Origin of the sequence: Flavobacterium microcysteis, from assembly GCF_006385255.1 — a bacterium.
GTDB lineage: Bacteria > Bacteroidota > Bacteroidia > Flavobacteriales > Flavobacteriaceae > Flavobacterium > Flavobacterium microcysteis.
Genome location: NZ_VFJE01000051.1, coordinates 173,015 through 230,685, shown reverse-complemented (window position 1 = coordinate 230,685; position 57,671 = coordinate 173,015). Strand labels below are relative to the sequence as shown.

General features: G+C 35.0%; 50 protein-coding genes and 1 tRNA gene (2 of these 51 running past the window's edge). 42 read left to right on the top strand and 9 right to left on the bottom strand.

What is annotated here, in order from left to right; genetic code table 11:
• The 6 genes from FJA49_RS05150 to FJA49_RS05125 form a co-directional block, all read left to right on the top strand.
• A protein-coding gene (locus FJA49_RS05150) for a diacylglycerol kinase family protein (protein ID WP_139999547.1) crosses the window boundary here: on the top strand, positions 1-233 show its 3' portion. The gene continues 142 nt to the left of window position 1, outside the view; the window shows 233 of its 375 coding nt (coding positions 143-375); its start codon lies beyond the left edge, outside the window; the stop codon is at positions 231-233.
• A gap of 40 nt (positions 234-273) precedes the next feature.
• Positions 274-2,739: a DNA translocase FtsK gene (locus FJA49_RS05145; protein ID WP_139999545.1), complete on the top strand. Its 2,466-nt coding sequence runs from the start codon at positions 274-276 to the stop codon at positions 2,737-2,739.
• Between the two features lies 1 nt (position 2,740).
• Entirely contained in the window at positions 2,741-3,385 is a 645-nt protein-coding gene (locus FJA49_RS05140; RefSeq protein WP_233590071.1) for a LolA family protein, read from the top strand.
• Between the two features lie 7 nt (positions 3,386-3,392).
• Complete coding sequence (locus tag FJA49_RS05135) at positions 3,393-4,862, top strand: LptF/LptG family permease (protein WP_139999541.1); 1,470 nt, start codon at positions 3,393-3,395, stop codon at positions 4,860-4,862.
• A complete protein-coding gene (gene ribB / locus FJA49_RS05130; RefSeq protein WP_139999539.1) occupies positions 4,862-5,998 on the top strand; it encodes a 3,4-dihydroxy-2-butanone-4-phosphate synthase in 1,137 nt (378 codons plus the stop codon). The genes FJA49_RS05135 and ribB overlap by 1 nt, the downstream gene beginning before the upstream one ends.
• 157 nt (positions 5,999-6,155) lie before the next feature.
• Positions 6,156-6,240, top strand: a tRNA-Ser gene (locus FJA49_RS05125).
• 244 nt (positions 6,241-6,484) lie between these two features.
• Here the strand turns inward: FJA49_RS05125 and FJA49_RS05120 are convergent.
• Complete coding sequence (locus tag FJA49_RS05120; RefSeq protein WP_139999537.1) at positions 6,485-8,137, bottom strand: recombinase family protein; 1,653 nt, start codon at positions 8,135-8,137, stop codon at positions 6,485-6,487.
• 275 nt (positions 8,138-8,412) lie between these two features.
• Here FJA49_RS05120 and FJA49_RS05115 point away from each other — a divergent pair, with 275 nt between their 5' ends.
• From FJA49_RS05115 to FJA49_RS05075, 10 genes are all read left to right on the top strand, one after another.
• Entirely contained in the window at positions 8,413-8,532 is a 120-nt protein-coding gene (locus FJA49_RS05115) for an AAA family ATPase (RefSeq protein ID WP_139999535.1), read from the top strand.
• Entirely contained in the window at positions 8,507-8,740 is a 234-nt protein-coding gene (locus FJA49_RS18385; RefSeq protein WP_158629445.1) for a hypothetical protein, read from the top strand. Before FJA49_RS05115 ends, FJA49_RS18385 begins: the two co-directional genes overlap by 26 nt.
• Positions 8,741-8,767: 27 nt before the next feature.
• Positions 8,768-8,965 carry a helix-turn-helix transcriptional regulator gene (locus tag FJA49_RS05110; protein ID WP_139999533.1) on the top strand — a complete coding sequence of 66 codons (198 nt, stop codon included), beginning with the start codon at positions 8,768-8,770 and terminating at the stop codon, positions 8,963-8,965.
• 4 nt (positions 8,966-8,969) lie between these two features.
• Complete coding sequence (locus tag FJA49_RS05105) at positions 8,970-10,991, top strand: N-6 DNA methylase (protein WP_139999531.1); 2,022 nt, start codon at positions 8,970-8,972, stop codon at positions 10,989-10,991.
• Positions 10,992-11,041: 50 nt separating this feature from the next.
• Positions 11,042-12,418 (top strand): restriction endonuclease subunit S, encoded by a 1,377-nt coding sequence (locus tag FJA49_RS05100; RefSeq protein WP_139999529.1) that lies wholly within the window; start codon positions 11,042-11,044, stop codon positions 12,416-12,418.
• Positions 12,419-12,437: 19 nt separating this feature from the next.
• Positions 12,438-13,277 carry a hypothetical protein gene (locus tag FJA49_RS05095; protein ID WP_139999527.1) on the top strand — a complete coding sequence of 280 codons (840 nt, stop codon included), beginning with the start codon at positions 12,438-12,440 and terminating at the stop codon, positions 13,275-13,277.
• A 2-nt stretch (positions 13,278-13,279) separates the two neighbouring features.
• Complete coding sequence (locus FJA49_RS05090; protein WP_139999525.1) at positions 13,280-15,061, top strand: DUF262 domain-containing protein; 1,782 nt, start codon at positions 13,280-13,282, stop codon at positions 15,059-15,061.
• A gap of 360 nt (positions 15,062-15,421) precedes the next feature.
• Positions 15,422-17,254 carry a P-loop NTPase fold protein gene (locus FJA49_RS05085; protein WP_394344079.1) on the top strand — a complete coding sequence of 611 codons (1,833 nt, stop codon included), beginning with the start codon at positions 15,422-15,424 and terminating at the stop codon, positions 17,252-17,254.
• Positions 17,255-17,323: 69 nt separating this feature from the next.
• The gene (locus FJA49_RS05080; RefSeq protein ID WP_139999521.1) at positions 17,324-18,061 is read left to right on the top strand and encodes a DUF6602 domain-containing protein; all 738 of its coding nucleotides are present in this window, start codon (positions 17,324-17,326) and stop codon (positions 18,059-18,061) included.
• Between the two features lie 114 nt (positions 18,062-18,175).
• The gene (locus FJA49_RS05075) at positions 18,176-18,625 is read left to right on the top strand and encodes a hypothetical protein (RefSeq protein WP_139999519.1); all 450 of its coding nucleotides are present in this window, start codon (positions 18,176-18,178) and stop codon (positions 18,623-18,625) included.
• Between the two features lie 45 nt (positions 18,626-18,670).
• Here FJA49_RS05075 and FJA49_RS05070 read toward each other — a convergent pair whose 3' ends face one another.
• Entirely contained in the window at positions 18,671-18,931 is a 261-nt protein-coding gene (locus tag FJA49_RS05070; RefSeq protein WP_139999517.1) for a S24/S26 family peptidase, read from the bottom strand.
• Between the two features lie 204 nt (positions 18,932-19,135).
• On the opposite strand from FJA49_RS05070, the gene FJA49_RS18480 reads away from it, so the two are divergent.
• The 8 genes from FJA49_RS18480 to FJA49_RS05030 all read left to right on the top strand — a co-directional run bounded on the left by FJA49_RS18480 (position 19,136) and on the right by FJA49_RS05030 (position 26,142).
• Positions 19,136-19,822: an HNH endonuclease gene (locus FJA49_RS18480; protein ID WP_199758353.1), complete on the top strand. Its 687-nt coding sequence runs from the start codon at positions 19,136-19,138 to the stop codon at positions 19,820-19,822.
• Positions 19,823-19,865: 43 nt separating this feature from the next.
• The gene (locus FJA49_RS05060; protein ID WP_139999515.1) at positions 19,866-20,699 is read left to right on the top strand and encodes a hypothetical protein; all 834 of its coding nucleotides are present in this window, start codon (positions 19,866-19,868) and stop codon (positions 20,697-20,699) included.
• 172 nt (positions 20,700-20,871) lie between these two features.
• Complete coding sequence (locus tag FJA49_RS05055) at positions 20,872-21,756, top strand: type I restriction enzyme HsdR N-terminal domain-containing protein (RefSeq protein ID WP_139999513.1); 885 nt, start codon at positions 20,872-20,874, stop codon at positions 21,754-21,756.
• A 179-nt stretch (positions 21,757-21,935) separates the two neighbouring features.
• Positions 21,936-22,685, top strand: coding sequence for a hypothetical protein (locus FJA49_RS05050; protein WP_139999511.1), 750 nt, complete (start codon positions 21,936-21,938; stop codon positions 22,683-22,685).
• Between the two features lie 123 nt (positions 22,686-22,808).
• Positions 22,809-23,432: a hypothetical protein gene (locus tag FJA49_RS05045; protein ID WP_139999509.1), complete on the top strand. Its 624-nt coding sequence runs from the start codon at positions 22,809-22,811 to the stop codon at positions 23,430-23,432.
• A gap of 166 nt (positions 23,433-23,598) precedes the next feature.
• Entirely contained in the window at positions 23,599-24,189 is a 591-nt protein-coding gene (locus tag FJA49_RS05040) for a hypothetical protein (protein ID WP_139999507.1), read from the top strand.
• Between the two features lie 116 nt (positions 24,190-24,305).
• The gene (locus FJA49_RS05035; RefSeq protein WP_139999505.1) at positions 24,306-25,145 is read left to right on the top strand and encodes a helix-turn-helix transcriptional regulator; all 840 of its coding nucleotides are present in this window, start codon (positions 24,306-24,308) and stop codon (positions 25,143-25,145) included.
• Positions 25,146-25,185: 40 nt separating this feature from the next.
• Complete coding sequence (locus FJA49_RS05030; protein ID WP_139999503.1) at positions 25,186-26,142, top strand: nitrilase family protein; 957 nt, start codon at positions 25,186-25,188, stop codon at positions 26,140-26,142.
• 113 nt (positions 26,143-26,255) lie between these two features.
• Here FJA49_RS05030 and FJA49_RS05025 read toward each other — a convergent pair whose 3' ends face one another.
• The gene (locus FJA49_RS05025; protein WP_139999501.1) at positions 26,256-27,632 is read right to left on the bottom strand and encodes an RCC1 domain-containing protein; all 1,377 of its coding nucleotides are present in this window, start codon (positions 27,630-27,632) and stop codon (positions 26,256-26,258) included.
• Between the two features lie 481 nt (positions 27,633-28,113).
• Here FJA49_RS05025 and FJA49_RS05020 point away from each other — a divergent pair, with 481 nt between their 5' ends.
• From FJA49_RS05020 to FJA49_RS05005, 4 genes are all read left to right on the top strand, one after another.
• Positions 28,114-28,878, top strand: coding sequence for an SDR family oxidoreductase (locus FJA49_RS05020; protein WP_139999499.1), 765 nt, complete (start codon positions 28,114-28,116; stop codon positions 28,876-28,878).
• A gap of 20 nt (positions 28,879-28,898) precedes the next feature.
• Positions 28,899-29,813, top strand: a complete 915-nt coding sequence (locus FJA49_RS05015) for a helix-turn-helix domain-containing protein (protein WP_139999497.1) — start codon at positions 28,899-28,901, stop codon at positions 29,811-29,813.
• 223 nt (positions 29,814-30,036) lie between these two features.
• On the top strand, positions 30,037-30,417 hold the full coding sequence (locus FJA49_RS05010; RefSeq protein WP_139999495.1) for a hypothetical protein: 381 nt from the start codon (positions 30,037-30,039) through the stop codon (positions 30,415-30,417).
• Between the two features lie 76 nt (positions 30,418-30,493).
• Positions 30,494-30,946 (top strand): GNAT family N-acetyltransferase, encoded by a 453-nt coding sequence (locus FJA49_RS05005; RefSeq protein ID WP_139999493.1) that lies wholly within the window; start codon positions 30,494-30,496, stop codon positions 30,944-30,946.
• A gap of 121 nt (positions 30,947-31,067) precedes the next feature.
• On the opposite strand, the gene FJA49_RS05000 is transcribed toward FJA49_RS05005, so the two are convergent.
• Entirely contained in the window at positions 31,068-31,613 is a 546-nt protein-coding gene (locus tag FJA49_RS05000) for a hypothetical protein (RefSeq protein ID WP_139999492.1), read from the bottom strand.
• Between the two features lie 621 nt (positions 31,614-32,234).
• Here FJA49_RS05000 and FJA49_RS04995 point away from each other — a divergent pair.
• Positions 32,235-36,413 carry a fibronectin type III domain-containing protein gene (locus FJA49_RS04995; protein ID WP_139999490.1) on the top strand — a complete coding sequence of 1,393 codons (4,179 nt, stop codon included), beginning with the start codon at positions 32,235-32,237 and terminating at the stop codon, positions 36,411-36,413.
• A 76-nt stretch (positions 36,414-36,489) separates the two neighbouring features.
• Here the strand turns inward: FJA49_RS04995 and FJA49_RS04990 are convergent, their stop codons facing one another.
• On the bottom strand, positions 36,490-37,578 hold the full coding sequence (locus FJA49_RS04990; RefSeq protein WP_139999488.1) for an NADH:flavin oxidoreductase: 1,089 nt from the start codon (positions 37,576-37,578) through the stop codon (positions 36,490-36,492).
• A gap of 269 nt (positions 37,579-37,847) precedes the next feature.
• Here FJA49_RS04990 and FJA49_RS04985 point away from each other — a divergent pair, with 269 nt between their 5' ends.
• From FJA49_RS04985 to FJA49_RS04965, 5 genes are all read left to right on the top strand, one after another.
• Entirely contained in the window at positions 37,848-38,213 is a 366-nt protein-coding gene (locus tag FJA49_RS04985; RefSeq protein ID WP_139999486.1) for a DsrE family protein, read from the top strand.
• Between the two features lie 180 nt (positions 38,214-38,393).
• The gene (locus tag FJA49_RS04980) at positions 38,394-38,861 is read left to right on the top strand and encodes a nucleoside deaminase (protein ID WP_139999484.1); all 468 of its coding nucleotides are present in this window, start codon (positions 38,394-38,396) and stop codon (positions 38,859-38,861) included.
• 6 nt (positions 38,862-38,867) lie between these two features.
• Positions 38,868-39,743, top strand: coding sequence for a helix-turn-helix domain-containing protein (locus tag FJA49_RS04975; RefSeq protein WP_139999482.1), 876 nt, complete (start codon positions 38,868-38,870; stop codon positions 39,741-39,743).
• 77 nt (positions 39,744-39,820) lie between these two features.
• A complete protein-coding gene (locus tag FJA49_RS04970) occupies positions 39,821-40,369 on the top strand; it encodes a GNAT family N-acetyltransferase (RefSeq protein WP_139999480.1) in 549 nt (182 codons plus the stop codon).
• A gap of 37 nt (positions 40,370-40,406) precedes the next feature.
• Positions 40,407-41,921, top strand: coding sequence for a S41 family peptidase (locus tag FJA49_RS04965; RefSeq protein ID WP_139999478.1), 1,515 nt, complete (start codon positions 40,407-40,409; stop codon positions 41,919-41,921).
• Positions 41,922-42,092: 171 nt separating this feature from the next.
• Here the strand turns inward: FJA49_RS04965 and FJA49_RS04960 are convergent, their stop codons facing one another.
• Entirely contained in the window at positions 42,093-42,461 is a 369-nt protein-coding gene (locus tag FJA49_RS04960; protein WP_139999476.1) for a winged helix-turn-helix transcriptional regulator, read from the bottom strand.
• A gap of 237 nt (positions 42,462-42,698) precedes the next feature.
• Here FJA49_RS04960 and FJA49_RS04955 point away from each other — a divergent pair, with 237 nt between their 5' ends.
• Positions 42,699-43,610, top strand: coding sequence for a ClpXP adapter SpxH family protein (locus tag FJA49_RS04955; protein ID WP_139999474.1), 912 nt, complete (start codon positions 42,699-42,701; stop codon positions 43,608-43,610).
• A gap of 97 nt (positions 43,611-43,707) precedes the next feature.
• On the opposite strand, the gene FJA49_RS04950 is transcribed toward FJA49_RS04955, so the two are convergent.
• Entirely contained in the window at positions 43,708-44,994 is a 1,287-nt protein-coding gene (locus tag FJA49_RS04950; RefSeq protein ID WP_158629444.1) for an erythromycin esterase family protein, read from the bottom strand.
• 260 nt (positions 44,995-45,254) lie between these two features.
• Here FJA49_RS04950 and FJA49_RS04945 point away from each other — a divergent pair, with 260 nt between their 5' ends.
• A complete protein-coding gene (locus FJA49_RS04945) occupies positions 45,255-45,818 on the top strand; it encodes a dihydrofolate reductase family protein (RefSeq protein ID WP_139999470.1) in 564 nt (187 codons plus the stop codon).
• A gap of 88 nt (positions 45,819-45,906) precedes the next feature.
• Here the strand turns inward: FJA49_RS04945 and FJA49_RS04940 are convergent, their stop codons facing one another.
• Positions 45,907-46,353 carry a GNAT family N-acetyltransferase gene (locus FJA49_RS04940; protein ID WP_139999468.1) on the bottom strand — a complete coding sequence of 149 codons (447 nt, stop codon included), beginning with the start codon at positions 46,351-46,353 and terminating at the stop codon, positions 45,907-45,909.
• An 87-nt stretch (positions 46,354-46,440) separates the two neighbouring features.
• Between FJA49_RS04940 and pdxR the strand changes: the two genes are divergently transcribed.
• On the top strand, positions 46,441-47,886 hold the full coding sequence (gene pdxR, locus FJA49_RS04935) for a MocR-like pyridoxine biosynthesis transcription factor PdxR (RefSeq protein ID WP_139999466.1): 1,446 nt from the start codon (positions 46,441-46,443) through the stop codon (positions 47,884-47,886).
• A gap of 146 nt (positions 47,887-48,032) precedes the next feature.
• On the opposite strand, the gene FJA49_RS04930 is transcribed toward pdxR, so the two are convergent.
• Positions 48,033-48,833, bottom strand: a complete 801-nt coding sequence (locus FJA49_RS04930) for a polysaccharide deacetylase family protein (RefSeq protein ID WP_139999464.1) — start codon at positions 48,831-48,833, stop codon at positions 48,033-48,035.
• A 219-nt stretch (positions 48,834-49,052) separates the two neighbouring features.
• On the opposite strand from FJA49_RS04930, the gene FJA49_RS04925 reads away from it, so the two are divergent.
• From FJA49_RS04925 to FJA49_RS04905, 5 genes are all read left to right on the top strand, one after another.
• Complete coding sequence (locus FJA49_RS04925; protein WP_139999462.1) at positions 49,053-51,677, top strand: phosphatidylglycerol lysyltransferase domain-containing protein; 2,625 nt, start codon at positions 49,053-49,055, stop codon at positions 51,675-51,677.
• A gap of 38 nt (positions 51,678-51,715) precedes the next feature.
• Entirely contained in the window at positions 51,716-53,137 is a 1,422-nt protein-coding gene (locus tag FJA49_RS04920; protein ID WP_139999461.1) for an AcvB/VirJ family lysyl-phosphatidylglycerol hydrolase, read from the top strand.
• A gap of 313 nt (positions 53,138-53,450) precedes the next feature.
• On the top strand, positions 53,451-54,665 hold the full coding sequence (locus tag FJA49_RS04915) for a hypothetical protein (RefSeq protein ID WP_139999459.1): 1,215 nt from the start codon (positions 53,451-53,453) through the stop codon (positions 54,663-54,665).
• 185 nt (positions 54,666-54,850) lie between these two features.
• The gene (locus FJA49_RS04910) at positions 54,851-55,627 is read left to right on the top strand and encodes a LuxR C-terminal-related transcriptional regulator (RefSeq protein ID WP_139999457.1); all 777 of its coding nucleotides are present in this window, start codon (positions 54,851-54,853) and stop codon (positions 55,625-55,627) included.
• A gap of 75 nt (positions 55,628-55,702) precedes the next feature.
• Positions 55,703-57,671, top strand: partial view of a tetratricopeptide repeat protein gene (locus FJA49_RS04905; RefSeq protein WP_139999455.1) — the 5' portion only. The gene runs 110 nt beyond the window's last position; 1,969 of the gene's 2,079 nt are visible here — the first part of the coding sequence; it begins with the start codon at positions 55,703-55,705; its stop codon lies off the right edge, out of view.

The window sequence follows — 57,671 nt, the reverse complement described above, 5'->3', positions numbered from 1 at the left end:
ATTTTAATATTTCTAAAACAGAATGGCTGTTCCAGACAATGGCAATTGGGCTGGTCTTAAGTATCGAGGGACTGAATACGGCTGTAGAAAAAATAGCCGATTTTATTCATCCTAATTTTCATGATAAAATTGGTTTTATAAAGGATGTCGCTGCCGGAGCCGTATTTTTTGCTGCGGTTGCCGCCATCGCTGTCGGCCTAATCATATATATACCGAAATTTCAAAATTTGTAGAAAATTTATTTATTTTTACATCTAATCATCTCCTCTTTTAATGGCTAAAACGACAAAAAAAGAAACAGCTGGCAAGACGGATTCTCAAGCTTCTGAGAAAAAAACATGGAAACTGACAAGACAGCACAAAGTAATCTTTGGAGCCTTATTAGTCTTGTTTTCTGTTGCCCTATTGCTTGCTTTTATATCTTTCTTCCTATACGGTCAATATGACCAGAGCGCTGTAGATGCTTTGACAGACCGATCTATTGAAGTCCAAAACTGGTTAGGAAAATTTGGTGCTTACCTTGCCAATTTATTCTTATACCAAGGATTTGGTGTTGCCTCGTTTCTTTTGGTACGATTGTTTTTTATAACCGGGATGTATCTCATATTGGACTTGCCGGTAAAAAAACTTAAAAACACCTGGTTCTGGGATTTATTTGCCATTATCATTATCTCCATATTATTTGGATTTTTTGCCGATTTCCTACCTGAATTAGGTGGTGTGATTGGTTTTGAAATGAATCTTTTCATTCAGGATTATCTTGGAAAAGCAGGTACTTTACTCGTATTGGTTTTTGGGCTTCTTGTCTATTTAATCTTTAAGATGAAAGTTTCGCCAGACGGTATCAAGAATTATTTCGAAGCTAAAAAGAGAAAGGCTGAAGAAGAAGCTATAGCGGAATCTGTTGTCGCTCCAGTCGCTGTAAAAGAATTGACAGACGAAATTCTGGAAGAAGATATTATTGAAGAAGAGGATGAAGAGGAAATTGAGGAACCTACTCTAAAACCGGTTTCCCAATTTGAAATCAATAAGGAAGCTTTAAAACCTACCATCAATAATCCATCGCATATAACAATCGAACCTATTGTTAAGCCTCCGGTAGCTCCCGTACATTCGCATGAACCGGAAATTATCGAAACAAATGACGATGCTTTTGTAATCGAGAAATTTGCTGAAGAAGACACGGTTATTGAAAATTTGGCGTCAAAATTAGTAGCTGACTTTGGAGAATTTGATCCAACTTTAGACCTATCTAATTATAAATTCCCTACACTGGATCTTTTAAAAGAGTATTCTAGCGGAGGAATTACAATCAATCAGGAAGAACTTGAAGAAAATAAAAACAGGATTGTTGAGACATTACGAAACTATAAAATAGAAATTGCCCAAATCAAGGCTACAGTTGGTCCTTCCGTAACATTGTATGAAATTGTTCCGGAAGCTGGTATCCGAATTTCAAAAATCAAGAGTCTGGAAGATGATATTGCCTTGTCATTATCTGCTTTGGGAATCCGTATTATTGCACCAATTCCAGGAAAAGGAACGATTGGTATCGAGGTTCCAAACAAGAATCCTACTATGGTTTCTATGAAAAGCGTCATTGGAGCTGCTAAATTTCAGGAAGCAGAAATGGAACTTCCGATTGCACTGGGTAAAACCATTTCAAACGAAACATTTGTAGTCGATTTAGCCAAGATGCCTCACCTTTTGATGGCAGGTGCTACCGGGCAAGGAAAATCTGTCGGGTTAAATGCTGTATTGACTTCATTGCTTTACAAAAAACACCCGGCCGAGGTAAAATTTGTTTTGGTCGACCCTAAAAAAGTAGAACTTACATTATTCAATAAAATAGAGCGCCATTATCTTGCCAAGCTTCCAGATACGGAAGAAGCTATTATTACAGATAATGCTAAAGTAATCAATACCTTGAACTCGCTTTGCGTTGAAATGGATAACCGTTATTCTTTATTAAAAGACGCTATGGTGCGTAACATTAAAGAATACAACGAAAAGTTTAAGCTAAGAAAACTAAATCCGGAAAACGGACACCGATTCTTACCTTATATCGTTTTGGTAGTGGATGAATTTGCAGATCTTATCATGACTGCCGGTAAAGAAGTCGAAACTCCTATTGCTCGACTAGCGCAGTTGGCCAGAGCCATTGGTATACATTTGATTATTGCAACACAAAGACCATCGGTTAATGTTATTACAGGTATAATCAAAGCGAACTTCCCTGCAAGGATTGCTTTCCGTGTTACTTCAAAAATAGATTCCAGAACTATTTTGGATACACAGGGTGCCGATCAGCTTATCGGTCGTGGAGATTTATTATACACTAATGGAAACGATGTAATCCGCGTACAGTGTGCCTTTGTAGACACACCGGAAGTAGAAAAAATTACCGAATTTATAGGTTCACAAAAAGCCTATCCTAACGCATATCTCCTTCCTGAGTATGTTGGAGAAGAAAATGGCATTAAACTTGATGTGGATATATCCGAAAGAGATTCCATGTTCAGGGAAGCTGCCGAAATCATTGTTACAGCACAACAAGGTTCAGCCTCCTTGCTACAGCGCAAGCTAAAGCTAGGCTACAACCGTGCCGGAAGATTAATTGATCAGTTGGAAGCCGCTGGAATTGTTGGCCCTTTTGAGGGAAGCAAAGCCAGAAGCGTTAACATCCCGGACTTGAGCTCTCTTGACCAATTCTTTAACAATGAGCAAAACGATTTTTAAAATGAAAAGGTTATTACCCATTATTGCATTATTTTTTATCTCCATTACTATCCAGGCACAGAACAGCCAAAAAGCTAGAAATCTGCTGGACGAAGTATCTGCCAAAGTGAAAAGCTATGATAATATTTCTATCGATTTCAAATATTCTTTGACCAATCCAAAGGAAAATCTAAATCAGGAAAGCAAAGGAAATGTCATCATGCAAGGCAATAAATATGTATTGAACTTCATGGGAGTAACCAAAATTTATGACGGAAAAAAAATATACAATATTGTTCCCGAAGACGAAGAAATAAGCATTTCAAAATTTGACGAAAATGAAGAAGACGCTGTAACGCCTTCAAAAATGCTGACCTTTTTTAACCACGGATTCAAGTATTCTTGGGATATACTACAAAACGTACGTGGTAGAAAAATCCAATACGTAAAATTAGTCCCTACCAGTTCAAAAGACGATAGAAAAGAAATCTATCTGGGCATAGATGTACAGACAAAACACATCTATAACCTTATGGAAGTAGGAAAGAATGGATCAAAAACTACAATCACTGTTAATTCTTTTAAAACCAATCAGCCATTATCAAAAAATCAATTTACCTTTGCGGAAAGTAAATACCCTAATTACTATATCAACAAACTAGATTGACACATAGGTGAAAATTCTTGACAGATACATTCTAACGACCTTCCTGAAGACATTAGCTACGGTTTTTGTAATTCTTTTTTTCATTTTCATCCTGCAGGCAGTTTGGCTTTTTATTGCTGAATTAGCCGGAAAAGACTTGGATGTCCTTCTGATTGTAAAATTCCTTCTGTTCTACTCGCCAAAGATGATCCCTTTGGTTCTGCCACTTTCTATATTACTGGCTTCTATCATGACTTTTGGAAACCTGGCAGAGAACTACGAATTTGCGGCCATGAAATCTTCAGGGATTTCACTTCAGAGAGCCATGAAAAGTCTAATGGTATTTATCATCTTTTTAAGTATCATCGCTTTCTTTTTTGCCAACAATATTATTCCAGCAGCAGAATATAAATTCTTAAACCTCAGACGAGATATTGTCCAGACCAAACCCGCTATGGCTATTGCAGAAGGACAATTTAGTGATGTGGGTGAATACAACATCAAAGTCAACAAAAAAACAGGAGACAAAGGCGAAAAACTAAGCGGGGTCACTATCCATAAAAAAGCAGCCAACGGTATGGGCAATAATATTGTCATCAAGGCTAAAAAGGGTTTATTGGTAAATCAGGAAGAATCTTCCATGCTGCAAATGATACTGTTTGATGGCAATTATTACGAAAATATTATTCCAAAAAAATACGAAGAACGTAACAGAGTTCCTTTTGTCAAGGCTTCATTTAAAAAAGACATTATCAATATCGACCTATCCAAATTGAATACAGTTGAAGACGAATCAAGTATTACAAATACCAATGCAATGCTTAACGTAAGCGAGCTTACTTACACTCTGGATTCGCTTCACAAAAACTTCAATAAAGATTTGGTCTCTTTTGCAGAAAACATCTACCTCAGAAGCGGAATTGTTAATTATAAAGATCATGGCCCTACTGCAGCTGCTGTTACCATTGCCAAACCTAAAAAGGATTCTGTCGTAACTGACCTATTAAGTGTCGTATCAACAGCTGAAAAATCAAGGGTACTAGAAATTGCTGTAGGTAACCTGGAGAGTGCAAAATTCTCGATTGAAGGAACAAAGCAAGAAGTAGAAGTCAAGCAAAAAAACATCAACAACCACTGGTTGGCATTGTATGAAAAATTTGTCATTGCTTTTTCCTGCATACTAATGTTCTTTATTGGAGCTCCATTGGGTGCTATTATACGTAAAGGAGGATTGGGATTACCTATTGTATTTGCTGTCCTAATTTTTATTACCTTCCATTTTATCAATACTTTTGGGCGAAAACTAGCCCAGGAAAACGGAATCCCGCCTTTTCTAGGCTCGTGGATGTCCTCATTTGTTTTGTCTCCTTTAGCCGTCTTACTGACTTATAGGGCTACCAATGATATTGGATTAATCAATATGGATGTCATCCTCTCTCCTATCCAGAAAGGATTCCAGAAACTATTCAGAATTAAAAACAACAACACACCTAAATAATGTCCGAGAATAAAATTACAAAGCTTAATACTATAGAAGAAGCGATTGAAGATATCCGTCAAGGAAAAATTATCATTGTCGTTGATGATGAAGATCGCGAAAACGAAGGCGACTTTATTGCTGCTGCAGAAAAAGTAACTCCAGAAATGATTAATTTCATGGCAACTCATGGTCGTGGGCTTATCTGTGCTCCACTAACCGAGGCTCGCTGTAAGGAATTAGACCTTAACCTGATGGTTACTAATAATACGGTATTGCATGAAACTCAATTTACAGTTTCTGTTGACCTGATTGGTCATGGTTGTACAACGGGAATCTCCGTTCATGACCGTGCCAAAACCATACAGTTTTTAGTTGACGATAATACCAAACCGGAAGATTTGGGACGACCAGGGCATATTTTTCCGCTTAGAGCAAAACAAGGCGGCGTTTTAAGAAGAACTGGCCATACCGAAGCCGCTATTGACCTTGCACGTCTTGCTGGACTAAAACCAGCTGGAATCCTTGTAGAAATCCTAAATGAAGATGGTTCTATGGCTCGTTTGCCACAACTGTTTGAAGTAGCTAAAAAATTCGACTTGAAAATCATTTCTATCGAAGATTTAGTGGCTTACAGAATGCAGCACGATAGCCTTATCCAAAAGAAAGAAGATTTCGAGATCGAAACCCGTTTTGGTACGTTTAGACTAAGAGCTTATCTACAAACTACAAACAAGCAGGTTCACCTTGCTCTTACTAAAGGAAGCTGGAATATCGGAGAGTCGATATTGACCCGTATCAATTCAACCCAGGTCAATAATGATATATTAGGCACGCTTACAAATGATCCGGACCAGAAACTGGAAAAGATGTTCCAAAAGATCAATGAAGAAGGAAAAGGTGCTATTTTATTCATCAATCAGGAAATCCAGCCTATCGAGCTCTTAAATCGGATCACAGAACTAAAAGGATTACAGGAAAAAGGAGTTTTTAAGGCGCCACAGTTAAAAATGGATAACAAAGATTTTGGTATCGGAGCACAAATCCTGCATGATATTGATATCACCAACATCCGATTATTATCGAATTCTGAGCAAACAAAACGTGTCGGAATGATTGGATACGGCTTGGAAATTATGGAATACGTCGAATTCTAAAAAAATAAATGAATTTTATTTTTGGTGTAAACACTAGAAAATGAAATGATTAAAAATGTTGCTAAAAAATGTTTTGAATTTTACCTTCAAAATGTTTTGAAACTCAAAAAAGGTTTCTATATTTGCACTCGCAATCAGGAAATGATAGCAACATATTGGAGAAATGGCAGAGTGGTCGATTGCGGCAGTCTTGAAAACTGTTGACTGTAACAGGTCCGGGGGTTCGAATCCCTCTTTCTCCGCTGAAAGGTGTAAATCAAAAGATTTGCACCTTTTTTTATTATAAAAACATGATAATAAGGTACTTACTCCTAAAAATTATTGTTCGATAGTAAAATTCATCAATTTTACCCACTAGAGTCTTTATCTGAATAAGCGCTTGATTTTTAGATAAATACGCTTTAATTAGATTAATTAAGAGTTTGTCAGTATTTAAAAAAAATAGACAAACGTGAAAGGGATTCGAACACCATAAATATTTGATTATTAATCATATACTAATTGTCGATTATTGTTATGTATTATTTTTATAAGTCCAATAAGAAAACAAGCTATTTCTTGGGCAGATTCTTTTGAGACAGTATTATCATTTTTACTTTCAATAGCCATTATTTCGTCTACAAGTTGAGAAAATTCAGTTGGTAATTTTAATTTGAGATTAAGAAGCTCTACAAATTTAAAAGAAGAACTTTTCGTTCTAAAAACTTTTAGCATAATAGGGTTCAGAACCTCTTTAAAAGCCAAATTCTTATTTAGTATTATATGCTGATTTAATAAAAGGCATAGCATTTTTTTTTGTGTATTGGTTTCCGCCTGTTCGAATGAAATGCCAATTTCATGAATTGATTTGATGATATTATTAATTCTCTGATATAAAAATTTATTCTTGTCTGGAATACTTTTGAAATCTTTACCAAAACCATGAATCTTATTTTCGCAGTCTTTTTTGATTAAAATGTAATCGTCATAATCTATTTCATCATGTAGAAGCAGAAGTTTAGCTTTTAGAATCCTTTCGACAAGTTTTTCGATGCTTTGTGATAACACTTTGTCATTGGAAATCTTTTCCTCACGAATATCTTTACAGGTATATATTATAAATTTAAAACATAGGTCAATATAATCTTCTTTTAATTCCAGGGTCTTTAATTCATCCTTAAAAAAGGAATTTATTTTATCGGCTCTCAATCGGAATCCGCATTTTGAATTACAATGATAGTAAGCATAATGATGTATTTTTCCCTTTGATAAACTACCTGTTAATTTTTTATCACATTGTGGGCAAAAAAGGAAACCTCGTAATATCATATACTCATCAAGATTGCTTCTTTTAACCGGGCTGGTTTTTTTATTAAGAATCCCTTGAACCTTCAAAAATTTGCTTTCATCGACTATGCCTTTGTGGAGTCCATCTGTTAAATGAGCATTTTGTTCTTTAAATTCAGGGACAAATATTTTACCGCAATAAAGTGGATTACATAGAATCCTTCTAAATGTGTTGATACTACATTTTAAATTTCCCCCTAATTGATCATAAATAGCTTTTACGGATTTTGTCCTTTCTAAGACCATATCAAATGCCTGCCTTATAAAGGTCGCTTCAGGTTCCTTAGGGTGAATACCCCTTTTGTTATCAGGAAGAAGAATGGCAGTATATCCCAATGGAATATGAGCAGTCCATCTACCCTCTTCTTTAGCTTTATGAATGCCTTCTTTTACATTCATTGATCTTCTGTCATTTTCTGCTTCGGAGGTTGCCAGATAGACACTAAGAATTATCTTGTTTTCAGGAATCGAAAGATCAAGTTTTTGATCAATTGCCTGAGGAGATATTCCCATTTTGTATAACTGGGAAATAACGTAGTAGGCGTCCCCAACATTACGACTGAATCTATCCCATTTTGTAAATAATATGAAATTGGGTCTTTGATATTTTTTGATTCTGAGTTCGGTCATTAATATTTTCCATCCTGGTCTTTCAAAATTTCTTGCAGAATAATCTTCAAAAATTACATCAATTACGTCAATATTATTTGAGATACAGTATTGTTCTAAATGTTCTCTCTGATAACGCTGAGAATAGCCCCTAATGGCTTGCTCATCAGTGCTTACACGAATGTATAAAATTGCTGTGGTCATGGTTTTCTAATGATAACGCAGCTTATCAGAAAAAAATTGACTTTCGAAGGCTTATATCTAATTATGGTTTCCCGTAAAATACAGATCTGCTGTTTTTATTATATTTGTTAGAATGATAGTTATTAGTTTAGTAGAGATTTAATAACATGTACTTGACTGCTGTTGCTTGACAATAGAAGATGACGGAGAATAAAATGTATCTTACCGCAAGGGAAAAAGATAAAAAGAGATAGTTCAAATGCAACTATCAATTCGCAATTAATTAAAATGTATCCATGTACCTATCATCCATTGAAATTGAAAACTACAAAGGAATAAAAAATCTTACCGTTGAATTTAGTAAAAATGTCAATGTTATTATTGGTGAGAATGGAAGCCATAAGCTTATTGTATAATTTGGGTAAACAACAACGTGAATTATATTTAACGCCTGAAGATTTTCACTTAGATACAGAAGTCATTAAGCTAAGCTATGAATTTCGGGGATTAAGTAACCAGCAGAAAGGTGCATTTTATGAATATTTAGTTCTGACCGACGACGAAAATAAAGATTTTGCCATTAGCACAATTATTTCTCCACTCAAAATAATTGCTTACATTTAACACCAAATGTTAATTTAATAACATCAAATGAAAATCAATAGATTGAAAATTGTATTGGCAGAAAAAGACAAAACCAGTAAATGGTTGGCAGAGCAGTTGGGTAAAAGCGAAGTAACCGTATCAAGGTGGTGTACCAACGAAGTGCAACCCACGCTGGACACCATGACCCAAATAGCCCAATTATTAAAAATCGACATCAAAGAATTGTTGCACTCAACCCGATAATATTATGAGCTTTTTACAACAGATACTAAAAGATACCAATTATAAAATTTCTCAATTTTCTGAAGAACAGATAAAAACTTTGGAAAGAGAAATAATCTTCAAACAAGACAAAAAAGGAAACAATGTACCATACACTACTTGTCTTGTACGCAGAAAAGAAATTGTACTGAAACCTGAAGAAGCCGTTCGTCAGTTATACTTATTGAAACTGCATCAGGATTATGATTATGCCTACGAGCGTATGGAACTGGAGTATGCCGTAACTTTTGGTAGAGAGAAAAAACGTGCAGACATAGTGGTTTTCGACAAGGTAGATAGCCGTGCTGTTTACATCATGGTGGAGATAAAAAAACCGAAATTAAAAGACGGTAAAGAACAATTGCACTCTTATTGCAACGCTACAGGTGCACCGATAGGTATTTGGAGCAATGGTGAGAGTATTTCCTACTATCATCGCAAAGACCCAAATTATTTTGAAGATATTCCTGCAATTCCAAAATCAGGACAAAAGCTCTCTGAAATCTTAAACGAACCTTGGACTTTAGAAGACCTCATCAAAAAAGATAAACTCGTAAACGAAAAAAAATCGTTGAAAGATTTGATTTTAGAAATGGAGGATGAAGTGTTAGCCAATGCGGGAGTAGATGTTTTTGAAGAGTTGTTTAAATTAATTTTCACCAAATTATTTGACGAAATGGAAAGCGGACGCAACAAGAACCGCTACCTTGAGTTTAGAAACAATGGCGATACCGAAACAGAGCTAAAAGAAAAAATCCAAAAATTATTTAATAGAGCCAATGATAAGTGGCAAGGCGTATTTTCTAAAGAAACTAGAATACAACTCTCTCCCTCGCATTTAAGCATTTGCATAGCATCTTTAGAGAAAGTAAAATTATTCAATAGCAATCTTGATGTGGTAGATGAAGCCTTTGAATACCTCATAAACAAAAGCAGTAAAGGCGAAAAAGGTCAATATTTCACGCCTCGCTATGGCATAGATATGTGTGTACGAATGCTCAACCCAAAAGAGAGCGAAAGTATGATAGACACTGCCTCAGGAAGTTGCGGTTTTCCGGTGCATACTTTTTTCTATGTCAAAAATCAAATACACAAAGAAGAGGGCATTGTAGATGATGAGATGATGACCACCAAACCACCCATACCAAGGGTTTTGGACTATGTGCAAAACAATGTATTTGCCATAGATTTTGACGAAAAAGCGGTACGTGTGGCTCGTTGCCTAAACCTGATAGCGGGTGACGGACAAACCAATGTGCTACACCTCAATACGCTAGACTACGAACGCTGGAACGAAAAAACCAAAGACGAAGACTGGATAGACACCTACGGAACGGGTTGGAAAAACATACGCAGGTATCGCAAAATAAAAAGCGAAACCAAAGAAAACCAAAGCTACGTAAATCGTGATTTTGAGTTTGATATACTCATGGCTAATCCACCTTTTGCAGGTGATATAAAAGAAAGTAGAATATTGACCAAATACGAGCTGGGCAAAAAGCCAAGCGGTAAATACCAAACCGCAGTAGGCAGAGATATATTGTTTATAGAACGCAACCTCGATTTTTTAAAACCCGGAGGCAGATTAGCTATTGTGTTGCCACAAGGACGCTTTAACAATAGTAGTGACAAAGCCATACGTGAGTACATAGCTGAGCGATGCCGTATATTGGGTGTGGTAGGTTTTCATGGCAATTTTTTTAAACCGCATACCGGCACCAAAACCTCGGTTATACTGGCTCAAAAATGGAACGACGACCCACAAGCCGGAGCATTGTGCCCGAAGAAAGAAGATTACCCCATCTTTTTTGCTACCATGCAATCGCCAAGTAAAGACAACAGTGGTGATAAGATATATGTAAAAGATGCCTACGGACAAGATGCCTTAGACAAACACGGACACAAATATGTACATCACGACCTTTTTAACCACGATGGACTTACCCAAGACGGCATAGCCGAAGCTTTTATAGAATTTGCCAAAAAGGAACAACTAAGTTTTTTTTAGGTAGCCCTTTTAACGAAGCCAGATACAAGGTTTTATTAGAAGGGCTGGAAGTGAGTGAAGTGAATTTGTCTGAATTAGAATTTTCAAAAAGAGTAGATGCTGAATATTATCAGAAACATTTTTTGAAATATGAAAAGCTTATTCAATCTAAAGGAAATTTTAAACTTAATGATGTTGCAAATTTTCTAATTGGTCCGTTTGGATCATCATTTATAGTTGACAATTATACAAATGATGAAACATATAGATACATAAGGGGTAAAGATGTAAAACCATTAAAACTAATGGAAGATGATAATGTTTACATGCCTAAAGACGATTACGATAGATTATCAAGATATGCGTTAAAAAAAGACGATGTTTTAGTTTCTGTTGTAGGAACATTAGGAAATGCTGCAATTGTATCTGAAAGGAATTTACCTGCTATTTTTAGTTGTAAAAGTACTGTTGTAAGATCATCGATTAATCCAAAATATTTGCTCGCTTATTTGAATAGTAAATATGGGAGGATGCTTTTATTGAGAAAGGAAAGAGGAGCAATTCAAAAAGGCTTAAACTTAGATGATTTAAAACTTTTAGACCTTTTTATTCCGAGCGATAATTTTCAAAATTTAATTTCTAATTTATTTAATTTATCCGATACCAAACTTTTACAATCCCAACATACCTACGCACAAGCTGAGCAAATGTTATTAGAAGCCGTAGGATTGCAAAATTTTGTACCCAGCCAAGAAGCCGTAAACGTAAAAACATTTAAAGAAAGCTTTTTGCAAAGCGGTCGCCTCGATGCAGAATACTATCAACCAAAGTATGAGGAAATTATTGCTAAAATAAAACAGTCAGATTATTTACAAATTAGTCAATTGGTTACTATTAAAAAGTCTATAGAACCAGGTTCTTCGTCATATCAAGAAGAAGGAATACCATTTATAAGGGTTTCAAATTTATCAAAATATGGCATTTCAAATCCAGAAATTCATTTAGATAAGAATGAATTTTCGGAAGTAATTAAGCCTAAAAAAGATACTATTTTACTATCAAAAGATGGTTCAGTTGGTATTGCTTATAAAGTGTCAGAAGATTTGCAAAGTATTACTTCAAGTGCTATTTTACATTTAACAGTTGATAACCCAAAAGTAAATGCAGATTATTTAACCTTGGTTTTAAACTCAAAACTTGTACAACTACAAGCAGAAAGAGATGCAGGTGGTTCAATCATTCAACATTGGAAGCCTTCCGAAATCGCAGAAGTAATCATCCCCATACTCGACCCAAAAACTCAAACCCAAATTGCAACTTGGGTACAAGAAAGTTTTAGCCTTAAACAACAAAGCGAACAGTTGCTCTATATAGCCAAGCGAGCCGTAGAAATAGCCATCGAAGAAAATGAGGAAGTTGCAATGGCATATATAACACCAAATAATTAAGAACTATTATAGAACGCTTATGGCAAATATATATTTAGAGAATTGGATAAAAAAGTCTGAATTAGATTTTTACACCATGTTTATCAAAACATGGTTACCGTTTAATGCATGGTATATGAACCAATTTTATGACGAAACTGCAAATCGCACTTCTGACAGAAGCATTATTGACCATATAAAAAATAATTCCAACCGTTATAGAGATAAAATTATTTCTTTGTTGCGAAATAATGATAATGACTCTATCGCTTTCAAAAGGTACATTAGCGATTTATATTACGAGTTAGAAGCACACCCTATGCCAAATGAAGATGAGCGAATTTCATTTCATACTATCAATATTACAAGAAATGCAATTCCTCAGCACGTTGTAAGTTTTGGACAATTTGATTATAAAGTTGTATTTGATAATACTTTACCTAAAACAACTAAGAGATGGAAGTGTGAAATTTATAATAGAAGAACTACCAGAACCTTACATTTGGTAGAACTTTATCAATGGTCTTTACAAGAATTAAGTGCAGAGCCTAATTACATTGCAATACCAAATGAGAAGAAACAATATTTAGATGCTTGTTTTCGTGAAATGAACCCCAGAAAACCCGAAATAATTATTGCACAACCAAAGCAAAATACAGACGGTAGCCACGGTTGCCCAGCTAACGCCATTATTATTGATAGTGTAAAACATCTTTATATTACCAATAATTATGAACAAGTAGCAAAGGTGATTATAGAGTTATTATACGAATTGCGGTGTAAACTGTTTCACGCAGAAATAGACCCCATTAACGCATATTTAGGCATATATGAGAATGCCTTTTTTATTCAAAAAAAATTAATTAAAGAACTTATATAATTATGAGATTTTTAGAAGCAAAAGACAAAAGTTTGGCTGATGTATTGTCAAACAATCGTTTCAGAATAGATTCTTTTCAAAGAGAATATCGTTGGCAAAGAAAACATATCGAAGCCTTGATAAGTGATTTAGCAATTAGTTTTGATAAATATTATCAACCAAACGACACCATAGAAAGCTATAAAGACTATGGTAGTTATTACATGGGGCCTATTGTGTTGTGTGACGATAACAAGGAGTTATCCATAGTAGATGGCCAGCAACGATTAACATCTTTCACTTTACTGTTGATTTATTTACTACATACTGTAGTTGATGAAGATATGAAATCAGAAATAAAAAAACATTTATATGTTAGAAAAGGTGGAAAAAACACGCTGATTTTAAATGTAGAATCAAGAACAGAAACGATTGAACATTTAATAACAAACTCTCTAGAGGTTTTATCAGATAATGATACGATTCAAGAGTATAAAGAATTTAATAACACCAAAGATGAATCTATAGGTAATATCATAGCCCGCTATGAAGATATTACCTTATTATTTCCCGAAGATTTTAAGCACCAAGATAAACTTCAAATTTTTATCGAATGGTTACTTAATCATGTTGTTTTAGTAGAGATTACAGCATTTAGCATGGAAAGTGCTTATACTATTTTTGAAACGATGAATGACAGAGGAATGAGCCTCAACCCAACCGAAATTTTGAAAGGTTATCTACTTTCAATGATTGATGACGAGGACAAAGGTGAAGAGATGAATGAGTTTTGGAAAGAACGCATTTTTGATTTAAAATCTGCAATAGGAGTAGATACAGATGTAGATTTTTTTAGAAATTGGCTTAGAGCAAAATATGCAGAAAGTAAAAGGTCAACGACTAAAGGATCAGAAAATTTAGATTTTGAGTTAATAGGTACACAATTTCACTCTTGGGTGAAAAATAACGCTTCAAAACTTTATCTGAAAAAATCTGATGACTTTTATTTATTTATAAAGTCGGATTTTAACTTCTACTCCAATCTTTATATAAATTTATTTAAGTATAAAAATTATAACAATGAAAATTTCAGAAGTTTATATATAACCAATTTTTATACAATTGCAGAGTCTTTAGTCTATCCATTGTTTTTATCTCCCATATCAAAAATTGATGACAAGGAAAGTATCAATAAAAAAATTCATTTAGTAAATAAATTTATAGACACCTATACTGTGTTTCGTTCTTTACTAAGTAAATCAATTACACAAAGTTCCATTAGAAATTTTATGTATGAGTTGATAAAAGAAATTAGAAATACTGATTTTGACGAGTTGAATAGTATATTGAAACTTAAAATTGGTGAAATTCAAGAAAATAGAAATAGAGTATATAGTAATTTGCAACCGATGAATAATTGGGGATTCTATCATTACTTCTTTGCACGATTAATGTATTTTACTTCAGAAAATCATGAATCAATCGATTTTCAGGACTTAATGCGTAGCAGAAAACAATCATCATTTATACTAGTTCCCATATTTTTTCAAGATGATTTTGAAAACGAAGATATAGATGAATCATCAATTTATATGCAACTTAATTCTGTTGCAAATCATATTTTAATAAGAAGATATGACTCCGACAAGTATTTCTCAACAAAAATTAATAAACGAATAGATTTTTTAATAAAACATAAGTATCTTCTAGCTAATGATGATATAAATTCACAAATCCCTATCTCTGAATTTATCCAAAGCAGAGATAATGCAATAAGTAAATTATGTTCTGAAATCTGGGGGTAGAAAATCTTTTTACAAGTAAATTAATTATAACTTTATCCCATCTAAAAACGTTAAAAAAGGTATTAAGTGTTCGACTGTAATCCCTTTCAGCCCGCAGAAGTATCGAAAGATATCTTTAAAAGCATTATAAAGCCTGCAAATCTTATGATTTGCAGGCTTTTGCTTTTTACTCCTACACTCATTATTTTCAAAAGTGCTCTAAGTTATTGTGGCAGATTCGTGGCAAATATTTATTTAAAAAAAAACATTACGGCTCAACACATAAACAATAGTCAATAAAATTATGTGAATTAATAATCGGAATATAATTTCATAAAGATTACTTCCCTCCTAATTAGTGGTCTTATTTGATTATTTTTGATGCAAAGCAATAATAAACTTAATATGACTTCAGATCACATTCAGGATATATTTAAAGACTATCTAAAAGCAGAAAATACACAATATGCAATAATGATAAATGGAAAATGGGGAGGTGGCAAGACCTATTTCTGGAAAGAAAAACTAAAGCCACTCATAACCGGGAAACAAAAGCCTATCTATATAACCTTGAACGGTATTTCAAAAATAGAAACAGTTGAGTACCATATGTTTTTGGGGCTGATCCCTTATTTATCCAACAACGATAACAAAATAATTAAATCAGCAACAAAGTTTATTAGCAATGCCACTAATGCAATAACAAAATTTTTTACAAAATCTAGCAGTGCTTCTGATATTTTCAATGGAGTTGTTGTCGAAAATCTCAACTATTCTAATAAAATCATTTGTTTTGACGATCTTGAAAGATGTCAGATACCTATAGAGGAAATTTTGGGTTTTATAAACAATTTTATCGAGCATAAATCTTTGAAAGTTCTTTTTCTCGCTGACGAAACAAAAATTGAGAGTGATAAGTACCGTCAAGCCAAGGAAAAAATAATCAGACATACTGTAAATTTTGAACCATCTTTAGAAGAACTTATTCCACAATTGGCAAAAAAATTCATAAAGACCGATCCTGATTATTATAACTTTCTAATTACAGAACTCTCGACTTTTACAGAGATATTTACGGAGTATAAGGAAAACAATCTAAGGAACATTTCATTTGTTCTTGATTGTCTTCAGCTTCTTTTTCCTGAATTTAGAAAAGCTAAGAAGGAGTTCCAGAGTGAAACCATTCTCTTTACGATAATTATCTCAATGGAACTAAAAAAAGGCCATATCCAATCAACTGATTACAGCGACCCAAAAAATCTTAGTTCGATCAATTTTTCGTATTATCAAATGTTAAAAGCTGGGCGAAAGGATGACGGGAGTGATGAGGAACGGGATAAATCTTATGCCGAAATAATTTGTGATCGATATCTTTCAAAGCGGATTGAACAGTACTATTACTTCGGGTCAATTTATAAATTTGTTCTTTCCGGATATTTGGATCTTTCAGAATATAAAAAGCAACTGGCTCACAGGAACACCCTTGTCACCTCACAAGAAGTTCTTGATCTTAGAACAGTAGCAAACTATAATTTTCGCACATTAGCCCAAAAAGATTTTGAGTGTCTTTCTAAAGTCGTTTGGAAGAATGCAATAGCCGGTAAGTACAGTATCTATGATTATGTATTACTTGCTGATTTCTACTTTTTTTTCTCAGATAAAGAGTTAATAAAAGAAACAATCGATGAAGTCAAAAGTGGGTTGATAAAGGGATTGAATATAGCAAAAAAAGGGAACAACACAGATAATTACCAAATGTCAAATCTTTTGGCTTTTAAAAGTACTGAGCGTATTCAGGAGTTCAAAAAGATTGTAAGCCAGGCCCATGAAGAAATGAAAAGTGGCCAACATAGGGAATTAGCCAACCGTCTGGTTGCTTCATTATCAACAAACGACCTGACAGCATTAAAGGAGATAATGCCGACACTTGGACTGGATATACATCTATTCAATGCAATAAATAAAGAAAATCTGCTAGCAGCTATTTTCGTAAGCTCAAATGCCACCCTTCATTATTTTATAAAGTTATTTGGTGAGCGCTATCGCTTTTCAAATGTTCGTGATTTTTTGCATGATGAAAAACCATGTATCGATTATCTAAAAACAGGTTTAGAAAATTATCTTGCCACATCTGAGTCAGGCGAAGGGTTAAAAAAACTGATGTTTCGAGAATTGAAATCAGAACTTGATGAGATCTCAAAAAAACTCAGCTAACAGTAAAGAATAAATAAATCAACAGATAATCTACAAAAAGTTGTAGACTCAAAAAAACTAATTTTAATCATGATAGATACGATTGCTGACCTGATTCATGAATTTGTATGGGCAGAAAAAGAAATACTGAATGAACAAAATATAAAACATCCGACTACCATTGGGGCAATGTTTGAAGGATTGACAGCTGAAGTGTTGAACAAATCTATCTTTGGTGCCCTGAATCTAAAGGTTGTTACAAATAGTTTTATAGTTGGATGTAAAACAGAATTTGATGTAATGCTTGTTGAAGGCGAAGGAGAAGCTATTCCCTATACAGATCGTTTTAAATTACGACCTGAACAGGTAATTGTTATTATTCAAGTAAAGAAAAATCTGTATTCGAAGGATATTGAAGAAGGGTATGATAATCTAAAATTCTTATATGATTATTATGAAGATAAAAAAACTGAAAAATTTGCTCTAACAATTTTTCGGGACAGCTTTAAGCAGATCTGCAAAAAAGATCTAAGAACATACAATTTAGATCAAGCTTCAGAAAATGAAGAAGGTATCTATCATGCTCTATGGACTGATACAATACTTCCTATAAGAATCATTTGGGGATATAATGGTTTTTCAAATGAATATAATTTTAGAGAGTCCTTCGGTAAATACCTACTTGATAAAAGATCTACCGGTACCGATAATATGATAGGAGGTTTTGGTCCGCAAAATTTCCCAAATCTCATAATTTGTGGAAAGTATTCAATGTTCAAAGGTAACGCAATGCCTTTTGTATCACCAGTACAAGGTGATAATTGGTAGCCATTTTATGTTTCTTCATCCCATAAACCTGCTTACTTCTTTCTCGAAACTATTTGGTCTAGATTATCTTACAGATACGAACTATCAAATGATATTTTTGGGGAAGACTTAAAAATGCAACCTACCAATAGATTTTTAGACTGTAGGGTTCAAACTCTTGATGAGCTTAAAGGCTGGAAATACAACCATATAGTAATTTCGGATAAGAAACTTAAAGCTAACACAGAATCTTTAGACTGGCAGCCTGCTATTTTAGACAAAACACAATTTGCAATTATTGTAAAACTTTGCGAAAAAGGTGAAATAAATTTAGAAACAGACAAGAATCTAGAAAATTTTGTTACTGAAGGCGGTTATACATCTCTAGTCGATTTCATAGAAAAATTGACCGCAACGGGACTTGTCAACATTGAAAATCTACAACTAAAATTATTAACCGATTATTGTCAATGTAAAATCTTACCCGATGGACGATTTGTTGCAGGCGAAAATAAAAGTGGACGGTTAACTACCTGGATAAACAAAGAATTAGTAAAATACAGAGAAAAGAACAATGTCAAATAATTAGTGTCTTTTTAGAATTAAATATAGCCAGACAAAAAGCCAATCTTAATGCCTGGCTTTTTTATTTCTCTTTAACTCAATAATCTCATTTCTCAATCGTCCAAACATTTCCCTGATCGTCTGCGGACTCAGATCATCCGGTTCAAATTCATGGGTAGAGATACTTGCGGCATAAGCCCATACTTCAATAATGTTTTCCGCATTAATGTCGTAAGGTGCATAAAAATCATTATCTGAAGATAGCTGATAATGTCCCTCCTCGCTTCTATGTACTCTCTTATAAACTACACCATAATTCTTAGTCATTCTCCCATTTGGAGTTTATGGAGTTTGTTTAAACTTATGATTTGCCGAAAGAATATTTCCTTGTTGACGAAGCTAAAATTTGATTTATATGGATTATTTCTTATATTCGAAGCTAAACATAATATTTACACATCCATTTTGAATGGATTTATGAATGTTTGTTTCTCATATATACAAGTTAGTGGCAACCTATCCAAACCAACTATGAATCGACAAGAATATTTTGAAATTGGAAAACAGAATTCGTTACCATTAAGATGCCCAATTCTCAACTATTGTGCAAGACGAGCTTGTACAATTTACTTTAATTCTGATTATGCTAGATATAGTGGCAGTAAAAATATTGCTGAAGCTTTAATGGAAGACGGAACGCTACCCAATGACTATCTTAAAAACAAAATTGACTTTCAAGGTGAACCGACAGAATGGATTGGTGGAAGAGAAAGTTTCTATGTCACGCACATGTGTCCAGAAGTTAATTTGTTTGATAGTAGTAATTCCATATTTCCTGACACAGCTTGCGTAACAGGTGACTACGACAGAGAAAGAAGAAATGAAAAATCAAGAGTAATAAAAACTCAACATTACTCAGAATGTGCTGAATTCAATAAGTATTTATTCGAAAAAAATATAAAGCCTCAGACAAAAAAACGCCGAATCCCAATTGCTCCAAAATTCAAAGCTCTACTCCAAAAAGAAATTAACTCAAAATGTCCACTTTGTCCTAACGAAGACGTTGGGCATTTCGAAATTCATCACATCGATGAAAATCCAGAAAACAATAACTTAGAAAATTTATTAATGCTTTGTCCAACTTGTCACTCGAAAATAACCAAAGGAGATATTAGCATTTATACTGTTCGAAAAACCAAAAGAGATTTAACAGGCTAGGCAGCCAATAACAGCAAGCATTAACCTATTTAGCTAAAAAAATATGCCAGATATTAACGACCTATCAAAACGCTCAAACATAAATGTAAAACATACTTATAATTCAGATGTTGTAATTTATGAAGATCATCGCACAATTTTAAATGTGTTTTATTTTTTAAAATTGAACGGTTTAGCAACATTTCCAATTGATTTATTTATGTTTGATGATCATGATGATTTTTTAAATCCATCAGCAGCAGCATTAAAGAAAATAAACGAATTTAATTTAGAAGCTCCTTCTGAAAGAGAGTTTTGGAGTTTCACTGAGTTTGATTTAAAAACCTCAGATGATGATTGGGTCAAAGCAGGCATGGAATTAGGGTTAATCAATAATGTGTTTTTATTTCATTCTTCAAAAGCATCATATTCGTTTTCTAGTAAACATCAAACAGAAAGTTATGGAGAAAAAAGAGTATACAATCTAGGAAGCGTTTGGGACGCATTACATTTTCGTGGCTCATTAGAAGATTATTCCAATGACGTAGAGTATGGCCAACTATGGAAAGATATGGGATGGATTAAAAGAAATGGTAAATTCGAATTTGAAAGAGAGAACGATTTTATTATTGATTTTGACTTAGACTGTTTTTCTACTTTTATCGTTGATAAAAATTATGCAATTCCCGAAGATATATTAATTAAGAAATTTGAAGAATATAAAAGAACAGAAAACCACTACTACGGCAAACCTTCAGACTTTGTAAAAAAGTTAATAGAAAATAGTATATTAACTACCGTTTGTTTTGAAAATAATAGTTGCGGTGGAATAAGAGAAAGCCACAAAATTTTTGAAGTTTTTGATTATTTGTTTTTTGAAAAAGAGATTGGAAATTAATAATGCCAGCAGCTAACAGAGGTTTGGCAAAATAGCTGATTTGTTGCTTAAATCACTTGTTGATTTTCCGCAGAAAATCTTATCTTAGCTAGATAACAGTCAGTCCGCTGGCTCCGCTACTATTGCCAAGCCCGCAGCACGTTGGCGGTAATTTTAACATGAATCGTTTAAAATGGAATATACACCTTTATTCAATGTTTTAGAAAATTTCAATTTTGACTTATTGAATCATCCAGATTTTAAAGAAGATTCTGTAAGAGAAGAAATTATCGTACCAATTATTCAAAACTTAGGATATTCAGCAAGCCAACCTTATCAAATAATTCGTAGTAGAAATTTAACCCATCCATATGTTTCGATTGGTTCGCAAAGAAAAAAAATCTATATAATTCCCGATTATATATTTGAAATAAATGGAAAACCTGGTTGGATTTTAGATGCTAAATCTCCTTCTGAATCAACAATAAATTCAATTCATGTCGAACAAGCTTACTCTTATGCTATACACAGTGAAGTTCGAGTAAATTATTTTGTATTATGTAATGGTGTCTATTTCACTCTTTACAACATAAGTAAAAATGAACCGCTCTTACATTTTCCAATTAGGGCGATTCCTGGTTATTGGTCACAAATTAAAGAATTTCTAAGTCCTGAAAACATTTTTAAAAATTCTGAAAATATTATTAAAAAAGATTTTGGCTTGCATTTAAAACGTTTAGGTTTTGACCAATTTGAAGAAATGATATTTCTTCAAGTACCAATTTTCCATATTGGGCAGTTAGATCCAAATGAATTTACGATGTCGGCTGGAGTTAATATTGAAGACGAAACTTATATTGCAACATTTGATTTTGAAGAAAAACAATTTAAGCAATTAAAAGGTAAAATTCCACGAGAAATGATTGATAAACTATCAGTACGAGCAAATGGTTCGAGACAAATGGTAAAGTTCGCAGATCGAATTTATTTTGTGAACATAAATGCTAAAGTTGGTAAAAAAATGGAAGAAAATCATCAAGAAATTTTCTTACCATTAAGAGTAAATAATTTTATGTAGAGAGACTACCGCCAACAGCGGTTTCACGCAATAGCTGGGTTATTTAGTTACCTTGACGTTTTCTTCACGAAAAAACTTTATCTTTAACAGAAATAAATTTTCCGCTGGCATCGCAACTGCGTAAAGCAACGAAACATTAGCGATAATTTTATTCACGCCTCTGCAAAAAAGAAAATAGAATGATCCAAAGAAAACTTATTGAACCAGAAGAGTATAAAAGATTACAAGTAAGAGCTAAGAAAATTTCACTTGCTTTAATGAAAAAGGAAGATAAGAATTATGCAAAAGTTACTTTCCCAATTCAAAACTATAGAAAAGTATCTATTGACAATCAAGATTTCTATTATGCTGGAACAAATATTTTTCTTGGTATTATAGAAGAAGTTTTATTTGAAGCAAAAAGGCAATTCCCTAAAAACTTTGGAAATGGAAATGCAGTAAGCGTTGTTCATGCATTAAATAAAACTAGATTTTTACATTCTAGGCTCAAAGATGCAATTAGAATTTATGGCAATGAAAATTTCATTTGGGTTTATGATAATTTAGATGACGGAGAAGAAAATAAAATTTTAAGATTAGACTTGTATAGAAAAATTGACAAAATCCCTCGAAAAAAAAGAAAATGGACTTTTACTGGTGGTTTGTTTCATGCTTTAAAGCACTTTAGCATGAATGGAAAACCTCTTTCTACAGGAACAGATATAAATGATGTCATAAACCCAGAACACGTTATATATTTAATCACAAAAGCGTTTTTCACTGAGGTTGGTACTTTTGATAAGAAAGGAGAAACTTGTATGGTCTTTATGAATCTTGATTCAAAATATAATTTAAAATTCATCTTTTATTATGAAAAAGTAACAAGTGTTTATTTTATAAAAACTATATACAAAGAGAAAAAAACTACCGCTAGCAGCCGTTTGGCGTAATAGCTAGTTTGTCTTTTTGGGAAAATATTCAAAGCTTTACTATTTCTTATTACATTTTTCTTTAACTTGCCGTTAATACGCCAAGCGGCAGAACGTTAGCAGATATAATAAGTAGACTTTACAATGAAAGACAAAATAAAAATTAAATTAAAACTTTCCCCTCACGGACGTTTTATTTCTCTAATTTTTGCGCTTTCTTGTATTATATATGCTAGTCAAAATAGGAAATTATCTGATTTTTTATTGAATAGCGGAAAAATCATTTTAGTTATTTACTCAATAATTTTTATAGCTCTATTCTTTATAGTTAAAAAAACCAAAAATTTCAGTTTCCCAAAAAAATTGATAATAGCATTATTACTTATCGTTGCGTTGGGCCCAATATATTATTCTATTGGAGTTGTAATCAATGATGTATACTTATATGTAAAATCACCAACAATTTCGAGGAATTGGTCGGCATTCATAACCGTCTTCTCAATCTTAATTTTGGGTTTGCTATTATTTTATGTAAGACTCAAATTTCGATGTGTTTATGGTATAAGTGAAGCGGCAGTTGGCATTTTTATAGCTATGCATAAAGTTATTTTTATTGAACCAAGTGATTTATTAACTTCTGAATTTTATATTGCAATTTTGACAGCTTCGATTTTTTTAGTCGTTAGAGGATTCGATAATATATATGTCGGATTGACAAAAGAACTTGATCCAGTTGCGCAAAAGTTTTTAGCGATTTTTGAGAAATAGTTACAGCTGCTAACAGCCGTTTGGTACAATATCTGTCATATGCTTGTCCGAAAATTTAACGGTTTTTGAAATTCTTCATCACAGAATATTTTTTTTAAATTTACCGCTACTGACGCCAAGCTGCGGAATCCTTGCGAGATAGACAATCTTCTAAACAACAAACAATATGCAATTTAACAGCGATATCTTGAAAGTACTAATTCCAGCATTCTTTACATTATTCGGAATTTTTATTGGAAGTATTCTTTCATACCGTAATTCTTTTAAGCTTTTTAAAAATCAAAAGAAATATGACAACAGACGAATTACCTATTCACGGTTACTCGCTTACAAGTATATTTGGATTCAGTCGATAATATTTCATCTAGGAACACGTTTTCAGGCAGAATATTTCTATGCAAAATTTAATTTACTTTCTGACGAAAAGGATTTGGAACAATCTAATAAAGAATTTGACAGAGCTGCTAATTTGATGAGAGATACATCTATTTACCAGAAAGAAATATTTGAGACAATCGGCTTAATTCAAACTTGTTATATAATAAATTCTGAACTTGAGCTAGCTATAACAGAGTTGTTTGGTGCTGGAACAATTCATATTCAGCCATTTCCTACAACACTTAAAAATATTAAGGAATTAAATCAATATAATAATGAAAATAATATAAAAATTCCAAAGATGGCTGAAGATAAATACTTAGTTAAAGTCGATAAATTATTGAGGCTTTTAAAAGCACAGTTAGATTCTGAAAAGTAGCATTACGGGTAACAATAGTTTAGCGAAATAGCTAGTCTGTCTCCAAAAGTTATACTAATTTTAATCTACCACAACGAGAAATATCTACATTTGAAATATAATTCACGAATTAAATTATGCAGATTCTCCCGCCAGAAGTCTTATCTCCATACATCAAACACTACCTTTTCCTGGAAAGTGTGGGTGATCCGCATAAAACACTTCGTCTATTTTCCGATGGCAATACTGGAATTGTATTTCTTCTTGAACAAGTTCATTTGACAACCAATGACGGCCAACATCTACCCTCTTCATTTTTATACGGTCAGTTCAGTAATTTTCAGGATCTTGTTTTGACGGAACAGACACCCTTTATTATTGTTGTATTCCAGCCGGATGGGCTCTACAAGTTACTGGGTATATCTGCTCGTGAATTAAAAGAACAGATTGTTGCTACACAGGATGTGTTTGGACAGCCCGCAAAAAAGCTCTACGACAGCCTTCGGCATCTTAAACAGCCAACTGAAAAAGTAAATGCATTAAATAGCTTCTTTTATGAATTAACTATTCAACGCAAGTCTCTAAATCCTACTTTACTTTCCACAATATTACAACATATTACTTACCACAAAGGCTTAGTGACTGTTGAACAACTTGTCCACTATAGCGGCTATACCGAGCGACATGTGGAAAGAATATTTGCGGAGCAGGTTGGAATGAGTCCTAAAAAATTTGGTAGTATCGTTAAACTCCACTCCTTTTTAAAGTTACTTCGCCATAAAACTGCCGAAACCAATTTGACCACGATTTGCTATCAATCGGGATATTTTGATCAGTCGCATCTTATTAGAGCGTTTAAAAAATACACAGGCATCACACCTACTGAATATCTGAACAGCACAAATAAGCTCGCCGTAAATTTTATGGAATTTAAGGACGGTCCTAATCAGATGTCGGGTTTGTACAATTTTAGCTAACGCCCTTGGATTAGTTTTGTCGTAGATCAATCAAAGAGATATGGACAAATTAAAAATTGCAACGGCACAATTTGAGCATAAAAGTGGGGATAAAGCCTATAATCTGGCTGTCATCGAGCGACTGGCAAAAGAGGCAGCATCCCAGGGAGCTGACGTAATTGCCTTTCATGAATGCTCTATTACAGGTTATACCTTTGCACGAAATTTAGATAAACAGCAAATGCTTGCTATCGCCGAACTTGTTCCCGACGGAGAAAGTACCCGGCAGCTAATAGCTATAGCAGCCAAATATGACATCATCATTCTTGCGGGTTTGTTTGAAAAGGATGAAAGCGACAATTTATATAAGCCTTATATCTGCGTAGACAAAAATGGCTTAATTGCAAAACACCGCAAACTGCACCCTTTTATCAATCCCCACTTAACAGCAGGACAAAACTATACCCTATTTGAACTCAAAGGATGGAAATGTGGTATTTTGATCTGTTATGATAACAATGTCATTGAAAATGTACGCGCCACAAAATTATTGGGAGCTGACATTATCTTTATGCCACACGTAACCATGTGTACACCTTCATCAAGACCTGGTGCAGGTTTTGTAGACCCGCAGCTTTGGCAAAACCGTGAAAACGATCGGACTTCCCTACGCCTGGAATTCGACGGAATGAAAGGACGCAGTTGGCTCATGAAATGGTTACCGGCCCGAGCCTATGACAATGCGGTTTATGTTATTTTCTCAAACCCAATCGGTATGGATGACGATCAGTTAAAAAATGGCTGTTCTATGATTTTGGACCCATTCGGGGATATTTTGGCCGAATGCCAAACCTTTGACGATAGTTTTGTTACTGCAACACTAATACCCGAAAAACTAATACAGGCTGGTGGACATCGCTATATCAACGCCCGACGACCCGATCTCTACCGTGAGATTATCGGCCAGCAACATGAACCAACCCAAAAAGTAGTCTGGTTACATTCTGACAATGGTTAATTGATTCCCATTTAGAGTGAAAAAATCTGTAAAAATAAAGCCCGTCTCTTTCTTTGGACGGGCTTTTTATTTATTGATAACAATTTGTCTTAAATGACTTAGAAAAACGAGGTTTACTGTTTTATAATTTTCAGTGTTTGTGTATTAACAGTCGAGCTAACCTTTACCAAATAGGTTCCTGGTGACAAAGCAGATATATCAAGCACAGCTTCATTATCCTGAATAGACTTGTTTAATATTTCCTGTCCTAATAAATTATAAATGGAAACCATTGTAATTCCTTGTCCGTAAGAAAGATGCAGTAGATTTCTAACCGGATTGGGATGAGCATTGACTTTCATGGCTTCAAATTCATTTACCCCCAGAGAAGCACAGATAACAGATGTCAGTGTATTTTTGTTAGTATTGGTCCCGTCTCCCAATTGCCCCGCAGTATTAAGCCCCGTTGCATACAAGAAACCATCGCTATTCATTACTTGCGAGAAATCTCTTCCCGCTGAAATTAGGGTTTTATCCGCATTGGTGTTTACTTGGGTAGGAACCATGATGTCAGTAGTACTGTTTGTTCCAAGGCCTAGTTCTCCGCTTTCGTTTTTACCCCAGCTCCAAAGATTGCCGTTTGTTTTCAGAGCAAGGGAATGTTCGGCTCCGGCTATGGCCTTTGCCCAATCATTATCTGTTCCTACTTGAGTAGGGATAGCAGCTGCGGATGCACTCCCCAAGCCCAATCTGCCGTCAAGTCCACTTCCCCAGGCCCAAAGCGTACCGTCTGTCTTAATACCAAAGTTATGGGTATATCCAACGTTTATACTTTTCCAATTAGTGGCTGTACCAATCTGTATAGGTATTCTTTTATCAACATTGGTACCGTCACCTAATTGGCGTAAACCATTCCCCCCCCATGCCCAAAGCGTTCCATTGGCTTTAATAGCAACTGAATGGGCACCTCCGGCAGCGATAGCCAGCCAATTGGTATCGGTTCCTATCTGGACAGGTTGATTTTTATTGGTAAGTGTGTCATCGCCCAATTGACCGTAGAAGTTGTTACCCCATGACCAGAGCGTGCCATTGGTTTTTAGGGCCATACTATGTCCCCCTATTAACCCTGGAGCAGCACTGATACTTTGCCAGTCGGTTGCGGTTCCTATCTTAATCGGGGAACGTTGATTAACAACATTACCATTTCCTAATTGACTATATATGTTGTATCCCCAGGCCCAGAGTGTTCCATCGTTTTTTATGGCCAAGGAAAAATTATTCCCGGCACTAATTTTTTGCCAGTCGTTTGCTGTGCCGATCTGTACAGGTTGGTTTTTGCTGACTACGGTACCGTCTCCTAATTCGCCATATTGGTTGTCGCCCCATGCCCAAAGCGTACCGTCAGTTTTTAAAGCAAGAGTGTGATCTAAGCCCGAACTTATAGTCTGCCAGCATTGTGCGTAATTCTGTAATGATAAAAAAATTAAAAAAAGAGTAATTGTTTTCTTCATGCTTACTGTGTTTTCTTTCTGAAATTGGTTAGAAATTGTTAATGTTGAATAATTGTTTTTTAAAATGCGGACCGTATCCAATCTAATCTTCTATAAAAGGAGTACCACCTGGCATGTTCGATGTAAACATAAGGCACAAAAACAAAAGGGTTTTAGCCAATGACCAAGCGTTCCCTTTTCAGATATCAACGTTGACTATCGGCCTACAATCGTTTTTGAAATTAGGAAAGTAAGTATATTATTAAGATAAGATAAAAAAGTCAGGATTCTAAGCCAATAGTTGAGATCCGTCTTTCTCCACAGAAAATTAAAATCTCGTAAATCATCCTGCTGCAAAATATTTACAACTGATAGTACCTCTAAAACAATTCGAACGAAAAAAATCAGCAGCTAAGTTTAGACTACAATAATCAATAATTCGGCTACACGCAAAAATGATTTAGTACGGAACTTTGTCATATAAATTAAAAATAAATAAATTATGTCAACAAAGAGTAAAATTGCTTTAGTAACCGGTGGAAGTCGTGGCTTAGGTAGAGATATGGTTATCAACTTAGCCAAAAACGGGAACAATATTGTTTTTACCTACAACAGCAATAAAACGGAAGCCGATAAGGTTGTAGAAGAAGTGTTGTCACTCGGACAAAAAGCCATTGCTTATCAATTGGATGTAAGCAATGTAAAATCCTTTGATGCATTTGTAGGTGATGTCAGTCAACATTTACAGGAACATGAAGGCTCTCCAAAGTTTGATTTTCTAATCAACAATGCCGGTGCCGGAGTATATGCTTCTGTAACTGAAACGACTGAAGAAGCATTTGACCAAATGATGAATGTTCATTTTAAAGGTGTTTATTTCTTAACTCAAAAGCTTTTGCCTCTGCTGAATGATGGGGGAAGAATTGTAAATATTTCATCAGGATTGACCCGAATATCTTTCCCTAATGTTTCCGCTTATGCAAGTATGAAAGGAGCTATCGAAACCTATACAAAATGTCTGGCCAAAGAATTAGGCAGCAGACAGATTACAGCCAATGTGGTTGCTCCGGGTGCCATCGCTACTGATTTTGGCGGAGGTTCTAATAAATCCGACGAAAATAAAAGAAACGCAATCGCTTCTATTACCGCTTTAGGACGTGTTGGTGTACCGGAAGATATTGGAGGTGTTGTCGCTTTCTTATGTACTCCAGCAGCAAGATGGATGAATGGTCAAAGGATTGAACTTTCCGGAGGAATGATGTTGTAATATTTTTGTATTTTTGAAAGATGAGTCAGAATCAGATACATAGGGTTAAATCAATAGCTGAATTTCATAAGATGAAGGGATTGCCTTCACCTCAGCATCCGTTAATTAGTTTATTTGATTATGGAACCTTTGAATGCTCAACAGAAATCAATCATAAGAATTTTGTATTTGACTTTTATCACATTTCTATAAAACGTAGTATTGGCGCAACATTTAAGTACGGCCAAAATCACTATGATTTCGATGATGGCGTGATGTTCTTTATAGCCCCTAACCAGGTTTTTGGTATTGAAACCATCGAAGAAATTGCCAGTACCAAAAGTGGCTGGGTGTTAATGATACATCCTGACTTTTTATGGAATACTCCATTAGCCGGCACTATCAAGCACTATGATTTTTTTGATTATGCAGTTCATGAGGCCTTGTTTCTTTCGGAAAAGGAAGAAACGATTCTAAATACTCTTGTGAAAAATATAGAAATGGAATACAGCGGTAATCTTGATAAGTTTACCCAAAATATTATTATTTCACAAATCGAAACCCTTCTCAATTATTCTGATCGTTTCTACCAACGACAGTTTTTAACACGCAAAGTCAGCAATCATAAAGTTTTAGAGAATGTCGAAAGGATTATCGACGATTACTTTAATGATGACAATACAACAGGGCTACCAACGGTTCAATTTGTTGCAGATTCGTTGAATATGTCCCCTATGTATTTAAGCAGCTTACTAAAATCCTTAACAGGGCAGACAACGCAACAGCATATTCACGAAAAATTAATTGAAAAGGCCAAAGAAAAACTGTCTACAACAGCATTGACAGTTTCAGAAATAGCATTTGATTTAGGTTTTGAGCACAGTCAAAGTTTTTCCAAATTGTTTAAGGTAAAAACGAATTTGTCTCCTTTGGAATTTAGAAGTTCGTTTAATTAAGGATTTAAAATATTTTAGAAGTTTAAAGCCCGAAAGTGGCTGTCCCTTCTTCACCGCTCAAAATTAATAACCTCGTAAATCTAAAGATTTATGAGGTTTTTTATTATATTCGAAGATGACTATATGTTTAAACACCCATTTTAAATAGCTTTAGGAATGATTGTTTCACATATAAACAAGTTGCGTGCTATTTCACGAGAATTAAACTAAATTCAAATCTTAAATGAAAAAAATAATAACATGTCTATTTCTAACATTAGTACTTAATTCTTGTAAATCTCAAACAAAAGGATTTACTATACTTGGAAAATGGCAGGCTGTTGAATATTCCGGTAGCGATGGTGCTAAAGGCTTTACTCATAAAATTTCAAACGGAGAAATATTTATTTTTGAAATGAAAAACATTGTCAAAGATAAGTTAGGAAACATTGGGACCTATACTTTTCAAAACAATAAACTTCATATAGAGTTAGCTGAACAAGATCGATATTATACTCTTTATTATGACGAAATTAATCCAGAAAGAATATTTCTAAATCCAGTCACATCCGACTACCAGATAATTTGCGATGAAGGCTGTGCATTTACTTATGAAAAACAATGATACGGTAACCAAAATGATTATTTCGCATATAAATTAAGTAAGTTAGTAGAAATGTTTCCCAACAACACGTTTATAAATGAAAATTGAAAGATCTGAAAAAAACGACAATCTTATTTTAAGCGAAATAACTTTCGAAGGGAAAGCATATTGGGGTTATGGAAAAGAACAACTCGAAAAATGGAGGAATGATTTAACAATAACGCAGGATTATATTGAAAATAATGAAACATTCAAATTAATTGTTGACGATGAAATAATAGGATACTACTCTATTTTGAAACTTGAAAATAAGATTATAAAACTTGACTATCTATTTTTATTACCAAAATTTATTGGAAAAGGATATGGAAAGTTCCTAATGAATCATTGTATCAAAAAAGCAAAAGAAATAAATATGAAAAAAATAATTCTCGATTCAGATCCTAATGCCGAATTATTTTACAAATCGTTTGGGTTCAAAACTTATAACCAATTAAAGACATCAATTGAAAACCGATTTTTACCGCAAATGGAATTGGATATAGAATGATATAAAACTGTTTACGCAATATTCATTAAAAATAAGCAAAGACAACTAATACCTTAGCCTGAAAAACTTATGAGTCTATTACAAAATATAGCTACATGACTTTTCGACTTCTCTTATAATTTTAACGATAACTTTTTATTTTTTCAGAATACTCTTTTGTGTAATCCATGAACATATGGGCCCGAGTAGCTAATCGGACAACTTTGTTCTTGTATCTGACTAAATAGTCATGACCTTTTCCATTGCAAAATCCATTTCCAGAAAAAAATGCTTCCCGAATTTCTTCTTCAACATCTTCTGCTTCTGCTTCACTATCAAACTCATAAATAAACATCATAAAATCCGGATAGTAATTTTTCGGTTTTGCTTCGGTACGCTTGACATAATAACGTCTTATACCGTTACCCTTGATTTTAAGTATTAAATTATCATTGCAGTTGGAAAAAGACACTTCCTTTTTGTCTTCTTTGCTTTCAATTTTAAACTTCCCCTTTCTGAAATCCTCTTCAAGTCGTGAAATCAGTTCCTTATCATCAATTGCCTTAGTATTAAAGGTTTTAATTTCTGCGTTTTCATCAGGATAATCCCAATTTAATTTTTTTTCTTTTGAATCATCGCAAGAAACAAACAGAGGAAAAATTACAAGTAGTAATAATAGTTTTTTCATTTACTATTTTTTATGATGAAAGTATGTTAGTATAAAGATGAATATTGACTACTTGCGAATTTATAACTAAAACACTACACCACCCCAAACTACCCACAAATTTTATTAAGATTTTTTTAGCATTTTAAAAAGATTAATGCTAATTTTCGGGCCAAATCAACAAACCCAATGCTTAAACAGTACCAATTCGACAAAGAAGAGCTCTCCTTCCATCCTACCGGGCTTTTGTCGACATCAACTCCTACTCATCAAAATGTTTTTTTGTCAATTTCTGATTACCACGTCGTTTTAAACCGAGCGAAAATTAGCCAAAAAAGTCTGACTTATCAGCATTCTCATTATTGACAACATCCCAAAATTTTATCGTATTACTTTAATGCTAAAGTACTACTCGTACCTCAAAATTGTAAGCTTCCTTTTTTCATAAAAACGATTCTACACTGAATTACTACGTTAATATCCAAAAAAGCTTCGCTTATACATTAGTTGCGATTATGATTTTTCTTTGATTTATTATTGCATGCGATTAAACTGTAAATGATGGAATTAGATGGGTTCAATACGAAAATCATATCTAAATTCGGCATCTAAAATTTTAAAAAGCAACCTTAAATATAAACTATGAAAACAAAAATTACTTTTCTGTACCTTCTGGCACTTATATGCTTTATCCAGAAGGTCAGTGCGCAATGCACTAGCGGAGGTCCATCTTCGTCACAAGCATACAACCCCATTCATGATAACAGTGAACGCATCATCAGCGGCAATACCCATCCGGGTGAATACTTCCGGGTGAATACATTTTCAACGGCTACCCGATATACTTTCAAAAGTGACCGTGCTACAGAGTATATTACGATTACCGATGCTAACGGTTCACAGATATTTGCAAGCGGATTAAATGGTTCGAATGGCGTGAGCTTTACACCACCTTATCCTCAAACGATTCGTTTTTACGTTCATACCAATGCACAGTGCGAAACTAATCCGTTTATAACAACGGATCTAGTTTTAAAGACTACAACAATAGACAATTCTTGCGATTCTCCTAATACACTTTCGGTTTCGAATATCACGTCGAACTCTTGTAAAGTGAGTTGGAACGCTCAAATTATAGGGCAGATTACGTCCTATGATGTTTATGTAAACACTACGGGAGTTGCTCCTGTTGAAAATACAAATCCAACTGTGCAGGCATCAGGTTCCAGAGAAGCTCAAGTGTCGGGATTAGCCGCCAATACAACACATTATTATTGGGTACGAACCAGATGTGTAGGCAATGGTGGAATTTGGGTTCCTGGCGGTTCTTTTAGAACCAATCCTGGTGGAGCGGGTTGCAACGGTGCTCCTTACGGACTGTATCCTCAAGCTACTGTCAGTGTACCATGTAACGGAACTGTGCAGCAAATTGCTACCGATGCTCATGCAGGAGAATATACAAACGTTTCTGTAAGCAGCAATCAGCAATATACATTTAGCAGTTCTGTATCCACAGATTTTATCACTATTACTGATCCTACCGGAGCTACCATTTATGCTTCCGGACAAACACCATTTGTATGGGTTAACAACTCGAATTGGGCAAGTATCAGATATTATCTGCATAGTAATTCTTCTTGTGGTAGTGATGCTACATCAAGAATCAAATCAATTAAATGTGGTGGTGTTGTAGGAGGATGCACAAGTGGGGATCTTCATCCACAAGCCACATTTACTCCAGCTTGCACCGGATCTACTGAATTGGTTGTTAACGACGCTTATGCGGGTGAATATTCCAATATCAATGTAACGGCTAACAAAGACTATACTTTTTCAAGTTCGAAAGTAGGTGATTATATCACTATTTCGAATCCGGTTGGAAATGTAGCGTTGGCTACCGGTCCTTCTCCACTGGCTTGGAATTCAGGTTCAACATCTGGTGTTATCAGGTATTACATACACACTAATTCAAGCTGTGGTACACAAAACATCAACAGACAGCGTTATATCCAATGTGCCGCTACTCCAACTTGTGGTGCACCTAGCGCTTTATCGGTTACTAACATAACCTCAAATTCTGGCCGATTGAACTGGACTGCACCTGCAACTGCGCCTGCTTCATACGATATTTACATCGTTACTGCAAATACAGCTCCAAATGATAATACTGCTGCTACTGTCACAAGTACTGCTGCAGGTGTGGGTACTCTTAACGGATTGACAGCTTCTACAACTTACTATTATTGGATCAGATCGAATTGTGGTACTGTAAAAAGTGCATGGGTTTCTGGTGGGAATTTTACTACCATTGCTGCCCTAAACTGTAACGGTGCTGTCAACGGATTGTATCCTGATGCAACTTTCACACCAGCATGTACAGGAGCTAACGAACAAATAGCTAATGACTCTTGGGCTGGAGAATATTCAAATGTAAACGTAGTGGCAAATAAGCTATATACATTTACGAGTTCAATTGCTACAGATTATATTACGATTACAAATGCTCAAGGAACGGTAGTTTTGGCAAGCGGAGTAACACCTTTAAACTGGACTTCGGGTTCTACAACAGGAGTTGTGAGATATCACTTAAACACCAATGCAAGCTGTGGAACAGTAAACGCAGTAAGAACACGTTCTATTAAGTGTGTTGATGCTCCGGCAGGAAATTGTGGTGTACCAACTGCTCTATCGGTTACAAACATAACATCAAATTCTAGCCGATTGAACTGGACTGCGCCTGCAACTGCGCCTGCTTCATACGATCTTTACATTGTTACTACAAATACGGCTCCGAATGCCAACACTGCTGCTACTGTTACAAGTACTACTGCAGGTGTGGGCGTTTTAAGCGGATTGGCAGCTTCTACAACTTACTATTATTGGATCAGATCGAATTGTGGTGGTACAAAAAGTGCATGGGTATCTGGTGGGAATTTTACGACCATTGCAGCTCTAAACTGTAATGGCGCTACCAACGGATTGTATCCTAATGCTACTTTCACGCCAGCATGTACAGGAGCTAATGAACAAATAGCTGCTGACTCTTGGCCAGGAGAATATTCAAATGTCAATGTAATGGACAACAAGCAGTACACGTTTACAAGTTCTGTTGCCACAGATTATATTACGATTACAAACGCGAATGGAACGGTAGTTCTAGCTAGCGGATTAACACCTTTAAACTGGAACTCGGGTTCTACTTCTGGAGTTATTAGATACCACTTGAATACGAATGCAAACTGTGGAACTGCAAACGCAGACAGAATACGTTCTATTAAGTGTGTCGCTGCTCCTGCAGGTTGCGGTGTACCAAGCGAGCTTTCAGTAACTGACATAACATCAAACTCAGTTCGAATTAACTGGGCGGGTACTTTTCCTGCAGCTCCGGGATATGACTTGTATGTTGTAAACAGCGGTACAGCTCCTACGGCTAATACTACCCCTACGCATGTATCTACTGACATTACAAGACTTATCACTGGATTGAGTCCTGCAACAAATTACAACTATTGGGTACGTGCAAATTGCGGTTCAACAAAAGGAAACTGGGTTCATGGCGGAAGTTTTGATATTATTCCTGTTGTTGGTTGTAATGGTGCTATATTCGGAGCTCATCCTATGGATATTCTTCAAATCGCTTGTACTGGAAGTCCTGAAGTAATTTCTGAAGGTTATGCCGGTGAATTTGCAAAAATTTACATCAATTTCAGTCAGTATTATGTCTTTTCAAGTTCAATAGCAACGGATTATATTACAATCACGGATGCCTCAGGATTGACAGTTTATGCAAGTGGAACAACACCACTAAGCTGGGCATCAGGAGCCAATGTGGGGTCTATCCGTTTTTATGTACACAGCAATGCTAATTGTGGTGCCGATGATGTTGTCAGACTAAAATCAGTTACATGTAGCAGTACTCCAATTGGAGGTTGCGGTTTACCAATCAATGTTACAGCATCTAACACAACTTCAAACTCTGCTCTAATTAGCTGGACACCTCCAGTTCCAACACCTTCTGCAGGATATGATTTGTATGTTGTAAACAGCAATACTGTTCCTAATTACAATACTACTCCTACGCATTCAGTTTCTAACAACTACACTTCAACGGTTGTTAGCGGACTGAGCCCAGCAACAAATTATGCATATTGGGTACGAGCTAATTGTGGTTCTACAAAAGGAGACTGGGTTTATGGCGGAAGTTTTGATGCTATCCCTGCTCTTAGTTGTAACGGTGCCATATATGGACCTCATCCTGTAGAAGCTGTGCAGATTGGCTGTATGGGAACTGCTGAGATCATTTCTGAAGGCTATGCTGGAGAGTATGCAAAAGTTTATATCAATTTCGGTCAGCAATATACCTTCTCAACTTCAGTAGCAACGGATTATATTACTATCACGGATGATAATGGAATGACAATTTTAGCTAGCGGACCTTCACCTCTGAACTGGTCATCAGGCAACAATGTAGGTGTTATCCGTTATTATGTACACACCAATGCAAACTGTGGTTCTCAGGATTCTGTCAGACTAAAATCAATTACATGTAGACAATCTTTAGGTATTGATGAGCAATTTGCTCAAAATAACGTTACCATCTATCCGAATCCAAGTTATGGGCAATTTACTGTCGAAACCGGAAGTGTAACGGCTGATACTATCACAATTACAGATAATCTTGGACGAGTGATTACTACTTTCAAACCATCTTTATCAAAATCGGATTTATCGATAGATAGTTTTGCAGAAGGTATTTATTATGTGAAAATAGATTATCAGAATAAGACTGTTACTAAAAAACTAGCTCTTAAAAAGAACTAAGTTATATATTTAATGATGATTTTTAAGCTTTAAACCCCGCTAATAGCGGGGTTTTTTGTGTTTTATACCAAAACTTTTATAAGGAACCGGGCTTTACAAAAGTCTGCCACCCTCTCATCGTATCAATAAAACGTTCACTTAACCCACCCTGGCGCAGATAATTTGCCATTACGGGTAATTGTGGACTATCATACATTGGGTTCTCTTTTACCTGAAGAGGAAAATCTCTCTGAAGAATAGCTGCACGAGCGATAAGCACGAAATCACAACCTTCATCCAAAAGTTCACCAGCACGCTGAGCACTCATAATTTTTCCAGCTACACCCAAACGAACACCTTTACGGGGAAGTTCAGTAAAAACACTCAGCATTGTTTTTCCTTTAAAAGTTCCTTCCCGAACTACCTGGGCTGAATCCCATAAAGCCAAGTCCAGATAGTCGATTAGTTCACGATCAAAAATGCTAGCGGTTATTTCTCGCAACTCCTCTAAAAGCAATCCGTATCGTTCAATAGATAATCGCCAGCCTATCTGGAAATCAGGTCCACAAGCTTGACGAATCCCTTCAATAACTTCAATGGTAAAACGGGCACGATTTTCCAGACTTCCTCCATATTTATCCGTGCGGTCATTTAAATTAGGGGACATAAATTCCGAAAGAATCCATCCAAAAGCTCCATGAACCGAGATTCCATTGAATCCTGCCTGTTGAGCTCTTTTTGCGGCTGTTATGAAGCTGTCACGAATTCGTTCTACTTCTTCAGTTGTAATTGCTTTGATTCCTTCTAATGTCATACTGGAAGCGGGAGCCGGTATTCCTCCAATAGAAGGCTTAGCCCGATGTCCGGCATGATGTAACTGTACTGCTGACAACGCACCTCCGTTACGAATAGCTGATGCCATTTTAGTCAATCCAGGTAAGTGGTCATCACTATGAATGCCTAACTGGCGTTCAAACGCTATACCTCCTGCTTCTATCGTTGCAGCGCTGGTTTGGATTAATCCGTAGCCGCCCTGGGCAAGTTGTTCCATCCAATATTGGTCGTATTCTGATGCAGTACCATCAAAATCACTTTGCTGGCTGGTTAACGGTGCCAACATAAAACGATTTCTCATTGCTGGACCATGTAAAAAAGTAAGCGGTTTAAATAAATCAGAAACAGCCATTTTGTTTATTTTTTTAGTTCTACTTATATGAATGATTATTTGGTGCAAAGTTGTCCAGATAATGACTCCTGCAAAATGGACGATTTTTACTTTATGATGGATGTTTTAGAACCGACTTTCAAAATCTTATTTTGAGTGGTTCTGCGGATAGATGCTGTTTTATTATCGATGAGAAATCGGATGAAAATTCTCCATTATAAAGTAAATTTCGTCCATTCTTTACCAAGCTTTCTCATCAGATCTTTGCCGTGTTAATAAAAACTATTCAAATGAAAAAAACAGCTATTATTATTCTTTCTGACCCAAAAGCGGGTTCAGAAGAAGCGCTAGGACGCGTATTCAATGCTTTAGCATCGGCCTATGAATTCAAACACGAAGGTGAAGATGTAAAAATTATTTTTCAGGGCACGGGTATAAGATGGCCTGAGCAACTTGAAAAACCCGAACATCCGGTTAATGCTCTTTATCAGGAAGTAAAAGATCATGTCCATGGTCTTTCGAAAGGATGTGTTGCTGTATTTGGCACCGAAATATCTGGCTATGATTTGTTAAGTGATAACGAAGTACCTGGAACTCCAGGCCTGCCAAGCTTTGTTAATCTAAAAAAAGAAGGTTACGACATCTTGGTTTTTTAACGCAGTTCTCCTACTGTCCTCTTATATTTTTAAGAGGGCAGTTTTTAAATTCATAAAATAAATTCAGACTATTAACTTCAATAAATCACCATCAAAAGGGTTGTTTTTTTGAGTAATTTAGCAGAACTGGAGATTCACATCCATCTAATCAAAACTCAAATACCACTTAACTTATAAATTATGCCAGACGATTTTCAATATTATATGCATCAATGTTTAGATCTCGCTAAAAGTGCTTTAGCTGCTGGTAATCCTCCTGTAGGCGCATTGATTGTATGGGATGGAAAAGTAATTGGTAGCGGTATTGAATCGGGTAAATCAACCGGAGACATTACTAATCATGCAGAAATAATGGCCATTAGAGATGCTCTAAACAATGGATATTCAGAAAAATTACATCTGGCAAAGCTATTCACTACACACGAACCTTGCATTATGTGTTCTTATATGATTCGCCATCATAAAATACCTGAAATCATTTATGGTACTGCTGTCCCGTATATAGGCGGCTTTACTTCAAAATATAATATTCTGTCCACTCAAGATGTACCCAAATGGGGAAATAACCCAAAGGTAATCAGCGGAATATGCCTTGAAGAATGTACTATTCTAAATGCTCAATTTTTAGAATTATTAAGCAAATCATAAATAACTATGCTATCACAGTCCGTATATACACTTGTTAATCAACAAAATGGAAACTTATCTTTTAAAGTATTCGAGTTTGACAACAGTAGTTATTTTGATCACATACAGCGGAATAATTATTTTACGCTAATCATTATTACTTCGGGAGAGGGATTGGCAAAAGTTGATCTTTGTGAGTATTCGTTCAAAGAAAATACGCTGTTTGCTTTTTATCCGTATCAGCCCTTTATGCTGGCTTCTGAAGGGCCGTTGACAGGTATTTCAATTCAGTTTCATCATGATTTCTTCTGTATATACAGACATCATAGAGAAATTGCTGCAAACGGAATCTTGTTCAACAATATTTATCAGCAACCATTTATACTTCTTGACCAAAACAACAGGCAAATACTTCTGAATATCGTTGGAGAAATTGTCAATGAGCTGAAAATGGAGGCTTTGAGAAAAGATGAAGTCCTTGTTTCTTATTTAAAGATATTCTTAGTTCTTGCTACCAGAATAAAACTCGAACAACAATCTATTAAAAGTGTAAATGGTAATGACAAGCAATTGCTCATTATACAGGATTTAAGAAATGCAATAGAAGATAATTTCAGAACAAAACATTCTGCAAGTGATTATGCAGATATGCTCCATGTGACACCTGTTGTCCTTTCACGAGCTGCAAAAAATCATTTCAACATGACGCTATCTGACCTGATAACTGAAAGAATTATTGTTGAAGCAAAAAGAGAATTGTATCTCACTGACAAAACAGTTAAAGAGATTGCCTATGAACTGGGTTATGATGATGAATATTATTTCAGCAGAGTGTTTAAAGGTAAAACCGATGTGTCGCCACAGTTATACAGAGATACAATAGGTTTTAATAAAGGTGCATAATAATTCATAAGTCAAAGTCTAGATATCGTAAAATTTCTGATGAAAAATTATAACTTTACAGAAACACAAAACGAATAATGCTTACTATAGATTTCTCAGATTTTCCTGAATTGGAAACCCAAAGGTTAAAACTCCGACGCGCTGATTTAAATGATGTTAATGAACTATTTGCGCTACGCTCTGACCCAAACATAATGAAATATATTCCCCGGCCAGTAGCCACATCAATTGACGAAGCCTCAGAACACTTCAAAATGATGGATGAAAAAATCAGCAACAATGAAGTGATTAATTGGGCTATTACACTAAAAGACAATCCCAAAATGATTGGAACCATTGGCTTTTTTCGTATGAAACCTGAGCATTTCCGTGCAGAAATTGGCTATATGTTACTTCCTGATTTTCATGGAAAAGGTTATGTTACCGAAGCAATTAATGGAGTTGTGGATTATGGTTTTTCTACCATGGGACTCCATTCTATCGAAGCAATGATTGATCCTGAAAATATAGCTTCGGCCAAAGCATTAGAGAAATGCAGTTTTGTTAAAGAAGCACATTTTAAGGAAAATGAATTCTATAACGGGCAATTTCTCGATACCGTAATTTATTCTAAATTGAACAAATAAGAGTTAATACTAACCTGCTATCTATAGCCTAAAAAGAATGAAACCGAACCCAAAATATAAAGTTATATTCTATATAATCGTCATTACATTCTTTATTGGCACTAGCCTACCCGTTAAAAGCCAGGAAAAAGTTCATAAATCTTCTGAAAAAGGCAGTACACCACAAAAATTATCTGTAAAAAGTATGCAGTCAGATTTGACTGTCCTTTGGTCAACAATAAAGGAGATGCATCCGGGATATAATTATTATACCTCAGCTGACAGCCTACAAAAAGTCTACAATCAGACCTATTCATCAATCAACAAACCGCTATATGAAAGTGAATTTATTTCTCAAATATATCCTTTCATCTGTAAATTGAGGTGTGGCCATACACAGATAAAACATTCTGTAGGGTATAAGGATCCTGTAGGTTTGTATCCTGCGCATTTGCCGTTTAAAGTGCTTGTCACTAATGGTAAGGTTTTTATAACTACCCATCAAACAGAGGTATTACGAACCGGAGATGAAATTATCAGTATCAATGACGTTGTTGTAAAAGAAATTATCAAACATGGGTTTGACTTGTATTCTACTGACGGTTATAATCAAACCTTTAAAGAATTGTTTTTAAGCGAGTATGACGGTTTTGAGGACGTCTGCAATAAATACTATCATTGGAAAGGTACTTATAAAATGCAAATACGAACCAGGCAAGGCGAACTTAAAGATTTGACTGTAGATACAGATAAAATAATCTCGAACGAACCCCAAACTGCCCCTTTTGATAATTATACAAACTGGACTACGGCAGAAAATACTGGAAATCTTAAGCTTCGGTTTTTTAATGATTCTCAGACTGCATTGTTTGAGACAAAGCCTTTCTCCTATCAGGATACCATTACATATAAAGAGGCTTTTAAGCAGATCGAGTCTAAAAAAATAAAGAATTTAATACTGGATGTGCGACATAATACAGGAGGTGACATTCGTGTTGCAATTCAATTATTGTCTTATCTCGCAGACTCCCCTTTTTCTATCATTAAAGATGTCAAATCACGGCTACAAAATCCGACTTTAAATAAATCTGCTACCTATTTCGATACGGATCGCACCAATGGATTTTTACAAGGATATAAAATTACCACTAAAGAAGGTTCATGGTATCATGTAGAAACTACCCCTGCAATGGGCACAGTATACGGTCCTCTTCCATTAGCAAAAGAATATCATTTTGACGGCAATTTGTATGTCTTAATTGATGGTGCTACTTTTTCATCGGGTGCGCTTTTTACAGCGGCTCTTAAATCGCAATGCAAAAACGTAAAATTCATCGGGAGAGAGACTGCTGGCGGTGAAGAAGGCTGTAATGGTATGGTGATGCAGGAATTAACATTGCCAAATACAAAAATAATGATTGATTTTCCCTGGATGCGTGTTGAATCTGTAGCCAGGAATCCAATTCGTGGTCGAGGCATTATGCCGGATTACAAAGTGGATTATGATCCGTTAGATATCGTAATTAAAAAAGACCGTGATCTTGAAAAGGCTATGGAGCTGATAAATAATTAGTCTTAGACTATTTGAATGATTTTGACTGGACAACTTAAATTGAGAGTTTTTTAGCCACAGATTAGAATAATTACACAGATTTAGAAGACTACACCAACTAAAAGAAATCTATTTTCAATAACTTCTTCTTTTACTCTTGAACCTCCTAACCTTAGCCACTTAGAACCTTAGTTACTTAGCATCTTTTAAATAAACCTTCCTCCTATAATCAATTCCCCATTTTGCCATTTCATCAATTAACGGAGAAAGTGTCTTACCATATTCTGTAATTGAATATTCAACCGTTATGGGTTTTGTATTCATTACTCTTCGATTGACCAAATTATTTACTTCCAAATCCTGAAGTTCCTTTGAAAGCATTTTTGTTCCAATTCCATTTATTTCCCGTAACAAGTCCATAAAACCTAATGTATTACCTTCTATAAGTGTTCCCAGTATATGAAATTTCCATTTTCCGGATAACAAGCTCATCGTATCACTTATGGCTTGCATTCTAACCTGGCAAACAGGCGTGGCATTTATTTCGGCAGTTTTTTTCATTGTTTTTGAATTGAATTTATGATTTGTAAAGTTACGAATCCACTAGACACTTTCTAAAAGGAAAGTAGTTTCCAAAGGGAAATCCATAGCAAATATACATTGAATATGGCCTAGTTTTGTAGGTATAAATTGCAAGCCTATTCTGAAATAGTATTCAAAAAAATGAAATTAAAATCTATAACACTACTAGTATTAATGCTTGGAAACTTTGGTTGTCAGGCTCAAACAAATAAAAAAATGGAAAACAATACCAATCCCTTATTATGCGATCCTGTTGAGGGCATTTGTGGAATATCCGATAATGCAACATCAGGAAAAATTGCAACACAAACCACAGAAAAACCTATCAAGGTTATTTATTTTACAGACCCTATTTGTTCTTCTTGTTGGGGAATTGAACCGCAACTACGTAAACTAAAATTGGAATACGGCAATACTATAGAAATTGAATACCGAATGGGTGGTTTGCTTCCGGATTGGAGCTACAACAGCGGTGGTATCAGCAAACCTTCTGATGTTGCACATCATTGGGACGAAGTGAGTGTTTATTATGATATGCCAATTGATGGTGATGTGTGGCTGGAAGATCCTTTACAATCCTCTTATCCGCCTTCAATAGCTTTTAAAGCCGCAGAAATGCAGAGCAAAGAAAAAGCGATTCAATTTTTAAGAGAAATCCGGGAAATGGTTTTCCTGCAAAAAAAGAATATTGCAAAGTGGGAAAACTTAGAAATGGCTGCTAAAAAAGTGGGTTTAGATGTACAACAATTTACAACCGATTTTAATGGTAAGGCTAAAGTCCTTTTTGAGGAAGATTTGCATTTTGCAAAACAAAATGGCGTTAGAGGATTCCCAACCATCTTTTTTATAGATGCAACAGGACAGAAAGAAATGGTTTATGGTTCAAAACCATACGCCTTGTATGAAAGCGCTATTTTAAAACTTCACTCAAAAGCTATCAAAAGTGAATATCATAAAAATTGGGAAGTGCTTTTTTCAAAATATCCTTCTTTGACAGCAAAAGAATTTTCTGAACTTTCTGGAACACCAAGAGCAGAAAGCGAAAAGCATTTAAATGAACTTGCAGCTAAAGGGAAATTAGGAAAACTGACAACTAAAAACGGTTCCCTTTGGACGGTAAAGAATTAGTTACCGACTGCTCAAGCACAATCTAGTTTTAAAACCTGTAAACCATAAGATTTACAGGTTTTTGTTTTTACTGACACCTCAAATATATGAGTCGTTTCTATGGTTGTTTTTGGGGAACACTAGGCGAAATTTTTTTCAAGAAGATGATACCATCATACGTTTCTTCGTATTTTCTTGAAAAAAACTTCGGATCCTTTGGATCAAACCCCGGGCCACCTACAAAAAGCTGTTTCATTTTAGTGCCAAAGAATTTTTTCATCTCTGGATTTTTGACAGCTGTAGCAATATCAACAAAATAGATATCAGGTTGGGCTTGAAAAAAAGTTTCTGCATATGTTTTTTTATAAGGTTTGTCAAGTATACGGTATTCGGATCCTAATACCTGTTTCTTTTTAATGACAAAGCCTAACATCTTGCCGCTCCCAAAATCAAATCCCGTGGCATAATAATCGTCCTTAAAATGTTCTTTTAGCCTGCTACCCAAACTCGGTACTATCGTACCAAAGTCTTTTTTGTTTATATGTTCATTATGTGCCCATATAAATGCCTTACTACCTGGTACTTCTATATTCATTATCTTTACAACATTCTCATACATTGCATTATCACGTACATCCGTAGCTGGCCATGAAATATAAGCTGTATAATCTTCCAGATATCCCAACCCTCGTATCATGTCTACATATTCATTTGTATTTGCAGCCTTAAGGCGTTGCGAATCCTGCTCCAGCAATTGTGTTAACTGCTGTAGTTTCGGTTGCATTTTCTTTCCCCATTCCTTTATTTTCACATGTCCATATTCCGCTGTCGAGCAACTGTCTGCTGCTGCTAAAAGGTTTTCATCAATTTTAATGTTATATTTTTGAACATAACTTCTTAGCCTTTTATTAATATCCTCTCCCATTTGGTTGTCTATTCCATAAAACCGTATCTCTGCCTCCCGAGGTTTTCCCTGATTGTAATTACGCATCCATTCCAGTAAATCGGCTACTTCAGTAGTACGCCATAAAAAATGTCTAAAATTTTTTACGACACTGGCTTTATCTCCGGGACCGCCACTTATCCATTCATTAATAGCTTGTTCAGCCTGATAACTTTCTTCCATAATAAAAACTCTCACACCATTGTGCTCAACCAAGTATTTAAAAAACTTGGCTTTCAGGTCAAAAAACTCCTTAGTATGATGGGTAGCTTCACCAAACCCATAAATCTTTGCTTCTTTAAAACCTTGAGGCTCATTCTGCGCAAATGCCGCTAGCTCTGTATTTTGACCCGCATCTTCAATAACAATTGCATTGGCATTTAGCCAAGATACGACATCGGTGGTTTGTGCATTTAGACTGATAGAAAACAGACATAAGAAACAAGCAAAAATTCTGTACATAGTTAATTGGGTTTGGGTTAAATATATAATTAAACAGCAAATAAAAAAAGTTGATTTTGACTCGGTAGCTTTAATTGTAGGTTTTATTAGCCACAGATTAAAATGATAACACAGATTTAAAGAATCCATTCCTACCAATATAAAAGAAGTTACTTACTAATCGTTTGACTGTCTTCTTAGGCCTCTTATATTGTCCCGATGACACCCTTTATCTATTTGCATTCATTTGTAATTTTGATATAGAACCAATTTACTGAAACATGAGAAAAATTAGAATCTTCGAGCATATATCTCTTGATGGTGTGATAGAACATGATGAGAGATTTATATATGGTGCATGGACTACTCCTTATCGTTCTCCAGAAGGAATGGCTATGTTACTTAACGCATATGGAACAAATTTTGACCTTCTGCTTGGACGAAGTACTTATGATGCATGGTCGCATTTTTGGCCAAATGCCGGCGATTTTCCTATGGCGAACGCTATAAATAAGGCGACCAAATATGTAGTGACCCATAATCCCGATAGCCTCGAATGGGGACCTGTAAAGAGTTTGGGCAAGAATATAATTGCCGAACTAAATGAACTAAAATTCACCGAAGGGCCGGATATTGTACTTTCAGGCAGCATTTCCTTAACTTCCCTGCTTTTAGATGCAGGATTGATAGATGATGTCATACTTATTGTTTACCCTGTTGTATTAGGTAAAGGCAAACGTCTTATATCGGACAAAATTGATGCATGCCGGTTAGAATATGTGAATTCATTGTCAACACCTACAGGAGTAATGATTAACTCCTATAAATATCTTTCTAAATTTTAGTAGGTAGTATTGCCCATAAAAGAAAAAGCCTTTAAATCATGATCTAAAGGCTTTTCCGTTATTTATTCATATTGCTATTCTTCCTTATCTATTTCCACCAATGGTAGTAATTATGCAATCCGTCATACTCAAATCCACAACGTGGATATAATTGGTTTCCAATATCGTTTGTTTTTTCCGTTTCAAGCATCAATCCACAAGCTCCGGTTTCCTCACACCATTGTTTGCTACGGTCAATTAAGGCGACAGAAAGTCTCTTTCCTCTGTAATCCGGATGCACAAACAAATCGCTTAACAGCCATTGTTTTCGCAGTTTGGTATAATGAAAAAGTTTATACAGTTGGACAAATCCCACTGCTTTCCCGTCTACTATAGCCAGAAAAATGTCTGATTCGCTGTTTAGAAATCTTTCTTTTAAAAATACTTTTCCTTTTTCTAAATCGGATTCTTGACGATAGAAGATTCTGTAGAGGTTAAACAGAACTGCTGTCTCATTCAAGTCTTCCAGACTTGCTTTTTTGATTTGATAACTCATGTTGTTATGTGTTTAAATTTATTCGGCTAAAGTATTTTCAATTTGGACTACATTTGTAATCCAGATTTAACTTAACAAGTAGTCCAGATGTTTCCGTTTCAACATATAATTATCATCGATAAAAAGAGTAAAATTCCTTTATATAGGCAGATTGCTATTTCTATTATCAATGAAATAAGGACAGGAACCTTAAAAGCCGGGGCACATCTGCCGGGAACAAGAGAGCTTTCTAAAAAATTAGGTGTACACCGCAAAACAGTTATTGCGGCCTTTGATGAATTGAGTGCTCAGGATTGGATAGTAATTGTTCCCCGAAAACACGTTACCGTATCAAAACAGATTCCTACTCTAAAAGCTCAAAAATGGAATCAAAAAGACGCTACATTGTCGTATCAGAATGCTTTTGATTTTCCTCTTCATGGACAGGAAGAAAAAACGTCAAGTCAGCCTATACTGTCAGCTCCAGAAATTTTTATAGATGACGGTTATCCCGATATAAGACTTTCTCCAATAGACGAATTATTAAAAATATACCGGTCGTATACAATCCGGAAATATGCTGTCAAAAATGCTATTGTAGGAACTACCCAAGGCACGCTAAAACTCAGAGAAGAACTTGTAAGCTACCTATCTAAAACAAGAGGATTAAATATTACAACAGATAACCTGCTGATTACACATGGTGCACAGATGAGTATCTACCTGGCTTCTCAAATACTGTTAGACAAGGAAGCTACTATCATTATTGGCAATCCCGATTATCCGATAGCCGACAAAACATTTGAAAGAACAAAAGCATCGGTTATTGAAGTGGCTGTTGATGAAAACGGATTGGATATCCACGCAATTGAAAAAATTTGCAAAAAGAAAAAGATAACTGCCGTTTATATAATTCCGCACCATCATTACCCAACAACAGTAACCTTGAGCGTGGAGAGAAGAATGAAACTTTTGGAACTTTCAAACCAATATTCCTTTACTATCATTGAAGATGACTATGATTACGATTATCATTATTCTTCTTCACCCTATTTGCCAATAGCCAGCGGAAGTCATAACGGAAATGTAATTTACATTGGCTCTTTCTCTAAGGTTTTAGGTCCTTCTATTCGTATTGGCTTTATGGTAGCGCCTAAAAACTTTATTGAGCAGTGTATAAAACTACGGGAAGTCATTGACTATGGAGGTGATGGATATATGCAAAATGCCCTTGCCGAACTAATTCAAAATGGAGATTTAAGCCGCTATCTGAAAAAAACCAAAAAAAGCTACCATCAGCGCAGGGACTATCTGGATGCTTTGCTAAAAAAACATTTAGGCAGCCATATTACGTATGCCTTACCTGATGGCGGAATGGCTATCTGGATCAAAATAAATTCTCCTTTTTTGGTAAGTAAATTGGAGTCAGTACCTCAACTGCATATCAAACGAATCGACAAGCAAGAAAACGCCTTCCGTTTTGGCTTTGCTTCTATGAATGAAAAAGAATTGGAAGAAGCTGTGTTGTGTTTAAGGGAGGTGCTAAGGTTCTGAGGTGCTAAGGTTATTAGTTCATATATCTAAAAGAGAAAGTTGTTGAAAGTAAATTTTTGTATATGTTTTTATTTGGAGTAAAACCACTTACCACTATCGACTAACCATTATCAACTATCAACTATAGGGGTTCTGAGACGCTAAGGTCAGTTTACCGGCATCATTGTATACAAATCAGATAATGTATAAAACTGAAGGTCATTTAGTTTCATATAATCACATATAAACTCTAAAGTTTCAATTTTGGTCTGATAATTTTCAGTTACATTTTTAACCGGTTTATGGCCGCACAAAATCAAAATTTTATTGTTCTTCTTCGTATAATCCAATAGTTCTAAAAGATAAGACATGCTAAAATGCACATGGTTATCGTCTATACCAAAAGCATACATATATTTGCCTCCTCTAAAATAACATCCTTCAGTTTCCGGAGTATCACATCGAAAAGCCCTACCTCTTATTACATTAAATTTAGAAGATAAAGCCTTGTCAATAGAATCAGAGCGTTGCCCATAAGGATAGGCAAATGACGAAACATTAAAAGACAATCGTTTCATAGAAGCAAGCATCGGATCGATCTCCTGGTTCACGTATTCATTAATCCCATTAGTAGCCACATATTTCACCGCGTTGTAATGATGATATCCATGCCCTGCTATTTCGTGGCCTTCTTTTTGCATTTCAAGCAGTTTTTGGATTTGGGGAGCACCAATAGAATCAATCCGGCAAACGCAAAAACTAGCTTTCCATCCATATTTTTTGAGCGCTTGATTCGCATCAAACCATTCATCTACATAAGCATCGTCAAAAGAAAGAACTACTCCCGCTTTATAAGGCTTTTGGGTAGCTTCTGGTTTTGGTTCTGGCTCTGGTTTTGAAACTTCTTCACAGGAAATAAAAGTGAAAAGCGACAAAACGAATAAGGCTTTAAGTAACGATGACTTCATATTTTTTATTTGCTATTTTTTAAAAATCATAAAAATTTGACTTTCAAATAAATATCTTCATTTTATATAAAAAAAGAAAAATTCTAAGGAATTTGGGAATTTCAGCAAATTAAAAACTATTTATTTTTTAAAACACTTAATCTAAAAAATATTTTTAAGATTTTTATTTATCTTTATTATGTCCTATATAGTTCAGAAACCTATTATCATTATTACAAAATGAAATTCAAAACACCTCTGAATTTTAAGGCTGTATTTACAAAAAAAATGCAGTTCCCGTTTTATAAGGAGAATAGAAAAATAATTACACAATCTGTAATTGGCGTGTTCTTTATCGGATTGGGAATCTGGTTTGTAAAACACGAAAAGACAGAAATTTTCCAAATAAAACATACTCTTGGCACAGCGTCCCTGCAATGGGTTTGTTTAGGCATATTCATCACTCTTATTTATTTTATCCTGCAAGGATTGATGTATGTCGCCTCTTTTGCTGCGGTAAATGCCAAAATAGCAGTAAAAGACGGTGTCGTCCTTTTCCTAAAACGAAATTTCATTAGTGTGTTCCTTCCGGCCGGAGGCATCTCTTCTCTCGCCTTTTTCACAAAAAAAATAGAAGAAAAAGGAAATAATAAAACCCAAATTCATCTAGCATCCTCTATTTATGCTTTTATCGGATTGATTTCGGTAGTGCTTTTTGCCATTCCTGTATTCCTGTATGCTTTTATCAAAAATACTATCGGAAGTGAAGATTGGGCAGCATTAGTGCTAATCAGCCTATTTCTGGTTAGTATTATCAAAGCCTATCAATCCATCATAAAAAAAGGAGCATTATACAGAATGATACTAAAATGGTTTCCTAAAACGGAAGTTTTTATAAGTGAGTTGGAAATCAATAAAATCAACAAAAAGAAATTCCTTCTTGCTTTATGGTATTCTATTCTGATTGAATTCGTAGGAATAAGCCATTTGTATATTGCTATGTTGGCATTGAACTTTCAACCCTCTTTGATGGCAGCTCTAATGGGTTATATTATTTCTGTTATTTTTTTAATCCTATCGCCTTTTATGCGTGGCTTAGGTGCCGTTGAGATTTCAATGAGCTATATTTTAATTCGCTATGGTTTTAAAAATCCGGATGCTATTGCGATAACTTTTCTATATCGTTTCTTAGAGTTCTGGACACCTTTGTTAGCAGGAATAGTGGTGTTTCTATCAAAAATCAATAAGATACTAATACGCATAGTTCCGGCTCTCCTGCTATTTACTTTGGGCATCATAAACATAATTTCTGCTTTAACTCCGGCTATTAGTAATCGGTTGGCACACTTAAAAAATTATTTGCCTCTCGAAGCCATCCATGTTTCTAATTATTTAGTATTTACTGCAGGACTTTTTTTATTAGTTACCGCATCATTTATGATTAAAGGATTGCGAATGGCCTGGTGGTTTGCATTATCACTATCCCTAATTTCTTTATTGGGTCATATAACCAAAGCTATTGATTATGAAGAAGCTATAGTCGCATTAATTGTAATCAGCGTTTTAATAGCAACCCGCAAAGAGTATTACATAAAAACCAATCCGAAACTTAGTTTATTAGGGTTGGAAACCGCTGCTTTAAGCATACTGGCCGTAATAATCTATGGCAGTATTGGGTTTTATTTTTTAGATAAAAAACATTTCGGCATTGATTTTAGCACATTTCAATCCATCAGATATACGTTACAGAATTATTTTTTAATTGGAAGTACTGATCTGATTCCGTTAGATCGTTTTGCGGATCATTTTCTATTGTCGATAAAAATCAGCGGTTTTTTATCAATTGCCTTTTTAGTGTATACGCTTATCACTCCATACATCTATAAAAATACAACCACCAACGAAGAAAAAGAACTGGCAGAAGAATTGGTTGAAAAACACGGCAATTCCGCTCTGGATTATTTCAAAACCTATTTTGACAAACAGCTTTTTATTTCAAAGAGTAAAATGGCTTTTATTGCTTACAAATTAGCCGGAAACTACGCAGTTGTGCTCGAAAATCCTGTGGCACAGAATGAAGAAGAAATGAAAAATTGTATCCTAGAATTCGACCGTTTTTGTTACGAAATCGGTTTAAAAAGTATTTTTTACAGAGTATTAGAAAAAGACCTCGAGCTGTATCAATCGTTACATAAGAAATACTTTTTCCTTGGTCAGGAAGGTATCGTAAACTTAACGGGATTTAGCTTAGAAGGCAGCAGCAAAAAATCATTGCGTAATGCCTTGAATAAAATAACAGAAGGCGGATTTAAAGCCGTCATCTACCAACCTCCAATACATAACGAAATTTTACAAAGAGTAGAAACCGTAAGTTCTGAATGGTTGAAGGAAACCGAAAGAAAAGAAATTGTTTTCTCTCAGGGATTATTCAGTATTGAAGAATTAAAGCATCAAATCATAATTACCGTTGAGGATAAAGAGTCAAAAATAGTTGCCTTTTTAAATATCATTCCAGACAGCAAACAAGGAGAAGCCACCTACGACCTTATCCGCAAGACAACTGATGCTCCAAATGGAATCCTGGATTTCATTATGATAGCTCTTTTTGATTATTTAAAATCACAAAACTATACGGCAGTCAATTTAGGCCTCGCTCCAATGAGTGGTATTGAAACACCCAAAACCATTCAGGATAAATCAATGAAATATGCCTATGAAAAAATCAGGTCGTTCTCACATTACAAAGGATTGCGAAACTTTAAGGAAAAATTTTCTCCGGTTTGGTACAATCAATATGTGATTTTTTCAGACGACTATGATTTAATACAAATACCAAGAATTTTATCGAAAGTTATTAAACCTTAATATACTGTTGTTTATCATTAATCTTGAAAAATTATACCATGAAAAAACTTATTTCAAGTCTTACAATTGCACTGGTATTTATTTTAAATGCTAATGCTTTAGAAAATGATGTTATCAGTTATGGCCCGTTTGGAAAAGTGACAATTTATAAACCAACAGGCGCACCAAAAACGCTTGTACTTTTTATATCGGGTGATGGCGGTTGGAACAAAGGCGTTATCGATATGGCTAAAAAAATAGCAAGTCAGGATGCAATGGTAGTTGGTATAAACATCCTTACGTATTATAAAAACATAAAAAAAGAAAACGTAAAATGTTATTACCCGGCCGGTGATCTTGAAAATTTGAGTTTAGAAATTCAAAAAAGATATAAATTCCCAAGTTATTTCAAACCTATTTTGGTTGGTTATTCTGCCGGATCGACCTTAGCCTATGGTGCATTGGCACAAGCTCCTGAAAACACTTTTAAAGGCGTAATTGCATTGGGATTTTGTCCTGATATTGAATGGGATAAAACCTTGTGCAATGGATTCGGACTAACTTCAAAAGTTTTAAAACCCGGGAAATCTTTTTTTCTGAATCCCAGCTCAAAATTAACAGCTCCTTTTATTGTACTTCATGGCGCTAATGATCTTGAATGTCCTTATGCTGATGCTGTTAAGTATATGAAAGAAGTAAATACAGAACAATTAATCACGTTGCCCAATGTTGGTCATGGTTTTTCAGTAACAAAAAATTGGATGCCGCAGTTTATTACAGCCTTTAAAAAAATCCAAAACACACCAACATACAGAGACGAAAAAAATTTAGAAAGCAAAACAAAACAGCCCCAAAACTTTCAGCCTTATCAGACCAACTTACCGCTCACCATCATTCATTCTGAGGCCAAAGAAAATTTGCCACTCGCTTTTATGATTTCCGGCGATGGTGGCTGGACAAGTTTTGACCAGAAACTGGGCGAACAATTTTCAAAAGCTGGAATTCCTGTAGTTGGATTGGATGCACAAGACTATTTTTGGAACACCAAAACACCACAAAAAAGCGCTCAGGATATTTCAAATGCAATTAACCATTATCTACAACAATGGAATAAAAGCTCTTTCATTTTGGTAGGTTATTCCTTTGGAGCCTCAGTCGTACCATTTATAGCCGGCAATTTCCCAAATGAATTAAAAGAAAAAATAAAAGGCGTGTATAGCCTGTCACCAGACGTAACTGCCGATTTTGAAATTCATCTTTTAGATATGGCAGGAATTAGTTCCGATGAAAAATATAATGTTATAAATGAAATCAATAAAATTAAATCGCTAAATCCGGTTTGTTTTTTTGGGAGTGAAGAAAGCGAAACTGTTCGTAAAACATTTGAAACATCAGTATCAAAAGTAATCCTATTGGCAGGCGACCATCATTTTGATAATAATTTTGTTTCTATTGTTGAAAGTGTTTTAAAGAATTTATAACCTATGTAGGTAAGATAAAAACAGGTAGATTATTGCTCCATACAATCTAAAATGAAGAACTCCATTGTCTCTTTTTTCCGCCCAAAAAAAATTATGGCTGAAGGCATTGTTTTTTGTTTTTTTTTCTAATTTTACAAAGCAAATGATACCCTAAAGAACAATAATCTGCTGTATTATAATTTAACTCCCATAATGTAATCAGCAGCTTCCTACCCCATGGATTTTCCAGATGGATTCTTTTGTATATACAATTCAACATTTGTTTGATTTCTATTCAAACAGCGATTGACAAATTTAATCCTTTAGGAAAACCATGAAAAAATGCTATTTTACCCTACTAATGCTAGGCTGTATCGGGATTGCACATGCCCAAATTGGCATAGGAACGACTAATCCACATGTATCTACTGCCCTAGATGTGACAGCAGATGACAAAGGCATACTGCTTCCAAGAATATCACTCACAGGTTCTACAGATAGCTCAACAATTGCTACAGGGAATGTGGAAGGCTTACTTATATTCAACACCGCAACCGTTGCTGATGTTACGCCAGGCTATTATTATTGGCTTGGCACAAAATGGCAACGCATGGATGGTAGAGCTAGTAATGGATGGCTCCTTACAGGAAATTCAGGAACCGATGCCAACATGAATTTCTTAGGAACTACAGATGCTCAGGACCTTACCTTTAGGACTAACAATGTGGAACGTCTGAGAATTACACGAAAAGGACGATTACATTTTTCAAATACTAGTGTCTCTCCCTTATATCCAAACATATTTTTAGAAGGCGGAAACGAGACGACTTCCGGAGTTGCCAACATAGCCATTGGTGAGTCTGCCCTTGCCAATATTGATTCAGGTCAACAAAATATTGCAGTGGGAAGAAACGCTCTAAAGGATAATTCATCTGGTTTGGCCAATGTTGCTATTGGGAATGAAGCCTTGGGAAGCAATACATACAGTCTTTCCAATGTTGGTGTAGGTTTTGCAGCGCTTACAATGTTAAATGATGGGGGGCAAAATGTTGCCATAGGTACTAATGCAGGAAGCACTTTGCCAAGCGGTCAGAGAAATACTTTTATAGGTTCATTTGCCGGCACTACCATAGACGGCCTAGATAATGCAACTGCCATAGGCTATCAAGCCACAGTTGAGGCTAATAACAGCATAGTGTTGGGAGCTACCGGCTCAATGGCAGTGAATGTAGGAATTGGTAACACGATGCCAAACAGTACGCTTCAAATTAGCGGTTCTTTCAGTGCAGCAATTAACAGTACAGCTGTCGATTATGCTGTTACAGACAAAGATTACACAATACTCTACACCGTTTCCGGAATCACTATAACGCTTCCCCCTGCCAATGATAGCAATACAGGACGCATATATAATATTGTATGTGATATTGCAGCAGGCTCTATAAATTTAAACGGAGGCGAAATCACAAAAGATGGCTCAGTTATTACCTCAGCAACAGGATCTGTAGTATTGCAGAGTACAGGAATCAAATGGGTAGTTGTTCGATAATTATCATCAGATTAAAATCGGGTCAAGAAAAATCAGTTTGGTTCTGCCATTTTTTAGACTTATAAATAATTTATATAAATTAAAAATTTAACGAATTAAATAAAAATAATTAACTTTGTTTATAACATAAAGGAGCCCAAATCCATAAAAAACGTATTTAAACACTTTGTAATTGCGTGCCCCCTATGGAAAAAAAGAGCCAATTTTACCTACAAGCCCAAAAATATTGGAAAACTGTAGTAAAGAAAAAATACTCTAGTGATTGTGCTGATCTCCAGCTTCAGATTGATGCACACAAACGCCTCCTAAACATTTTTCAGGCGGGCGATTATTACTTCCTCTTGTTTGACATTTTTAACGGAGAAATAACTGAAATAAGCCCTGAAATGGAATCGGTATTAGGCTATTCTCCAGAAGAAATGAACATGAGTCTGTTCATGGACAGCATTCATCCACAGGATAAGCCCTATTTTCTGAGCTTTGAACATCAAGCCACTATATTTTTTAATAACGCAGCTATTGATAAAATTGGCCTTTATAAGGTTCAATATGATCTCAGGCTTGAAAAAAAAGAGGGTGACTATGCCCGTATACTGATCCAGTATGTATTGGTAAACTATGAAGATCGAAATATTTATCACAGCTTCCATATCCATACTGATATTACCCATATCAAAAGGGAAGGAATTCCCCGCTGCTCTATCATAGGATTAGATGGCGAACCTTCCTACTATGACATTCAGGATACAGCCTCTATCCTGCCCTCTTATGAAATCTTTACAAAAAGAGAAAAAACAATCCTAAAAAGAATCGTAGAGGGAAAAACCAGCCAGCAGATAGCAGATGAACTTTTTGTTAGTATTCATACCATCAATACCCACCGCAAGAATATATTGGATAAAAGTAATACTGATACACCAGTGCAATTAGTAAAAAAAGCAATTGAAGAAGGCTGGGTGTAACCAAAAATCACTAGCTCTAGGTATTGTATACAAGATAGTCGGTATATAGATTTGACTATACCAAAACCATCTGCAATGAAAAAAATAGTACTAACTACGGTGATTATCTTACAGACAACTTTTTTGTTTGGACAACAATGGTCAAATTGGGTTAAAGCGACCTGTAACCAAGGAATACAAGGTGCTGCGGTAAACTATGGCTATAACGAATATGGCAAAGGATATGAATGGAATTGGAAAGTCAAAAATACTTATACAAGGACCGTTACCTTTGATTTATATTTCAAAGTAGGAAATGATAAAAAAAGCTGGGGGACTTTTACACTTGAACCTAACAAAGAACATCAACACGTTTCATTCTACTATAACGATGCTTCTCCCGCTTTTTTAATAACCGTTGAAAATGTATTTTTTGGAACATTAAAAGATCCTAATTCTAAAAGATGTTGGGCAGAATGCGATAATGGAACGGCTATCTGTAACATAAAAGACGGACAAGCCAATTCCTCTTCTGGAAATAACCAACAAACTACAACACAAAACGACCTCACCGAATACAACCGAAGCAAAGCAGATCTTGAACGTCAAATGCAGAACGAAAATGCAAAAAGACAAGAAGAAGCTAATAAAATAAACAATCAAAGTAAACAATTTATAAGTGTGTATAATGAAGGTGTAGACTTGCAGCGCCGAGGAAATTTTAAAGAAGCTAAAGATAAATATCAGCAAGCAAGTGGTTTAGCAACGAATGACACTCAACGCAAACAAGCAAAGAGTGCTTTTGATGATATGGATAAAGCTACAAGAAATGAGGCTGCACTAAATGTTATTGGAGATGGCTTAAAACAAATTGGCTCCGCTTTAGACAAAGCTCATGAAGAAAAACAGCAAAAGTATAGAGATGAAAGGAGTGAACACGAGAGAAAACGTGCAATTATTGATGAAGATAAAGCCATAAATACGATAACGGACCCTAAAATTTTTGAAACGTATGCCGATTATGTTGTCAAAAACCTTGAAAGCCTAAACTATACATTTGAAAAAATATCACTTTATACAAACATTCCCAATAAAGAAAAAACGGTTATGCTAAATTTTAAAGGCATTATGGTTATTATTACAAATCTATGGGATGGATCCTCTATGTCAAAATACATTACTTTTAAAGCAGAATCAGAAAAATTATATAGCAATTTAAAAAATTCAGCTTTTCTTGAAACTTTAAAACAACTCTATCCTTTTTACGACAATTTTTCAGGAAAATTAAATTCTTTCGACCATACAAATTGTATCGTATTTGGTTTAGAAAAAACACAGCCTTTTATTGAAGTATACAATAAAGGATACCAAAGTACCACTTACAAAGGTTTTGCCAAAACTTTAAGCGAATTTGAAAAAGCGACAAAACAAAAATTAGCGAAGAAAGACAATTCAGTTGATGGATTAATTGAAAAAGCCGAGCTTTACATAGCCGGTAATAATGGTGTTGAAAAAAATTATCAAAAAGCTCTTGAACTGTATCAACAAGCCCTTGATAAAAGCAAAGACAAAGAAATACTACTAAAAATAGGCTATCTACACGAAAAAAATTTAAACTACGATAAAGCAATTGAATCATATGAGTCTTACATTGCCAATAATAACAATATTAAATCTATAGTGTATAGTAGTTTAGGCTGGATATATAACAATGTCGACACCCCATTCTATAATGTAGAAAAAGCAAAAAATAATTTCGAAAAAGAAATTGCAATCTTAGAAACAAATTATAATAGAGAAACTGTAGAAAATAAAAAATTTGAATTAAAGAAAAATATTGCAAACACTTATTCAACATTGGGATTTTTATATAACTATCCTGGAAGAAATGAAGTCCCTGAAGTTAGTGTTGTATATTATGAAAAAGCGCTACAATGGGATGAAAATGATGCCCGTGCTGCTTTTGATTTAATGAAGTTATACGCCAAGGATTGGAAAGATGGAAATTTTAAAAGAGATACCAAAAAAGCAAAGTTTTGGGCTTTGAAAGTTTGTGAGATTGCAG

Bases quoted from the DNA above. Each gene is read 5' to 3' on its own strand.
- FJA49_RS05030 (WP_139999503.1), top strand. From the start codon at position 25,186: ATGGACAAATTAAAAATTGCAACGGCACAATTTGAGCATAAAAGTGGG.
- FJA49_RS05040 (WP_139999507.1), top strand. From the start codon at position 23,599: ATGCAATTTAACAGCGATATCTTGAAAGTACTAATTCCAGCATTCTTT.
- FJA49_RS05095 (WP_139999527.1), top strand. From the start codon at position 12,438: ATGGCAAATATATATTTAGAGAATTGGATAAAAAAGTCTGAATTAGAT.
- FJA49_RS05085 (WP_394344079.1), top strand. From the start codon at position 15,422: ATGCAAAGCAATAATAAACTTAATATGACTTCAGATCACATTCAGGAT.
- FJA49_RS18480 (WP_199758353.1), top strand. From the start codon at position 19,136: ATGAATCGACAAGAATATTTTGAAATTGGAAAACAGAATTCGTTACCA.
- FJA49_RS04920 (WP_139999461.1), top strand. From the start codon at position 51,716: ATGAAAAAACTTATTTCAAGTCTTACAATTGCACTGGTATTTATTTTA.
- FJA49_RS05020 (WP_139999499.1), top strand. From the start codon at position 28,114: ATGTCAACAAAGAGTAAAATTGCTTTAGTAACCGGTGGAAGTCGTGGC.
- FJA49_RS04910 (WP_139999457.1), top strand. From the start codon at position 54,851: ATGGAAAAAAAGAGCCAATTTTACCTACAAGCCCAAAAATATTGGAAA.
- FJA49_RS05010 (WP_139999495.1), top strand. From the start codon at position 30,037: ATGAAAAAAATAATAACATGTCTATTTCTAACATTAGTACTTAATTCT.
- FJA49_RS04955 (WP_139999474.1), top strand. From the start codon at position 42,699: ATGGAAAACAATACCAATCCCTTATTATGCGATCCTGTTGAGGGCATT.
- FJA49_RS04980 (WP_139999484.1), top strand. From the start codon at position 38,394: ATGCCAGACGATTTTCAATATTATATGCATCAATGTTTAGATCTCGCT.
- FJA49_RS04960 (WP_139999476.1), bottom strand. From the start codon at position 42,461: ATGAAAAAAACTGCCGAAATAAATGCCACGCCTGTTTGCCAGGTTAGA.
- FJA49_RS05080 (WP_139999521.1), top strand. From the start codon at position 17,324: ATGATAGATACGATTGCTGACCTGATTCATGAATTTGTATGGGCAGAA.
- FJA49_RS05035 (WP_139999505.1), top strand. From the start codon at position 24,306: ATGCAGATTCTCCCGCCAGAAGTCTTATCTCCATACATCAAACACTAC.
- FJA49_RS04940 (WP_139999468.1), bottom strand. From the start codon at position 46,353: ATGAGTTATCAAATCAAAAAAGCAAGTCTGGAAGACTTGAATGAGACA.
- FJA49_RS05045 (WP_139999509.1), top strand. From the start codon at position 22,809: ATGAAAGACAAAATAAAAATTAAATTAAAACTTTCCCCTCACGGACGT.
- FJA49_RS04970 (WP_139999480.1), top strand. From the start codon at position 39,821: ATGCTTACTATAGATTTCTCAGATTTTCCTGAATTGGAAACCCAAAGG.
- FJA49_RS05070 (WP_139999517.1), bottom strand. From the start codon at position 18,931: ATGACTAAGAATTATGGTGTAGTTTATAAGAGAGTACATAGAAGCGAG.
- FJA49_RS05105 (WP_139999531.1), top strand. From the start codon at position 8,970: ATGAGCTTTTTACAACAGATACTAAAAGATACCAATTATAAAATTTCT.
- FJA49_RS05140 (WP_233590071.1), top strand. From the start codon at position 2,741: ATGAAAAGGTTATTACCCATTATTGCATTATTTTTTATCTCCATTACT.
- FJA49_RS05015 (WP_139999497.1), top strand. From the start codon at position 28,899: ATGAGTCAGAATCAGATACATAGGGTTAAATCAATAGCTGAATTTCAT.
- FJA49_RS05115 (WP_139999535.1), top strand. From the start codon at position 8,413: ATGTACCTATCATCCATTGAAATTGAAAACTACAAAGGAATAAAAAAT.
- FJA49_RS04995 (WP_139999490.1), top strand. From the start codon at position 32,235: ATGAAAACAAAAATTACTTTTCTGTACCTTCTGGCACTTATATGCTTT.
- FJA49_RS05025 (WP_139999501.1), bottom strand. From the start codon at position 27,632: ATGAAGAAAACAATTACTCTTTTTTTAATTTTTTTATCATTACAGAAT.
- FJA49_RS05050 (WP_139999511.1), top strand. From the start codon at position 21,936: ATGATCCAAAGAAAACTTATTGAACCAGAAGAGTATAAAAGATTACAA.
- FJA49_RS04930 (WP_139999464.1), bottom strand. From the start codon at position 48,833: ATGAAGTCATCGTTACTTAAAGCCTTATTCGTTTTGTCGCTTTTCACT.
- FJA49_RS04915 (WP_139999459.1), top strand. From the start codon at position 53,451: ATGAAAAAATGCTATTTTACCCTACTAATGCTAGGCTGTATCGGGATT.
- ribB (WP_139999539.1), top strand. From the start codon at position 4,862: ATGTCCGAGAATAAAATTACAAAGCTTAATACTATAGAAGAAGCGATT.
- FJA49_RS04975 (WP_139999482.1), top strand. From the start codon at position 38,868: ATGCTATCACAGTCCGTATATACACTTGTTAATCAACAAAATGGAAAC.
- FJA49_RS05055 (WP_139999513.1), top strand. From the start codon at position 20,872: ATGGAATATACACCTTTATTCAATGTTTTAGAAAATTTCAATTTTGAC.
- FJA49_RS05000 (WP_139999492.1), bottom strand. From the start codon at position 31,613: ATGAAAAAACTATTATTACTACTTGTAATTTTTCCTCTGTTTGTTTCT.
- FJA49_RS05120 (WP_139999537.1), bottom strand. From the start codon at position 8,137: ATGACCACAGCAATTTTATACATTCGTGTAAGCACTGATGAGCAAGCC.
- FJA49_RS05005 (WP_139999493.1), top strand. From the start codon at position 30,494: ATGAAAATTGAAAGATCTGAAAAAAACGACAATCTTATTTTAAGCGAA.
- FJA49_RS04985 (WP_139999486.1), top strand. From the start codon at position 37,848: ATGAAAAAAACAGCTATTATTATTCTTTCTGACCCAAAAGCGGGTTCA.
- FJA49_RS04965 (WP_139999478.1), top strand. From the start codon at position 40,407: ATGAAACCGAACCCAAAATATAAAGTTATATTCTATATAATCGTCATT.
- FJA49_RS04945 (WP_139999470.1), top strand. From the start codon at position 45,255: ATGAGAAAAATTAGAATCTTCGAGCATATATCTCTTGATGGTGTGATA.
- FJA49_RS05060 (WP_139999515.1), top strand. From the start codon at position 19,866: ATGCCAGATATTAACGACCTATCAAAACGCTCAAACATAAATGTAAAA.
- FJA49_RS05090 (WP_139999525.1), top strand. From the start codon at position 13,280: ATGAGATTTTTAGAAGCAAAAGACAAAAGTTTGGCTGATGTATTGTCA.
- FJA49_RS04990 (WP_139999488.1), bottom strand. From the start codon at position 37,578: ATGGCTGTTTCTGATTTATTTAAACCGCTTACTTTTTTACATGGTCCA.
- FJA49_RS05145 (WP_139999545.1), top strand. From the start codon at position 274: ATGGCTAAAACGACAAAAAAAGAAACAGCTGGCAAGACGGATTCTCAA.
- pdxR (WP_139999466.1), top strand. From the start codon at position 46,441: ATGTTTCCGTTTCAACATATAATTATCATCGATAAAAAGAGTAAAATT.
- FJA49_RS18385 (WP_158629445.1), top strand. From the start codon at position 8,507: ATGGAAGCCATAAGCTTATTGTATAATTTGGGTAAACAACAACGTGAA.
- FJA49_RS04925 (WP_139999462.1), top strand. From the start codon at position 49,053: ATGAAATTCAAAACACCTCTGAATTTTAAGGCTGTATTTACAAAAAAA.
- FJA49_RS05075 (WP_139999519.1), top strand. From the start codon at position 18,176: ATGCAACCTACCAATAGATTTTTAGACTGTAGGGTTCAAACTCTTGAT.
- FJA49_RS04950 (WP_158629444.1), bottom strand. From the start codon at position 44,994: ATGTACAGAATTTTTGCTTGTTTCTTATGTCTGTTTTCTATCAGTCTA.
- FJA49_RS05110 (WP_139999533.1), top strand. From the start codon at position 8,768: ATGAAAATCAATAGATTGAAAATTGTATTGGCAGAAAAAGACAAAACC.